We start from the raw sequence: 57,283 nt of genomic DNA on the forward strand, positions 1-57,283 counted from the left end.
ATGCCCGGCGAGCCGTGCATTCATCTCCTCGAGCAGTTCGTAGATCGCGGAGATGTCGTTGGTGTTCTGCTCCATCCCGAGGTCTGCCTGCGTGGGTGTCATCGCCATGCGTCGAAGATACGCCGCCCGCGCAGGCCATCGCGCGCGGTGACCGGCACCCGTGGAGAGATCCCTCACAATGACGTGTTGGGGAGGAAAAGTCAGGCTTCGCCGAGGACTCGCTGGAACAGCAGATGGTCCTGCCACTCCCCTGCGATGCGGAGGTATCGAGGGGCCATCCCGATCTGAGCGAACCCGTTCCCGAGCAGCACGCGCTGCGAGCCGGTGTTGTGCACCAGTGTGGCTGCCTGCACGCGGTGCAGATGGAGTTCGTCGGCCGCGTACGCCATGACCTGCGCGACCGCTTTCGATGCGAGTCCTCGCCGCAGCCGGGTCGCGTCGATCCAATAGCCGAGATCGGCGCTCCAGAATGCTCCCCGGACGATGTTGTTGAGATTCATGCGTCCGCGGATCTCACCATCGTCGGACACGATCACGAAGCGCGCGCTCCGTCCGGCAGCGGCCTCCTCGACGCTCAGCCGGGAGTGGTTCTCCTGCCAGGCCTCCGTGAAGAACTCCGCAGGTCGCGACGGGTCCCACGGAGCCAGATGGCTCCGATTGGAGGTGTAGGCGCGAGCAAGCGCGGCGCCGTCACCGATACGCACAGCCCGCAGAGTGTGCTCCGCGTCAAGCGGACGCACTGCTACTTCTTCGGCGCGAGCTGCTCGATGATGGCCTTGGCGACATCCTGCATTGTCAGACGACGGTCCATGGACGCCTTCTGGATCCAGCGGAACGCCTCCGGCTCGGACAGCCCCATCTTCTCGTTGAGGAGTCCCTTGGCGCGGTCGACGAGCTTGCGGGTCTCGAAGCGCTCGACCATATCGGCGACCTCGGCCTCGAGCGTGATGATCTGCTCGTGGCGGGCCAGAGCGATCTCGATCGCGGGAAGCAGGTCGTTCGGCGTGAACGGCTTCACGACGTAGGCCAGGGCGCCGGCCTCGCTCGCGCGCTCGACGAGCTCCTTCTGGCTGAATGCGGTCAGCAGCACGACGGGAGCGATGTTGCCCTTGTGCAGCTTCTCGGCGGCGCTGATGCCGTCGAGCTGCGGCATCTTGACGTCCATGATGACGAGGTCGGGGCGAAGCTCCGTGGCGAGTGCGACGGCCGTCTCGCCGTCGCCCGCCTCTCCGACGACGTCGAAGCCGTTGTCGCGGAGGATCTCGACGATGTCGAGGCGGATCAGCGATTCGTCCTCGGCGACGACGACGCGTCGGGGTGCGGATGCCGTGGGCTGCTCAGCCTGCTCTTGCTCAGTCACAGGTCTATCCTATCGAACCAGGCTCCGGCGCTGGCCGCGGGGCGATGCCGTGCCGCGATCCGCCGTGTCGAGCGCACCGTGCGAGCGACGTTCGGGCCGCTCGCGACTCTGGGTGCCGGCGGTGGGACTCGAACCCACACGCCCTTTCGGACAAAGCATTTTGAGTGCTCCGCGTCTGCCATTCCGCCACGCCGGCCCACCGTAGACCCTATCGCACACCCGGGATACGACTGCGCGCCGCACCCCGACGAGGGAGTGCGGCGCGCAGCAGGAGAGACGTCAGACGCCGGTCTTGTAGATCGGCGCGGCACCGCGGATCGCATCGCCGACCTTGTGGACGCGGAGGTCGTTGGTCGACCCGATGATCCCGGGAGGGGAACCGGAGATCACGACGACCCTGTCCCCTTCCTCTGCGAGCTTGTTGCCGAGGAGGTACTCATCGACCTGGTGGTACATGAGGTCGGTGTGCTGCACCATCTCGACGAGCGTCGAGTGAATTCCCCAGGTCAGCGCCATGCGGCGGCGGATGCCGGGCTCCGGCGTGAACGCGAGCATCGGGATGCGCGAGCGCAGCCGCGACAGTCGGCGAGCGGAGTCGCCCGACTGGGTGAAGACGCAGAGGAACTTCGCCTCGACGAACTCCGCGACCTCCAGGGCCGCGAGGGTGATCGCGCCACCCTGCGTTCGCGGCTTTGTCGTGAGCGGGGCCACGCGCTCCAGGCCGTGTTCCTCGGTCGACTCGACGATACGGGCCATGGTCTCCACGACGACGACCGGGTACTCGCCGACGCTGGTCTCGCCGGAGAGCATGACCGCATCCGCACCGTCCAGCACGGCGTTCGCGACGTCGGAGGTCTCTGCGCGCGTCGGAACCGGGCTGCTGATCATCGACTCGAGCATCTGCGTCGCGACGATGACGGGCTTCGCCATGCGACGGGCGAGTTCGACGGCATCATGGTCGCCCGAGGTGACCTCGGCGTCGAGCTCCCGCTCGAGGCCGTGCCGATCGTGCAGAAGCGCGCCGTCGAACGCGTCGACGATCTCCTCGAGAGCATCCACCGCCTGCGGCTTCTCGATCTTGGCGATGACGGGGACCTTCACGCCCTCTTCGGCCATGATCTCGTGGACCCGGTCGACGTCGGCGGCGTTGCGCACGAACGACAGCGCGATGAGGTCGGCGCCGGTGCGCAGACCCCAACGCAGGTCGTCCTCGTCCTTCTCGCTCAGCGCGGGGACGTTCACGGCGACACCGGGCAGGTTGATGCCCTTGTTGTTCGACACCGCTCCCGCGACGATCACGCGAGTGGTGACCGTGACGCCGTCGGTGTCGACGACCTCGACGCGCACCTTGCCGTCGTCGATCAGCAGGAAGTCCCCCGCCTTGACGTCCTGGGGCAGACCCTTGAAGGTCGTGCCGCAGATCTCCCTGTTGCCGATGATGTCCTCGGTCGTGATCTTGAAGATGTCTCCGACCGCGAGCTCGTAGGGTCCGGCCTCGAACTTGCCGAGGCGGATCTTCGGGCCCTGCAGGTCGACGAGGACCGCGACCGCCTTGCCTGCGTCATCCGCAGCGCGGCGGACGTTGGCGTAGTTCGCCTCGTGCACGGAGTAGTCGCCGTGGCTGAGGTTCAGTCGGGCGACATCCACACCAGCCTCGATGATCGCTCGCACGGTGTCATACGTAGAGGTGGCTGGGCCCAGGGTGGCGACGATTTTCGCGCGTCTCAACAGATTCTCCAGGGTAGAGGGGGGGGATTAGAAATCAGGCGACGGTGCCGCGCTCAGCCTACGCGGGCTGGAGTCCGATCGCGACATCCGTGGGCCGCACCGGCTCGGGGAGGACCGTCTCGCCCATGAGGAAGCGATCGACGTTGGCGGCCGCCGCGCGGCCCTCGGCGATCGCCCACACGATGAGCGACTGTCCGCGGCCTGCGTCCCCGGCGACGAACACGCCGGACACGGTGGATTCGTAGGACGCGTCGCGCTGGAAGTTGCCGCGGTCGGTCACCTGCGGACGCGTGTCCTCGGTGAACCCGTCCTGCTCGGGACCGGTGAATCCCATGGCGATCAGGACGAGATCGGCCGGGATCTCCCGCTCCGTGCCGCTCTTGGGCACTCGACGCCCGTCGACGTACTCGGTCTCGGCGACGCGCAGCGCACGGACCTCACCGACCTCGTTGGAGAGGAACTCGACGGTGGAGGCGAGGAACACCCGCTCACCGCCCTCCTCATGCGCGGAGGACACCTCGAAGACGGTCGGCATCATCGGCCAGGGCTGGTGGCCCGGACGCTCCGCACCCGGCTGCTGGCCGATCGCCAGGTTCGTCACGCTGAGAGCGCCCTGGCGGTGGGCGGTTCCGATGCAGTCGGCGCCGGTGTCACCGCCGCCGATCACGATGACGTGCTTGCCTTCGGCGGTGATCTGCTCCGTGACCTTGTCGCCCGCGACCGCGTGGTTCGACTCCACGAGGTACTCCATCGCGAAGTGGACGCCGTCGAGGTCTCGACCGGGGATCGCGAGATCACGAGGCACAGTGGAACCGGTCGCGATGACGACCGCGTCGTAGCGCGCACGGAGATCCGCCCAGGTGATGTCCTTGCCGATCTCGACGCCGGCGCGGAACCGGGTGCCCTCCTCCTGCATCTGGCGGAGGCGGGACTCGAGCTGCGACTTCTCCATCTTGAAGTCCGGGATCCCGTAGCGGAGCAGGCCGCCGATGCGGTCGTCGCGTTCGAACACGGCCACCGTGTGGCCGGCGCGGGTGAGCTGCTGCGCGGCCGCGAGTCCGGCGGGGCCCGATCCGACGACGGCGACCGTCTTGCCCGTGAGACGCGCCGGCGGCTGCGCCTCGACCCAGCCCTTGCTGAAGGCCTCGTCGATGATCGAGACCTCGATCTGCTTGATCGTGACGGCGGGCTGGTTGATCCCCAGCACGCAGGCGCTCTCGCAGGGAGCGGGGCACAGACGTCCTGTGAACTCGGGGAAGTTGTTCGTCGCGTGCAGTCGGTCGATCGCCGCGCGGCCCTCGCCGCGCCACGTGAGATCGTTCCACTCCGGGATCAGGTTGCCCAGGGGGCATCCCTGGTGGCAGAACGGCACGCCGCAGTCCATGCAGCGGCTCGCCTGGCGGCGGAGCACGGCCTGGTCGCCGGGCTCGTACACCTCTTTCCAGTCCATGATCCGTACCGGCACGGGGCGCCGGGCGGGGAGCTCGCGCTCCGTGACCTTCAGAAAACCTTTGGGATCAGCCACCGGTCACCTCCAGGATGCGGTTCCAGACGACGTCGCCGTCGGGGTCGATCCCCTCGGCCACTGCTTCCTCTCTCATGCTCCGCACGGCGGCGAAGTCACGCGGGAGGACCTTCACGAACTCTGCGGCGGTCTCTTCGAACCGCGACAGGATCTCCGATCCGAGCGGGGACGCGGTGCGCTCCACGTGCTCGGAGATCAGGCCTCTCAGCACTTCGAGATCTGCGCGGTCCAAGGGCATCAGCAGGAGTTCGCCGCTGCCGAGGGACTGCGCGTTGACCTTCGCGGTGTCGAGGGAGCGGACGTACGCCACTCCCCCGGACATTCCGGCGCCGAAGTTGCGTCCGGTCGAGCCGAGGATCACCGCGACGCCACCGGTCATGTACTCGAGCGCGTGGTCGCCCACGCCCTCGACGACGGCTGTGGCGCCCGAGTTGCGCACCAGGAACCGCTCTCCGACCACGCCGGAGAGGAACATCGAGCCGGAGGTCGCGCCGTAGCCGATCACGTTGCCCGCGATCACGTTGCGATGCGGTTCGATCGAGGAGCCGCGAGGCGGCCGGATCGTGATGTCGCCACCGGACAGGCCCTTGCCGACGTAGTCGTTGGCGTCGCCTTCGAGTCTCAGCACGATGCCCGATGGCATGAACGCGCCGAGAGACTGCCCGGCCGTGCCGTGCAGCGTCACATCGATCGTCTCGCGCGGGAGCCCGGCGGCGCCGTAGCGGGCGGTGACCTGATGGCCCAGCATCGTGCCGACCGCTCGTTCGGTGTTCGCGATCGGGAGCTCGATGACGACGTGCTCACCGTTCAGGAGCGCGCCCTTCGCGATGTCGATCAGCTGCACGTCGAAGTGCTTCTCGAGCTCGTGATCCTGCTCGCGCCCGCTGCGACGGGGCTCGCCCGCCGGGAAGGCGGGGCCGTCGAGGATCGGGCTGAGGTCGAGGCCCTCCGCCTTCCAGTGGTCGACGGCCGCGTTCACCTCGATGAGCTCGGCACGGCCGACGATCTCGTCGAGCGAGCGGAAGCCCAGCTCGGCAAGCAGCTCGCGAACCTCCTCCGCGATGAACTCCATGAAGTTCACCACGAACTCGGGCTTGCCGCTGAAGCGCTCGCGCAGCAGCGGATTCTGCGTCGCGACGCCCACCGGGCAGGTGTCGAGGTGGCACACGCGCATCATGATGCAGCCGCTGACCACCAGGGGCGCCGTGGCGAAGCCGAACTCCTCGGCGCCGAGGAGGGCGCCGATGATGACGTCGCGACCGGTCTTGAGCTGCCCGTCGACCTGCACGACCACGCGGTCGCGCATGCCGTTGAGCATGAGCGTCTGCTGGGTCTCGGCGAGGCCGAGCTCCCACGGCGTCCCGGCGTGCTTGAGGGAGTTCAGCGGGCTCGCACCCGTGCCGCCGTCGTGCCCCGACACGAGGACCACGTCGCTGAGCGCCTTGGCGACACCCGCCGCGACGGCGCCGATGCCCGACTGGCTCACCAGCTTGGTGTGGATCCGCGCCTCGGGGTTCGCGCGCTTCAGATCGAAGATGAGCTGCTTGAGGTCTTCGATCGAGTAGATGTCGTGGTGCGGCGGCGGCGAGATGAGGCCGACGCCCGGTGTGCCGCCGCGTGTGCGGGCGACCCACGGGTACACCTTCTGCGGGGGCAGCTGACCGCCCTCACCCGGCTTGGCGCCCTGGGCGAGCTTGATCTGGATGTCGTCGGCCTCGGTGAGGTACAGGCTCGTGACGCCGAAGCGACCGGACGCGACCTGCTTGATCGCGCTGCGGCGCTCGGGGTCGAGAAGACGGTCGGAGTCCTCTCCGCCCTCACCGGTGTTCGACTTGCCGCCGATCCGGTTCATGGCGATCGCGAGGGTCTCGTGCGCCTCCTTCGAGATCGAGCCGTAGCTCATCGCACCCGTCGAGAAGCGCTTGACGATCTCGGAGACCGGCTCCACCTCGTCCAGCGGGACGGGCTTGCGGGTGCCGGTGCGCAGACGGAACAGGCCACGCAGGGTCTTGAGCTCCGCAGCCTGGTCGTCGACGAGCCGCGTGTACTCGCGGAAGATGTCGTAGCGGCGCTCGCGGGTCGAGTGCTGCAGCTTGAAGACCGTCTCCGGGCTGAACAGGTGCGGGGAGCCGTCGCGGCGCCACTGGTACTCTCCACCGGTCCACAGGCGCTCGTGCGCCCTGGCCGCGGCATCCTCGGGGTAGGCGTAGTCGTGCCTCGCCTGGTTCTCCGCGAAGATGTCCTCGATGCCGATGCCGCCGAGCTTGGACTCGGTGCGCGTGAAGTACGCGTCGATGAGCTCCTGGCTGAGGCCCACAGCCTCGAACACCTGCGCTCCGGCGTAGGACGACACCGTCGAGATGCCCATCTTGGACATGATCTTCAGCACGCCCTTGCCCAGGGCGTAGATCAGGTTGCGGACGGCCTTCTCCGGCGAGATGCCGGTGATGTAGCCGGTGCGCACGAGGTGCTCGACGGTCTCCATCGCGAGATACGGGTTGATCGCGGATGCTCCGTAGCCGATGAGCGTCGCGACGTGGTGCACCTCCCGGACGTCTCCGGCCTCGACGATCAGACCGACCTTCATCCGGTTCTCACGGCGGATCAGGTGGTGATGCACCGCGGAGAGCATGAGCAGCGACGGGATCGGCGTGAGGTCCTTGTTGGAGTCGCGGTCGGAGAGGATGAGGAACTCCGCCCCCTGCTCGATGGCCTCGTCGGCTTCGGCGCACATCTCCGTCAGCCGATCTTCGAGCGACTGGGGTCCGGCGTCGAAGTGGTAGAGCCCCTTGATGGTCACGCTGGAGCGGCCGGGGAGGGCCTTGTCGATGTGGCGGATCTTCGCGAGCTCGTCGTTGTCGATCACCGGGAAGTCCAGGGACACCGTGCGGGTGTGCTCCGGCCCCCAGCTCAGGAGGTTCGCCTCAGGGCCGAGTCCGAGCTTGAGGCTGGTGACGACCTCTTCACGGATCGAGTCCAGCGGCGGGTTCGTCACCTGGGCGAACTGCTGCGTGAAGTAGTCGAAGAGCAGGCGCGGACGCTTGCTGAGCACCGCGATCGGCGTGTCCGAACCCATGGCGCCGAGCGGTTCCACACCGGTCTGCCCCATCGGGGTCAGCAGGATGCGCACTTCCTCCTCGGTGTACCCGAAGGTCCGCTGACGGCGGGTGATCGAGGCGGGCGGATGCACGATGTGCTCGCGCTCGGGGAGATCGGCGAGCCGGACCGCGCCGGCATCCAGCCACTCCTGCCACGGGTGCAGCGTCGCGAGATCGCGCTTGATCTCCTCGTCTTCGATGATCCGGCGCTGCGCCGTGTCGACCAGGAACATCTTTCCCGGCTGCAGACGGCCGCGGCGTTTGATGCGCTCGGGCTCGAACGTGAGCACGCCGGTCTCGGAGCCGATGACGATGAGCCCATCGGTGGTCTCCGTCCAGCGACCAGGACGCAGACCGTTGCGGTCGAGCGTGGCGCCGACGAGGGTGCCGTCGGTGAAGATGAGCGCGGCGGGGCCGTCCCACGGCTCCATCTGGTTCGAGTGGTACTCGTAGAAAGAACGCAGCTCGGGGGAGATGTCGGACTGCTTCTCGTACGCCTCCGGGACCATCATCATGATGGCGTGAGGCAGGCTGCGGCCGGTGAGGGTCAGCAGCTCGAGCACCTCGTCGAAGGAGGCCGAATCGCTGGCCCCGTCGGTGCAGATCGGCAGGAGAGGCTCGACGTCGCCGAGCAGCTCCGACTCCAGCTGAGACTGCCGGGCGCGCATCCAGTTGCGGTTGCCGCCGACCGTGTTGATCTCGCCGTTGTGGGCGAGCATCCGCAGCGGCTGCGCGAGCGGCCACGACGGGAAGGTGTTGGTCGAGTAGCGCGAGTGCACGACGGCGAGCTCGGACATGAACCGCTCGTCCTGCAGGTCGGGGTAGAACGGCTCGAGCTGCAGCGTCGTGACCATGCCCTTGTAGCCGAGCGTGCGGGCGGACAGCGAGACGAAGTAGGCGCCGAGCTCATGACCTGCGCGCTTGCGGAGACGATAGGCGATGCGGTCGAGGGCGATGCCTGTGAGCGGCGCCTGCGAGTGGGTCGCTCCCCCGGCGCTCACGAAGAGCTGCTCGAACGCGGGGCGAGCCTCATCGGCGAGCTTGCCCAGGTTCTCGTTGACCGTGGGCACCTCGCGCCATCCGAGGACGCGCAGGCCCTCGGCGCGGGCGATCTTCTCGATGCCGGCCTTCTGCTGGCGGCGTTCGCTGGAGTCACGCGGGAGGAACGCCAGACCCGCGGCGTACTCGCCGACCGGTGGCAGTTCGAAATCCGTGACCGCACGCAGGAACGCGTCGGGCATCTGCGTCAGGATGCCCGCACCGTCTCCGGTGCCGGCATCCGAGCCGATCGCACCGCGGTGCTCGAGGTTGCGCAGCGCTTCGAGCGCCAGCGCGATGATGTCGTGGCCCGCCTCGCCGCGCAGTGTCGCGACCATGGCAAGGCCGCAGGCGTCCTTCTCGAACGCCGGGTTGTACATGCCCTGCTTCGGGGGGTAAGCGCCGGAAGCGCCGTACGGAGGCTGAAAATACACCTGTACCGTCCTCAGATCTTCGAGTGACCCGGGGACGTCATTGGCCGGGCGAATGCAGTGTGGTCCTCACGGACCGGCGGCTATCGAGAGCCTTCCGCGTCCGTGGGAGCGGTGCTTGTGGCCCTGGCTCCTGCGGGGACTTCATCGACCGGAGGCTCACTCAGGTCTACGAAATCGGAGGGATTGTTCTGCGAGTCTACAACAGCGTCGAGATCCTTCCGACCTCGACCCGGCTGGTAGGGCGAGGGCTCCAGGCCGAGGTGACGACGCTGGACGACGAGGATGGCGAGACCGACGACGATGCCGATGATCGCGGCCCACACGTTGCTGCGCAGGCCGAGGATGATCTCGCTCGGGTCGATGCGGATCGACTCCCAGACGACGCGGCCGGCGCTGTACCAGATCAGGTAGATCGCGAACAGGCGGCCCCACTGGAGGGACGTGGCCTTGCGGCTCAGCCAGAGCAGAACGATGACGCCGAGGCCGTTCCAGATGACCTCGTACAAGAACGTCGGGTGGAACAGCGTGCCCTCGGCGAGACCGGGAGGGAATGCGGAGTTCGTGGACTCGATCTCGAGTCCCCAGGGCAGGTCGGTGGGCAGACCGAACAGCTCGTGGTTGAACCAGTTGCCGAAGCGTCCCATCGCCTGCGCGAGCAGAAGACCGGGCGCGAGGGCGTCGGCGAAGGTCCAGAAGCGGACGCCGGTCCACTTGCAGCCGAGGTAGGCGCCGATCGCACCGCCGATGAGGGCTCCGAAGATCGCGATGCCGCCCTCCCAGATCGCCCACACCGAGCCCGGCTCGAAGGGGTTCCAGGTGTTCTTGCCCTCGCCGAAGTAGAAGTTCGGGTGCGTGAGCACGTGGAAGATGCGCGCGCCGATGATCGCCAGGGGCACGGCGAGGATCGAGATGTCGATCACGACCCACGGCTCCGCGCCGCGCCGCGTGAGACGGTGGTTCGTCAGAAACACCGCGGCGACGATGCCGGCGATGATGCAGAGCGCGTAGAAGTGGATCCGGATCCCGGGCCAGATATCAATGTACGAGATCGGAGGACTGGGGATGCTGGCGAGCACGCTGGTGACGGTGCTGTGAAGCGCGAGGGGCATGAGTGCGATTCTAGTTCTCGTGTACGGGGCGTGCCGACGACGTGCCGACGGCCAGGTTTCGGGTGACTTCGGCGAGGGCGGGGAGGCCGCCGTCGCGCAGGGCTCGGACGAGTGCGGTGCCGACGATCGCGCCGTCCGCGTACTCCGAGACGCCGGCGATCTGCTCGGCGGTAGAGATGCCGATGCCGACGCAGGTGCGGGTCGCGCCGTGGGCGCGCAGGCGTCCGACCAGGGTGCGGGCCGCGCGGTCGAGTTCGGCGCGCTCCCCCGTGATGCCCATGGTGGAGACGGTGTAGATGAAGCCGGTGGACGCCGAGACGATGAGGTCGAGGCGTGCGTCCGTCGACGTCGGCGCGGCGAGGAACACGCGGTCCAGGCCGGTGCGCTCGCTGGCCGCAATCCACTCCCCTGCGACATCCGGCGTGATGTCCGGCGTGATGAGCCCGGCGCCGCCGGCGGCGAGGAGGTCGTCCGCATAGCGGTCGACCCCGTACTGGAACACGGGGTTCCAGTACGTCATGACGAGGACGGGCACGTCCGTTGCCGCCGTGATCGCGCGGACCGCCGTGAACAGATCCTTCATGGTGAAGCCGTTGGCGAGCGCCGCCGTGGTCGCCTCCTGGATCACGGCGCCGTCCATCACCGGGTCGCTGTACGGCGGACCCAGCTCGATGATGTCGACGCCGTTCTCTGCGAGGGTGATGGCGGCCTGGATGCTGGTCTCGAGGTCGGGAAAGCCGACCGGGAGGTAGCCGACGAACACGCTGCGACCGGCGGCCTCGGCCTTCTGGATCGCCTCTTCGACGCGGCTCATCCGACTGCTCCCTCGTCGTACAGGTGGAAGTACTTGGCCGCTGTGTCCATGTCCTTGTCTCCGCGCCCGGAGAGGCACACCGCGAGGATCGCCTCGGGCCCGAGCTCGCGGCCGAGCCGCAGCGCGCCGGCGAGGGCGTGCGCCGACTCGATGGCGGGGATGATGCCCTCCGTGCGGCTGAGCAGCCGAAGCGCCTGCATCGCCTCGTCGTCGGTCGCCGGGATGTACTCGGCGCGCCCGATGTCGGCGAGCCAGGAGTGCTCCGGTCCGACTCCGGGATAGTCGAGACCAGCGGAGATCGAGTGCGACTCGATCGTCTGCCCGTCCTCGTCCTGCAGGACGTAGGTCTTCGAGCCGTGCAGGATGCCGGGGCGTCCGCGCTCGATGGAGGCGGCGTGCCTGTCGGTGTCGACGCCGTCGCCGGCCGCCTCGACCCCGTAGAGCTTGACGTCCTCGTCGTCGAGGAACGCGTCGAACATGCCGATCGCGTTCGAGCCGCCGCCGACACATGCGATGACGGCATCCGGGAGCCTGCCCGCCTCGTCGAGGAGCTGCTGGCGTGCCTCTTCGCCGATGATCTTCTGGAAGTCGCGCACCATCGCCGGGAACGGATGCGGGCCCGCCGCCGTGCCGAAGATGTAGTTGGTTGTCTCGACCGAGGCCACCCAGTCGCGGTAGGCGTCGTTGATCGCGTCCTTGAGCGTGCGGGATCCCGAGGTGACCGCGACCACTTCTGCCCCGAGGAGGCGCATACGGGCGACGTTCAGAGCCTGGCGCTCGGTGTCGACCTCGCCCATGTAGATCGTGCAGTCCAGGCCGAACAGCGCCGCCGCGGTGGCCGTGGCGACACCGTGCTGTCCTGCCCCGGTCTCGGCGATCACGCGGGTCTTGCCCAGTCGCTTGGTCAGCAGGGCCTGCCCGAGGACGTTGTTGATCTTGTGCGACCCGGTGTGGTTGAGGTCCTCGCGCTTGAGGAAGATCCTCGCGCCGCCGGCGTGCTCGGCGAAGCGCTCCACCTCGGTGAGCGGAGACGGACGGCCCGCGTAGGAGCTCAGGAGACCGGCGAGCTCGGCGCGGAACGCCGGGTCGGCGATCGCGTCGGCGTAGGCCTCGGTGAGTTCGTCGATCGCGGCGATCAGCGACTCGGGCATGTAGCGCCCGCCGTAGTCGCCGAAGAGCGGTCCGTGCTGGTCACGGAGACTCATCACACCTCCAGGAAGGTCTTGAGCGTGGCGACCGGATCGCCCGTGACGAGCGCCTCTCCGATCAGGACGACGTCTGCACCGGCCGAACGGTAGTGCGTGACATCTGCGGGGGTGAGCACCGCGGACTCGGCGATCTTGACCGCGGAGTCCGGGATGCGATCGACCAGGCGGCCGAAGAGGTCGCGGTCGAGCTCGAGCGTCTTCAGATCGCGTGCATTGACCCCGATGAGCGGCGAGCCGAGATCGATCGCCGCCTCGAGCTCGTCGGCCGAATGGGTCTCGACGAGCGGGGTCATGCCCAGCTCGGTGATGAAGCCGAACAGGTCGCGCAGCACCGCGGGCTCAAGGCCCGCGACGATGAGCAGCACGAGGTCGGCTCCGGCGGCGCGCGCCTCGAGCACCTGGTAGCGCGTCGCGATGAAGTCCTTGCGCAGCACGGGCAGGGACACCCGGGCCGTCACGGCCTCGAGGTCGGCCAGACTGCCGCCGAAGCGGCGCTCCTCGGTGAGGACGCTGATCGCGGATGCGCCGCCCGTCTCGTACAGCGACGCCTGATGAGCGGGATCGGGGATCTCCGCGAGGGCGCCGCGCGACGGGCTCGCGCGCTTGACCTCGGCGATGATCTTGACGCGCTCAGCGGGAGCGAGGAAGGCCAGTGCGTCCTTGGCAGCCGGGCGTGCGAGAGCAGCGCGCTCGACCTCGGCGAGAGGCCTCGTGAGGGCACGACGCTCTGCGTCTGCGACTGCGCCGGCCGTCAGGTCGGCGAGGACCACTAGTGGCCCTTCGGCTGGTACTTGGGGCCCTTCACGCCGTAGCCGGCCTTGGCCATGATCCAGCCCACGAGGGCGCCGATCGGGATGATCACGACGGAGGCCCACACGAGCGCCGGCTGCTCGAAGCAGAACGCGACGGTGGCCAGCGTGAAGCCCAGGAGCATGATGATCACGGCCGTCCAGGCCGCAGGCGAGTGTCCGTGGCCGGGGTCAGCGATCGGGTTGGTCATGTTCTCCTCCGGGGGACGACGTGCAGGATCGGTTTCAGTCTATCGGTGTCAACGAGTGGGATCGGTTCCGCGCGACAGCTCGTCCCAGGAATCGACGGCGTCGACCGGACCGGCCGTCGGCGTCGAGGGCGCGGCATCGGTCGCATAGCGGCGTCCGCCCTTCTTCCAGGCCCGTCCTGTGAGCAGGACCACCACGGATGCTGCGAGCAGGACGACCCATCCGACCAGCGCGATCACCGGCCACGCGGTGGGCACGATGGCCTTCACCACGTCGGACAGGGCGTCACCGCCGGCGAGTCCCGTCGTCTCGGTCACGGTCGAGCGGACGGCGCTCACCGGAGCGGTCAGCAGGAGCTGGAGCGTGGTCCATCCGAGCAGCAGCGCGGTCGCCCCGGCCAGAACCCCGAACACGAGGCGCAGCGCGCGCCCGGTGATCGACAGGGCCGCTCCGAGAGCGAGCACGGCGAGGCTCAGGGGCGCGAGAAGCGGGACCGCGGATGCACCGGGGACGAGGATGTCCGCCCCGGCATCCGCCCGCTGCACCGTCAGCCAGGTCTGCGTCGACGAGATGATGCCGATCGCCCCGCCGAGGAGGAACCCGGAGACGGAGATCGAGCGCCCTCTGCGCACAAGGTCCATCAGGAGTCCGTCCCGACGACCGCGTCCAGGTCGGTCGTGTCGAAGCAGGTGCGGGTCCCGGTGTGGCACGCGGGGCCGGTCTGCTCGACGAGGAGCAGGATCGCGTCGCCGTCGCAGTCGAGGCGCGCCTCCCGCACGACCTGGATGTGGCCGGAGGTGTCGCCCTTGCGCCAGTACTCCTGACGCGAGCGCGACCAGTAGACGGCGCGGCCTGATGTGAGCGTGCGACGCAACGCCTCGGCATCCACCCAGGCGAGCATGAGGACCTCGCGCGTGTCCCACTGCTGCACGATGACGGGGGCGAGGCCGTCGGCGTTGAATGCGACCTGCGCGATGCGCTCCTCGATGTCGCTCATCGGACGAGAACCCCTTCCGCGCGCAGCGCGTCCTTGACGTCGCCGACCGTGAGCGCTCCGGTGTGGAACACGCTCGCGGCGAGAACGGCATCCGCACCCGCCTTGATCGCGGGAGCGAAGTGCGACGCGGCTCCCGCTCCGCCCGAGGCGATGACCGGCACGGATGCGGTCTCGCGCATGAGGCGGACGAGTTCGAGATCGAACCCGTCCCTGGTGCCGTCGGCGTCGATCGAGTTCACGAGCAGCTCCCCCGCTCCCCGCTCCGCGGCCTCACGGGCCCACTCCAGCGCATCCAGCGTGGTCTGCTGGCGGCCGCCGTGGGTCGTCACGACGAATCCGGACGGCGTGGTGTCGGCGCGCTTGACGTCGAGGGACAGCACGAGCACCTGCGCCCCGAAACGGTCGGCGATCTCGCCGATGAGCTCGGGGCGGGCGATCGCCGCCGAGTTCACCCCGACCTTGTCGGCGCCGACGGCCAGGAGCCGCGCCACATCGTCGACGCTGCGGACTCCCCCGCCGACGGTGAGGGGGACGAACACCTGCTCCGCGGTGCGCTGCACCACGTCATAGGTCGTGGCCCTGGCGTCGACGGTCGCGGTGACGTCGAGGAAGGTGATCTCGTCAGCCCCCTGCGCCGCATAGTGCCGCGCGAGCTCCACCGGGTCGCCCATGTCACGGAGATTCTCGAAGTTGACGCCCTTGACGACGCGGCCATCGGCCACGTCGAGGCACGGGATGACGCGACTGGCGAGCGTCATCAGAGCCTCGCGGCGTGAATGGCGGTGACGAGGATCGCCCGTGCCCCGAGCGCGTAGAGGTCGTCCATCACCTGATTGACGCCACGACTAGGCACCATCACGCGCACGGCGACCCAGGAGGGGTCACGCAGCGGCGAGATGGTCGGGGACTCGCGGCCGGAGGCGATGGCCACGGCCTGGTCGACGAGGTCTGCGGGGAGGTCGTAGTCGAGCAGCACGAAGCGCCGCGCGACCATGACGCCGCGCAGACGGCGCAGCAGCGTGTCGGTGCCCTCGGCCTCGCCTGGGCGGCTGATCAGGACAGCCTCGGACTCGAGGATGACCGGACCGAAGATCTCGAGGCCGGCCTGACGCAGCGTCGTGCCGGTGGAGACGACGTCGGCGACGGCATCCGCCACACCGAGCCGCACAGCCGACTCGACCGCGCCGTCGAGCTGGACGAGCTCGGCGTCGACACCGCGCTCACGGAGGAACGCGCCGACGAGTCCCGGGTATGCGGAGGCGACGCGCACGCCGTTGAGGTCCTCCACGGACGTGAAGCGACCGGGAGGGCCCGCGAAGCGGAACGTCGACCCGCCGAAGCCGAGCTGCTCGATCTCACGCGCGGACCGCTGCACGTCGAGCAGCAGGTCGCGGCCGGTGATGCCCACGTCGAGGGCTCCGGAGGAGACGTAGGTCGCGATGTCACGGGGACGGAGGAAGAAGAACTCGACGTCGTTCTCGGCGTCGATGACGTGCAGGGTCTTCGGGTCGCGACGACCGGCATAGCCGGCCTCCGCGAGCATCTCGGCGGCGGTCTCGGAGAGAGAGCCCTTGTTGGGAACAGCAATGCGCAGCATGATCGGCTTTCAGATCGGATCGGAAGTGTCGGAGCGCATCACAGATGTCGGTAGACGTCCGCGAGGGAGAGTCCCTTCGCGATCATCATCACCTGCAGGTGGTACAGCAGCTGCGAGATCTCCTCGGCAGCGGCCTCGTCGGATTCGTACTCGGACGCCATCCACACCTCGGCGGCCTCCTCCACGATCTTCTTGCCGATCGTGTGGACCCCGCCGTCGAGCTCGGCGACCGTACCCGATCCCTCGGGGCGAGTCTCCGCCTTCAGGCTGAGCTCCGCGAACAGTTCGTCGAAAGTCTTCACGATTCCAGGCTAGCGGCTCTGGCGAGCTCTCTCAGCCGGGTGACGGCCGCTTCGACGTCATCGGCGCCGTAGACCGCCGAACCGGCGACGAACGTGTCGGCGCCGGCGGCCGCGGCGATCTCGATCGTGCTGTCGGCGATGCCGCCGTCGACCTGGAGCCAGACGGAGGATCCACGGCGCTTCGCCTCATCGGCGAGCCCGCGCAGCTTGGGCATGGTCTCGCCCATGAATCCCTGTCCCCCGAATCCAGGCTCGACCGTCATCACGAGGATCTGGTCGAACTCGTCGAGGATGTCGTAGAGCCCGTCGGCGGGCGTGCCGGGCTTGACCGCCACCCCCGCGCGTGCGCCGATGCTGCGGAGCCTCCGGGCGAGTGCGACCGGATCCGACGCCGCCTCCAGGTGGAAGGTGACGCTGGCCGCCCCCAGCTCGGCGTACCCCGGCGCCCAGCGGTCGGGATCCGTGATCATCAGGTGGACGTCGAGCGGGATCGGGCTCGTCGCCTGGATGCGCTCGACCATCTGCGGCCCGAACGTGAGGTTCGGCACGAAGTGGTTGTCCATGACGTCGACGTGCGCGAAGTCGGCTGACGCGATCTTCGCGAGATCGCGCTGCATGTTCACGAAATCCGCGGCGAGGATGCTGGGGTTGATGCGGGGGGCTGCGGGAAGGTCGGCCATGCGCCCATTATCCCTGGTGCGGGCGCGCCCTCCCCTGCAACGGCGGACGTCGATCCGACCGCGACGGACCCGTCGGCGTCAGATCGGCGTCGCCAGGCGATGCCCGCGGAGCAGCGCCGCTGTCAGGACCGCTTCCGGATGAGCGCGAGGAACATCGCGTCGGTTCCGTGACGGTGGGGCCAGAGCTGCACGCGCCCTGACCCGTCGTCGCCGAGATCGATGGGCGAGTCCGACACGTCGGCGAGGATCGCGCGGGCGTCGATCTCCTCGGCATCCGTGCGCGTGCGCAGCACGTCCTGCACGACACCCGTCGTCTCGGCGAGGTGCGGTGAGCAGGTGACGTACGCGACGATCCCACCAGGGGCGAGCGCGTCGATCGCTCCCGAGAGCAGCTCGGTCTGCAGGGGCACGAGCTCGGCCACGTCGGCGGGCGACTTGCGCCAGCGCGCCTCCGGTCGGCGCCGCAGCGCCCCGAGACCGGTGCAGGGCGCGTCCACGAGGATGCGGTCGAATCGGCCGGGGTGCGCGGCCGTGAAGGCACGACCATCCTCCTCGTGCACGATCACCTCGCCGGGGACGGGCTTGAGAGCGTTGCGCACGAGACCTGCGCGCGCCGGGACCACTTCGTTGGCCTCGAGAACGGCGCCGTGCTCATGGGCGATCGCCGCCAACAGGGCCGTCTTGCCACCGGGGCCCGCGCAGAGGTCGAGCCAGCGCTCGCCGTCCCTGATCGGGGCTGCGTCGGCGAGGGCGAGGGCGACCAGCTGCGAGCCCTCGTCCTGCACACGGACGGCGCCGCCGGATGCCGAGACGATCCGGTGCGGGTCTCCGCCCGGCGATCCGAACGCCGTCGGAGCGTAGGGACGTCGCGGCTCCCCCGTGGGCGCGAGCCCCGGCAGAGCGACCAGAGTGACCTCGGGCGACAGGTTGTCGGCCTCGAGAAGGGTCTCGAGCTCCTCGGCGCGCCCCTCCGCTGCGAGTGCGCGACGCAGGGCTCGGATGATCCAGACCGGGTGCGCGCTGCGCAGTGCGAGTCGCTCGTCATCGGAGCGGGCATCGGCCTCGATGCGGTCCTGCCACTCCCCCGGCGTCTCCCGGGAGATGCGGCGCAGCACCGCATTGGCGAAGCTCGCCGCTCCGCGCCCCTGCACGGAGGCGACGAGGTTGACCGACTCGTTCACCGCAGCGTGCGAGGCGACCCTCGTCGCGAGCAGCTGATGCGTCGCCAGCCGCAGCGCGTCGAGGACGGCCGGATCGATGTCGGATGCCGGTCGATCAGCGGCGGCCGCGATGATGGCGTCGTAGGTGCCGCGGCGGCGGAGCGTTCCGTAGGTGAGCTCGGTCGCGAGGGCAGCGTCCTGCGGGTTCAGCTGCGCGTCGGCGATCACGGACGGCAGCATCAGGTTGGCGTAGGCATCGGCATCCGACACGGCGCGCAGCACGTCGTAGGCGACGCGTCGAGCGGGCTGCACGGTCCGAACGGGTCCACGCGGGGACTGGGATCTGTTCTGCGGAGAGGGACGTCGCTGGGAAGACCGTCCGTCACGCTGTCGCTCGCCGCTCACAGCCCTGCTCGCAGACCTTCGGAGCGCTGGCCGCGCCACCAGTCGACGGCGTTCATCGCTCCCTTGCCCGCCGGTTGCACCCGGGTGACCGCAAGTGGCGCCGATCCGGTGCCGATGAGCAGGGCGCTCTTGGTCGAGACGATCTCCCCTGGCTCCAGCGGGTTCTCCGCGGATGGCGCCGCGTCGAGGATCTTCACCCTGACGCCCTCCACGGTCGTGTGGGCCCCCGGTTCGGGAGTCACGCCGCGGAACCTGGAGAACACCTTCTCCAGCGGCTGGGTCCAGTCGAGGAGGCCGTCTTCCAGGGACAGCTTGGGAGCGAAGGACTCCTGCCCGGTCTGCGGAACCGCCTGAGCGGTGCCGTCGGCGATGCCCGCGACGACGTCTGCGGTGAGCGCCGCGCCGTCGATCGCCAGTGCGTCGAGCGCGGCATCCGCCGTCGCATCAGCGGGGACGTCCACCGTGCGCATCGCGAAGACGTCACCGGCGTCGAGGGCGGGAACCAGCTGGAACACGCTCGCCCCGAGCTCGGCGTCTCCGGCGATCAGCGCCCGCTGCACCGGCGCGGCGCCGCGCCAGGCGGGGAGGAGGGAGAAATGCAGGTTGATCCATCCGTGCACCGGCGCGGACAGCAGCGGCTCGCGGACGAGGCCTCCGTACGCCACGATCACGCCGAGTTCCGCGCCGAGGGCGGTGATGGCTGTGGTGGCGGCGTCGTCGAGGCGCGGCGTCTTGATGATCGGGAGGCCCAGCTCGTCGGCGGCCTGGGCCACCGGCGACGGCGTCAGGATCCGCTTGCGTCCGAGCGGCGCATCGGGCCGGGTGACGACCGCGGCGATGTCGTGATCCGCCGCGAGGCGGCGGAGGGTGGGTACGGCAGCCGACGGCGTGCCGGCGAAGACGAGGCGCATGAAAGGTTCTCCGGAAGGGTTAGAGCTCTGGATCGAGGATATCGAGGCGGACCGAGAGTGTGCTGCGGTTCGTGCGTCCCTTGCGGCGACGGGTGCTGACGGCTTCGGCGACGACCGAGGCCCGCAGGGTCGCCGCGACACGGCTGCCAGCGCCGTAGTCGAACCGCACGAGAGCACGCACCCGCTGGGGGACGTCGTCGGACTCGATGGGCACGGGTCCCAGCACGGCATCCCGGGGCAGGGCGAGTTCGGCCAGCGATTCGAGCGCCCGTCCGACCGCCGCCTGGGTTCCCTCGACCAGCGCGACCCTGGCCGACGGCGGCATGTGCAGCGGGGCGCGCTCGGCGAGTTCGGCGCGCGCATAGCCCGCCTGATTCCAGGTCGCGAGAGCGCGGGCGACCCCGCCGTCGACGCCCACGAGATGCACGGGCGCCCCTGGCGCGGCGAGGGCTGCGGCATTGGACCACCAGCGAAGGCAGGCCTCTCCGATGCGGAGATCGGGCGCCTGCAGCATGCGAGGACCGTCCAGCAGCACGACGGCGCGGAAGCCGCCGTCTGCGAGGGGCTCCGCTCCCCTGGTGGCGACGACCAGTGCGGGCTTGTCGGCCACGCGCTCGACCGGGTGTGCGCTGTCGGCGACGATCACGCGGATGCCGGGGAACGCGCGGCCGAGCTCGTCGGCGGTCCGCTCGCTGCCGGAGGAGGCGAGACGCAGCTGCGTCGAGGAGCAGGAGGGGCAGGCCCACGCCCGTGCTCCCCTGCCGCACCAGCCGCACACCGGCACCGCTCCCCGGTGCGCCGCTCCGAGGGGTCCGCCGCAGTGGGCGCATCGCGCAGGGGCCCGGCACTCGGCGCACACGAGCGAGGGGGCGAATCCTGGTCGGGACACCTGCACGAGGACAGGCCCCTCGGATGCCGCGGTACGCGCCGAGAGGAAGGCCGACGACGGCATCCGCTGCGGCGACTGCTGCTCCATCTCCTGCGGGGTGGCGAGGATCACGCGCGGCATGACGCGGCGGGCGGCCCTGACGTCCTGCAGCCACCCGTGCGCGACGAGCCGCTCGACGTCGGTCGTCCGGGTGTGGCCCGCGAAGATGAGTGCGGATCCCTCTTCTCCCTGGCGGAGGAGAGCCACATCGCGAGCGTTCGCATAGGGGGCGAGCGGCTCGCCGAGCAGCGGGTCTCCGTCGTCCCAGATGGCGACGAGACCGGCCCTCGTCGGCGCGTAGACCGCGGAGCGGTTGCCGACGACGATGCACGGCGCGTCCTCGAGAGAGCGGAGGAACGAGCGGTAGCGGTCGGGGTTCGTCTGCCGTGAGTCGTAGCGCGCGACCGCCTCCGCCGGCACGAGTCGTTCGAGAGCGGCGAGGAGCCGATCCAGGTCCCGGTGGTCGGGGACCACGAGGATGCTCGAGCGACCGGACGCCAGCATCCTCGTCGCCGCCGAAGCCAGCAGCAGAGCCCACCCCGGCGTGTCCGCCTGCAGCTGGGGAATGGCCTCGACGGCTGCGCGACCGCCGTCATCGAGCACGTCGGCGAGGCCGTCGTAGGCGGAGACCACGTCGTCGGCGCTGGCCTGCGCGTCGGCGGAGGGGATGACGGCGGGCGCATCCGCCGTCCAGGCCTTCTCGACGCGGACCTGGCGCTTCGGGATCACGAGCCGGAGAACGTCGGATGCCGAGCCCGCCGCACGGTCGGCGACCCGGCGGGCGAGGCTGTGCAGACGCTCGGGGAGGACGGCGACCGTCGACACGACGCTGTCCACTTCCGACAGCGGGCGATCCGCGTCGTCCTCCGTGTCGATCTCGACGACGTACCCGTCGATCACGCGTCCTGCGGTGCGCAGCGGCACTCGGACGCGCACCCCGAGCGGCACGTCGCCGAGCGCGTCGGGCAGCGAGTAGTCGAAGAGCCGATCGAGCTGCGGCAGCGGCGAGTCCAGGAGCACGCGCGCGATGCGTCGGCTCTGCGTCGTCATCAGAGGCGACTCGCCGTCAGAGCCCGGCGGCGCGACGAAGCTCTTCGGCGCGGTCGGTGCGCTCCCACGTGAAATCGGGCAGCTCCCGGCCGAAGTGCCCGTAGGCGGCGGTCTGCGCGTAGATCGGACGCAGGAGGTCGAGCTCCTCGATGATCGCCTGCGGGCGCAGGTCGAAGACCTTCGTGATCGCGGCGATGATGGCGTCGTCCGACACCGCACCGGTGCCGAACGTCTCGACGTACAGGCCGACGGGGCGCGCGACGCCGATCGCGTAGGCGACCTGCACTTCGAGTCGCTCCGCGAGACCCGCCGCCACGGCGTTCTTCGCGACCCAGCGGGTCGCGTACGCGCCGGAGCGGTCGACCTTGGACGGGTCCTTGCCGCTGAAGGCGCCGCCGCCGTGCCTCGCGGCGCCGCCGTAGGTGTCGATGATGATCTTGCGTCCGGTCAGACCGGCATCGCCCTTCGGTCCTCCGGTCACGAACGGACCGGCGGGGTTGATGTAGAAGGTGACGTCGTCGAGGTCGAGACCCGTCGTCGCCAGCACAGGATCGATGACGTGCTTGCGGACCTGCGCCTTGAGATCGTCCTGGGAGATGTCGGGATTGTGCTGCGTGGACAGCACGACGGCGTCGACGGTCTTCGGCGTGAAGCCGTCGTAGCCCAGCGTGACCTGGGTCTTGCCGTCGGGGCGCAGGAAGGGCAGCAGCCCGGATCGGCGGACCTCGGTCAGGCGCTCCGCGAGGCGGTGCGCCGTCCACGCGGCCATCGGCATGAGCTGAGGGGTCTCGTTCGTCGCGAAGCCGAACATGATGCCCTGGTCCCCTGCGCCGAGACCGTCCAGCGGGTCGGTCGACGTGCCGTCGCGGTGCTCCTGTGCGTTGTCGACGCCGCTCGCGATGTCACCCGACTGCTCGCCCACCGAGACGCTCACACCGCACGAGGAGCCGTCGAAGCCCGTCTCGCTCGAGGTGTAGCCGATGCCGTTCACGACGTCGCGGACGATCGTGGGGATGTCGACGTACGCCTCGGTGCGGATCTCGCCGGCGACGTGGACGAGGCCGGTCGTGACCAGCGTCTCCACGGCGACGCGGGAGCCGGAGTCCTTGGCGAGGAGCGCGTCGAGGATGCTGTCGGAGATCTGGTCGCAGATCTTGTCCGGGTGCCCTTCGGTGACGGACTCGGACGTGAACAGACGCAGCGCGCTCATCAGGACTCCAGAACGGGATCGAAGGGTGTGAGGGTGTGAACCCATTCTGAACCGCGCCGCCGACAATGCGGCGGCGCGGCTCCGAATATCACTCTGCGTGACGCAGGCGGAGCTTGTCCTCGTTGATCTCGTGCAGCGCGATGGTCAGCGGCTTGTCCTCGACGGACGAGTCGACGAGCGGCCCCACGTTGTCGAAGAGGTTACCCTCGTGCAGGTCGGAGTAGTAGTCGTTGATCTGACGCGCGCGCTTCGCCGCGTAGATGACGAGCTCGTACTTGGAGTCGACACGGTCGAGCAGGTTGTCGATGGGGGGATCGATGATGCCCTTGTTGTGGTGTCCGGCCATGATGGGACCTCCTGATAAGGCGACGGGTTCGTCGCGAAGACGGTGCAATGGGCGCGCGAAAGCACTCAGCGCGCAGAGCCTGAGGACAATTCTACGACCTCCGCGGCGGCGGTGGCGACGTCCTCGTTCACGATGAGGTGATCGAACTCGTTCTGGGCGGCGAGTTCCACCTTCGCGGTGCGCAGGCGGCGGGCCCTCTCCTCGGCGTTCTCGGTGCCACGGCCGACGAGGCGGTGGACGAGTTCGTCCCAGGTCGGAGGCAGCAGGAAGATCAGCGTCGCGGCCGGCTCGGCCTTGCGCACCTGGCGCGCTCCCTGCAGATCGATCTCGAGGAGGACGGTCCTGCCATCGGCCAGAGCCGCGTCGATCGGCGCCCGCGGGGTGCCGTAACGGGACCGGTTGTGCACGACCGCGTACTCGAGGAGCTCGCCCTCGGCGATGAGACGGTCGAACTCCGCATCGTCGACGAAGTAGTAGTGCACGCCGTCGATCTCGCCGGGGCGCGGGGCGCGGGTCGTCGCGGACACCGACAGGTGGATCTCGGGGTTGTTCTCACGGATGTGCGCCGCGACCGTGCCTTTGCCGACCGCGGTGGGTCCGGCCAGCACGAGCAGACGACTGCGCCCCCCTCGCGGCTCCAGCACGGGGAAGCGCCCGTCGAGCCACTCGGCGAGCACGACGCGCTGCCGCACGCCGAGACCCCCCAGACGCTTGACCGGCGAGATCTGCAGCTCGTCCAGGATGCGGTCGCGCTTGCCCGCGCCGATCGCGGGCAGCGCCAGCAGGAAGTCGGTGATCCGCATGGATCCCTCGACCGAGTCGGCGTCGGAGATCGCGCGCTCCAGGACCTTCTGCGGCGTGATCACGCGCATGGTGAGGTCGCGCTTGAGCGATGCGCGCGCGCGACGGCGCTCTACGGCCCGGCGCGCTGCGGCTGCCCGATCGACCTCGGGTACGGAACGGTTCTCAGCCACGTGTCGACTCCGAGTACTCTGCGACGCGAGCGTCGATGGCGGCGGACAGGCCCTCGGGGCCCGCCGAGAGGATGCTGCGGCTCTCGCTCGCGATGACGGCGTCGCTCATCGGTCCGAACCGGGTGACGAGATCGGCAGGCGTCGCCCCCTGCGCGCCGAAGCCGGGTGCGAGGAGGGGTGCGACCGGGGAGAACGCGGAGATCCCGGCATCCGCCCAGTCGACGGTGGCGCCGACGACGAATCCGACGTCGCCCCACTCCCCTGCCTGCACGGTCTCCCGGTTGCGGGCCGACACGTCGGCGATGATGTCGGCGGATACGGTTCTGCCTGTCGCCGACACCGACCGCTGCAGCAGCTCGGCCTCCGTGTTGCTCGTGGAGGCGAGGACGAAGAGCCCCTTGCCGCCCGCAGCCGCGAGGTCGAACGCACCGTCCAGGGCCCCGACTCCGAGGAACGGGTTCACCGTGAGCGCATCTGCTTCCAGCGGGGAGCCCGGAGTGAGCCAGGCGGCCGCGTAGGCATCCATCGTCGTGCCGATGTCGCCGCGCTTGGCGTCCGCGATCACGATCAGGTCCGCCGCTCTCGCCGCGGCGAGCACGTCTTCCAGAGCGGCGATCCCCCGCGAGCCGAAGCGCTCGAAGAACGACACCTGCGGCTTCACGATGCCCACACGATCGGCTGCGGCATCCACCGTCCGCAGACCGAACTCGCGCACGCCGTCCGCATCCTGGGGCAGACCCCACGCGTCCAGCAGTGCCGCATGCGGATCGATGCCCACGCAGAGCGGGCCCCGTGCGGTCAGCGCCGCACGGACCCGCTCGCCGAAGCGTTCGCTCACACCGTCGCCTTCCGGTCGATCGCGTACTCCTGCAGGCTGCGGACCTCGAACCCCTCGTGCGCGGCGTCCATTCCGCTCACAGCCGCGCCCAGCACCGCCATGGTCGTGAAGAGCGCCTTGTCCGCGGCGACGGCCGCCGCGCGGATCTCGTAGCCGTCGGCGCGCGCCGCCCCACCGGAGGGCGTGTTCACGACGATGTCGATCTCGCCCTCGTTGATGAGGTCGACGATGTTCCGCGCTCCGGACTCCTGGGTCTCGCTGTACTTCTCCACCACGGTCACCGCGATGCCGTTGCGGGACAGGATCTCTGCGGTGCCCTCGGTCGCGACGATCGTGAACCCGAGCTGCTGCAGACGGTGCGCCGGAAGGATCACCGCGCGCTTGTCGGAGTCGGCCACCGAGATGAACACCGTGCCCGAGGTCGGCATGCCGCCGTACGCGGCCGCCTGGCTCTTCGCGAACGCCGTCGGGAAGTCGCGGTCGATGCCCATGACCTCGCCGGTCGAGCGCATCTCCGGGCCGAGGATCGAGTCGACGGTCTTGCCGTCGGCCGTGCGGAACCGCTTGAACGGCAGCACGGCCTCCTTGACGGCGACCGGGGAGCCGAGCGGCACGCGCGATCCGTCCTGCGCGGGGAGCATCCCCTCGCCCTTCAGCTCCGCGATCGTGGAGCCCGCCATGATGCGGCTGGCGGCCTTCGCGAGCGGGATTCCGAGCGCCTTCGAGACGAACGGCACCGTGCGGCTCGCGCGCGGGTTCGCCTCGATCACGTAGAGCACGCCGGCGCTGATCGCGAACTGCACGTTGAGCAGACCGCGCACCCCCACGCCCTCGGCGATGGCCAGCGTCGCCTCACGGACACGGTCGACGTCGGCGCGGCCGAGCGACACGGGGGGCAGGGTGCAGCTGGAGTCACCGGAGTGGATGCCGGCCTCCTCCAGGTGCTCCATCACGCCGCCGATGTACAGCTCGACGCCGTCGTACAGCGCGTCGACGTCCAGCTCGATCGCGTCGTCGAGGAAGCGGTCGACCAGGAGCGGCTTGCCCTCCTCGATCACGACCTCCCCCGCGGTGCGGACGAAGTAGTCGCGCAGTGCATCGGTGCCGTAGACGATCTCCATGCCGCGTCCGCCGAGCACGAAGCTCGGGCGCACGAGCACGGGGTAGCCGATCTCCTCGGCCACGGCCACGGCTCCGTCCGCGTCGATCGCGGTGCCGTGGCGCGGCGCCAGGAGGCCCGCCTTGTCGAGGAGCTGCGAGAACAGCTCGCGCTCCTCGGCGATGTCGATCGCGGCGGGGCTGGTCCCGAGCACGGTGTACCCGGCCGCCTCGATGCCCTTGGCGAGGCCGAGGGGCGTCTGGCCGCCGAGCTGGCAGACGACACCGAGGATCGTGCCGCTCGCAGCCTCGGCGTCGAGCACCTCGAGCACGTCCTCGAGCGTCAGCGGCTCGAAGTAGAGGCGGTCGGAGGTGTCGTAGTCGGTGGACACGGTCTCCGGGTTGCAGTTGACCATGACGGTCTCGAATCCGGCGTCCGACAGCGCGAAGGACGCGTGGACGCAGGAGTAGTCGAACTCGACGCCCTGACCGATGCGGTTCGGACCGGACCCGATGATGACGACCTTGGTCCGCTCGGACGGCGCCACCTCCGACTCGAAGTCGTAGCTCGAGTAGTGGTACGGCGTGAGCGCGGGGAACTCGCCCGCGCAGGTGTCGACCGTCTTGTACACGGGCCGGATGCCCAGTCCGTGGCGAACGCCGCGGACCTCGGCCTCCGTCGTGCCGCGGAGCTGCGCCAGCTGGGCGTCGGAGAAGCCGTGCTCCTTCGCGTAGCGGAGGGTGGCGGCGTCCAGCTCCTCCGCGGTGCGGACGAGCTCGGCGACCTCGTTGATCAGGACGATCTGGTCGAGGAACCACGGATCGATGGCCGTCGCCTCGAAGGCCTGCTCGACGGTGGCGCCCTTGCGCAGCGCCTGCTGCAGCGTGACGATGCGACCGTCGGTCGGGATCTTCGAGATCTCCAGGAGCTCGTCGACCGTGCGGTCCTCCGCGCCCCAGTGGAAGCTCGATCCGCGCTTCTCGAGCGAGCGCAGCGCCTTCTGCAGCGCCGTCGCGTAGTTGCGGCCGATGGCCATCGCCTCGCCGACCGACTTCATGGTCGTGGTGAGCGTGGCGTCGGCCGCGGGGAACTTCTCGAAGGCGAAGCGCGGGACCTTCACCACGACGTAGTCGAGCGTGGGCTCGAAGCTCGCCGGGGTGACCCCGGTGATGTCGTTCGGGATCTCGTCGAGGCGGTATCCCAGCGCGAGCTTGGCCGCGAGCTTCGCGATGGGGAAGCCCGTCGCCTTCGAGGCGAGCGCGCTCGAGCGGGAGACGCGCGGGTTCATCTCGATGACGATGATGCGTCCGTTGGAGGGGTCGACGGCGAACTGGATGTTGCAGCCGCCCGTGTCGACGCCCACGGCGCGGATGATGTCGATGCCGATGTCGCGGAGCTTCTGGTACTCGCGGTCGGTGAGCGTGAGGGCGGGGGCCACCGTGATCGAGTCACCCGTGTGCACGCCGACAGGGTCGACGTTCTCGATGGAGCACACCACGACGGTGTTGTCGGCCGTGTCGCGCATGAGCTCGAGCTCGTACTCCTTCCAGCCGAGGATGGACTCCTCCAGGAGCACCTCGGTGGTCGGCGAGTCCCGCAGACCCGCGCCGCCGATGCGACGGAGGTCCTCCTCGTCGTACGCGAAGCCGGAGCCGAGGCCGCCCATCGTGAACGAAGGACGGACCACCAGCGGGTACCCGAGCTCGGCGGCGCCCGCGAGCAGGTCGTCCATCGTGTGCGCGATGACGCTGCGTGCGACGTCGGCACCGGCGTCGAGGACGAGCTGCTTGAAGATCTGGCGATCCTCGCCCTTCTTGATGGCATCGACCTTGGCGCCGATCAGCTCGACGTCGTACTTGGCGAGGATGCCGCGGGCGTCCAGCTCCATCGCGGCGTTGAGGGCGGTCTGTCCGCCGAGGGTCGGGAGGATGGCGTCGGGCCGCTCCTTCGCGATGATCGTCTCGATGACCTCGGGGGTGATCGGCTCGATGTACGTCGCGTCCGCGAAGTCGGGGTCGGTCATGATCGTCGCCGGGTTCGAGTTGACGAGGATGACGCGGACGCCCTCCTCTCGGAGCACGCGGCACGCCTGGGTGCCGGAGTAGTCGAACTCGCAGGCCTGACCGATGACGATCGGGCCGGATCCGATGACGAGGACGGAGGTGATGTCGTCGCGCTTGGGCATTACTTGGCGTCCTTGTTCTCGCGGACCATCGCCGCGAATCGGTCGAAGAGGTAGTTGGCGTCGTGCGGTCCGGCCGCAGCTTCCGGGTGGTACTGCACGGAGAACGCGGGGATGTCGAGGGCGCGCAGGCCCTCCACGACGTTGTCGTTGAGGCCGATGTGGCTGACCTCGACCTTGCCGTAGCCGTTGGGGCTGTCGAACGCGCCGTCCAGGGGCGCCTCGACGGCGAAGCCGTGGTTGTGAGCGGTGATCTCGACGCGCCCCGTGGACTTGTCGAGCACGGGCTGGTTGATGCCGCGGTGCCCGAACGGGAGCTTGTACGTGCCCAGACCGAGGGCGCGCCCCAGCAGCTGGTTGCCGAAGCAGATGCCGAAGAACGGCAACCCGTCGTCGAGCACGCTGCGGAGCAGACCGACGTGCGCGTCGGAGGCGGCGGGGTCACCGGGTCCGTTCGAGTAGAAGACGGCGACGGGGTCGACCGCGCGGATGTCGTCGATCGTCGAGTTCTGCGGCAGCACGTGCACCTCGAAGCCGCGGGCCGCGAGGTTGTCGATCGTGGCCTGCTTGACGCCGAGGTCGAGCACGGCGAGATTGCCGATGCGCTGTCCCATCGCCGAGGTCACCGTGGCGACGTCGACAGACACCTGAGCGGACAGGTTCTGTCCAGCCATCTGCGGCGCCTCGCGGACGATGCGCACCTGCTCCTCCGCGTCGAGGCCGGCGGCCTCTCCCGAGAAGATGCCGCCGCGCATGGAGCCGGCCGACCGGATGTGACGGGTGATGGAACGGGTGTCGATGCCGCTGATGCCGACCACGCCGTCCTCGACGAGCGTCTCGTCGAGCGAGGCGTTGGCGCGCCAGTTCGACACGACGCGCGAGGGGTCGCGCACGATGTACCCGGCCACCCAGATGCGTCGGGACTCGGGGTCCTCGTCGTTCATGCCGGTGTTTCCGATGTGCGGGGCCGTCTGCAGCACGATCTGACCCGCATAGGACGGGTCGGTGAGCGTCTCCTGGTATCCGGACATGCCGGTCGCGAACACGACCTCTCCGAGCGTCGTACCGATGGCTCCGTACGCGCGGCCGGTGTGGCGGGTGCCGTCTTCGAGGACGAGGACGGCGGGTTCTGGCAGGGAGGTCATGATGTGGCTCCTGAATCGGGGGCGGCGGGAACGATCCGCTGCAGTTCGGTGATGAAGGTGGTGGGGTCGCCGTCGGCGACGCGCAGATAGGAGTCGACGATCGTGTCGTCGTCGGCGTTCCAGGCGACTCGGACCAGACCGCCCGGCTCGACGACGCGGTCGATCGTGACCGTCGCGCGGTCGACCGAGACGAGTCGGGATGCCGCGACGAAGACCGTCGGAGCCCCGTCGAGGCAGAGTGCGAGTCCGCGGTCGGTGACGGCCGCCTCGCCTCGGGCGCGGTACGCCAGCGGGGAGATGGTCAGCCGTTCGAGAGGCTGGTCGTGCTTCGTGGTCGAGACGTAGAGCACCTCGCGACGATGGGTGACCTCTGCGTGCTCGGGGACCCCGAGCGGGGCGGAGAGCCCCGAATCCCGACGAAGACGTCGACGCCAGGCGAACGTCATCGCGCCCAGCACCAGCAGCGCCAGGACGATCGTGAGGGTGATCGCCACCTCGCGGGTCACGCGCCGAGCTCCGCGACCACTGCGCCGTCGGCGACCGTCACGACGCCGCCGTGCACGGTGAACTGCACGCGCCCCGGCAGGTCGCGGCCCAGGTAGGGCGAGTTCACGCTGCGGCCGTGCAGGTCGGACTCCGTGAACACCCCGGCGATCGAGGCGTCGTAGAGCGCGAGCTGCGCGGGCTGCCCGACCTCGAGCGGCGTGCCGTGGCCCGCCAGGCGGCCGATCCTCGCCGGCGCGGCGCTCATGACCCTGGCGACATCCGCCCAGCCGATGAGGCCGGTCTGCACCATCGACTGGTGCACGACCCGCAGTGCGCTCTCCAGACCCACCATGCCGTTGGCCGCGGCCTGCCACTCGCACGCCTTGTGCTCGCTGGGGTGCGGGGCGTGGTCCGTGGCGACGATGTCGATCGTGCCGTCGGCGAGGCCCTCGCGCACGGCCAGCACGTCCTCCTGACGACGCAGCGGCGGGTTGACCTTGTACCGCGCGTCGTAGCCGCGCACCAGTTCGTCCGTGAGGAGCAGGTGATGCGGGGTGACCTCGGCGGTGACGTTGATGCCCCGCTTCTTCGCCCAGCGGATGATGTCCACTGATCCGGCGGTCGAGAGATGGCAGACGTGCAGCCGGGAGCCGACGTGCTCGGCGAGCAGCACGTCGCGCGCGATGATCGACTCCTCGGCGACCGCGGGCCAGCCGGCGAGTCCGAGCTCGGCGGAGACCGAGCCCTCGTTCATCTGCGCACCCTCGGTGAGGCGAGGATCCTGTGCGTGCTGGGCGATGACGCCGTCGAACGACTTCACGTACTCCAGCGCCCTGCGCATGATCAGCGGATCGAAGACGCAGAAGCCGTCGTCGCTGAAGACCCGCACCTGCGCCCTGGACGTCGCCATGGCGCCGAGTTCGGCGAGGCGTTCGCCCTTCTGGCCGACGGTGACCGCGCCGATCGGCTGGACGGTCGCATAGCCGGCGGCCTCGCCGAGGGCGAGCTCCTGCTCGACGACGCCGGCGGTGTCGGCGACGGGCGAGGTGTTCGGCATGGCGAAGACCGCCGTGAATCCGCCGGCCGCCGCAGCGCGGGTACCGGTGAGGATCGTCTCGGAGGCCTCGTAGCCGGGTTCGCGGAGGTGGGTGTGCAGATCGACGAGACCGGGCAGGGCCACCAGCCCTGCGGCGTCGATCACGCGAGCACCCGCGCGGGTGAGACCGGAGCCGATCTCGGAGATCACCCCGTTCTCCACGATGATGTCGGCGCTCTCGGCACCGAGAAGCTGCGCGCCGGTGATGACGAGGGTCTCGCTCACAGGTCTCCCCCTCGTTCGTCGTCTCGTTCTCCTGCCAGCAGCAGGTACAGCACAGCCATCCGGATGGAGACTCCGTTCGTCACCTGCTCCAGCACGGTGGAACGCGCGGAGTCGGCGGCTTCAGAGGAGATCTCCAACCCGCGGTTCATGGGCCCGGGGTGCATCACAATGCTACCGTCCGGGAGACCGGCCACGCGCAGTGCGTCGAGGCCCCAGCGCCTGGAATACTCCCGCTCAGTCGGGAAATACGCGGCGTTCATGCGTTCCAGCTGGATGCGCAGCATCATCACGGCGTCCGGCCCATCGGCCAGCGCCTGATCGAGGTCGTAGACGACCTTCGCCGGCCAGAGGGAGACGTTCTGCGGAACGAGGGTCGGCGGCGAGACCAGAGTGACCTCCGCACCCAGGGTGCTGAGCAGCCAGACGTTGGAGCGAGCGACGCGCGAGTGCAGCACGTCGCCGACGATGACCACGCGGATGCCGCTGAGATCGCGCCCGCGGCTGTCGGCGCCGAACCTGCGCTTGCGGATCGTGTACGCGTCCAGGAGAGCCTGCGTGGGGTGCTCGTGCGTGCCGTCGCCGGCATTCACGACCCCGGCGGAGATCCACCCGCTTGTGGCGAGCGTCTGCGGTGCGCCCGACGAGGGATGCCGCACGACGACGGCATCCGCTCCGATGGCCTCGAGGGTCTGTGCGGTGTCCTTCAGGCTCTCGCCCTTGGACACGCTCGACCCCTTCGCGGCGAAGTTGATGACGTCGGCGGAGAGGCGCTTGGCTGCGGCCTCGAACGAGATGCGGGTGCGCGTGGAGTCCTCGAAGAAGAGGTTCACGACGGTCTTGCCGCGCAGGGTCGGCAGCTTCTTGACCTCGCGCGACTGGGTGTCGGCCATGTCCTCGGCGACGTCGAGGATGCGCAGGGCGGTCGCCCTGTCGAGGTTCTTGGTGTCGAGCAGGTGCCTCATGCCTCGATCGTCACCTCCTCGGCGCCGTCGTTCTCGATCAGACGCACGTTGACGCGCTCCTGACGGGAGGACGGGATGTTCTTGCCGATGAAGTCGGGGCGGATGGGCAGCTCACGGTGCCCACGATCGATGAGGATCGCGAGACGGACGATCGACGGCCGCCCTATCGACTGCAGGGCGTCGAGGGCCGCACGGATGCTGCGTCCCGAGAAGAGCACGTCGTCCACGAGCACCACGGTCTTGCCATCGATGCCACCGGCCGGGATCTCGGTGGGATGCGGAGACCGCGTCGGATGCTTCGAGAGGTCATCGCGGAACAGCGTGACGTCGAGCGCACCGGAGGGCACCGGCGTCTGGGCGATCTCGCTGATCACGAGCGCGAGGCGACGGGCGAGGGTGACGCCGCGGGTCGGGATGCCCAGGAGGACGAGGTCCTCGGCGCCTCGATTGGACTCGAGGATCTCGTGGGCGATGCGGGTCAGAGCCCGCGAGATGTCGGCGTGGTGCAGCACAGTGCGTGCACTCATCAGCCACTCCCTTCTCCGCCTCACAGGACGGTCTTAAAGGTTGTTTGCAGATCCAGTCTATCGGAGCCGGGGCCCCTGGACGTCAGCTCGTGGGGAGCAGCTCCTCGTCGGCGGACTCGTCGATGCGCTTCGCGCGGATCGGGTGGCCGCTGGTCGACAGGCAGCGTCCGGACTTCAGGTCCCACTTCCAGTCGTGCATGCTGCAGGTGAGGATGCCGTCCTCGTCGACCGTGCCCGTGCGGGTGAGATCGGCGCGCAGGTGCGGGCAGCGCCGCTGCACGACCCACCCGCCGACCTCGGCGTCCTCGGTCTGATCGGTCTGCTCCTGGTACCAGTTCTCGACGTACTCGATCCGATCGACCGAGAGGCACTTGAGGAAGGTCGTGAGGAACTCGTTGAACTTCCCGCTGCGGCCGACGGAGAACTGCATAGACAGGAAGATCGAGTTCGACCAGTCGATCTCGTGGTCGACGATGTTCGTGGAGACGAGGTCTGCGGGGATCGTGTACCAGTAGATGCACTCCTCCCCCGCGTACTCGCGGACCTTCGCCCGAGGGAAGTCGACCACCATGTCGAGATCGCCGATGCGGAACCGCACGCAGCCGCCGACGCCGAGCCGGATGGTGCGCGACTTCTTGAGCAGCGGCTCCCACCAGGTCTTGATCGCCTCGAGCATCTCCGCGGGCGGGATGATCTCCGCGCGGGAGGCCTCCTCGTCGCGGATCTCCTGCTGCCTGCTCGCCCGCTGCTCCTCGAGGTAGTCCCACTTCTCGTCGAAGATGTGGGCGATCTCGGCATCCGAGTACAGCGTCTGCGCGGTCGAGACCTCGCCGCCCTCGACGGTGACGACCGTCCCGGGGATGAACAGCTGGCCGTCGTACTGCGGCGCGAGCTCCTTCATGTGGGCGAGGAACTGCTTCTGATCGGTGAAGATCGACTCGCCGTTCTTGCCGAGCCCGTTGAAGTCGAACAGGTCGTCGCGCAGGAACATGGGGGGACCCGCCATGGGGAAGACGTGCGGGGCGTCGACCTTCTCGATGTAGTACATGGCGCGCTTGTTCTGCGCGTCGCGCTTGAGCTTCGCGAAGTTCTGCTTGGCGTCGAGCGGAAGGTCGTAGACCATCGGCCACCAGATGGCGCCGGAGACCTGCGTGAAGTACGCGTCAGGGGTTCCGAAGTGGAGCAGCTTCTCGAGGTCGAGGGGGTGCGAGTCGTTCTGGTTCAGCATCGATCCCGTGCCGTCGTCGACGCTGAGGGAGGAGTCGCCAATCGGACCGTCGCTGGGGGCGCGGAGCGGAGTGATCATGATCTTGAGCTCCCCGCGCTCGATGATCTCCCCCGCGGGCGCGTAGGTGATGTTCGTGTAGCCGAGAGCGCGGATGTCCTGTTCGAGATCGTCGATCGGGTACTCGGGCAGGAGCACCTCGATGTCCTTGCGGATGTACCGCTCCAGCAGCTTCGGATCGAAGTGGTCGCGGTGCCTGTGCGAGATGTAGAGGAAGTCCGCCTCCCTTCCGAAGCGCTCCCAGTCCAGGGCGCGGTTGTCGGGGAACGGGAACCAGGATCCGAAGAACGAGGGGCCCAGCACGGGGTCGCAGATGATGTTGCCGCCGACCGTCTCGATGAACATTCCCGCGTGGCCGAGTCCCGTGATCCGCATTGCATTCCTCTCGAAGTGGACCCGTAGAGTCTACCGGCGACCGCCTGGACGACCTCGGAGACCGGCCGTGAATACGCACCGCCACCGGCCCCGGCGCGCGTTGCGGACTCGTTACCCAACCCTGACCGGATCGTGATCGAACTCCCTGCTGCACGCCGGTCTCCGCTCACTACCCTGCCCCTATGAACACGACACGGAGACTGCTGACAGCGCTCGTCCTCGCTTCGCTGGCGGGGTTGGGCCTCGCGGGCTGCGCCGTCGGCGGGTCGGGGGGCGCGGAAGCGGCTGGCGGAGGTCGGGCCCCGGTGCAGGAGGCGGCGTCATCGAACGAGGCCGATGAACCGGACACCGCGGTCGTGATCACCGGGCGGATCTCGATCGTCGCCGACGATCCCATCGCCGCGGCGGCGGACGCCACGTCGATCGTGTCGGACGTGGGAGGCCGCGTCAGCGGAAGGACCGAACGCGCCGCCGAGGACGGCGGACAGGCCACTGCCGAGCTCACCCTGCGAATCCCGGCCGACGCCATCGAAGAGGTCCGCACCAACCTCGCCGCGCTGGGCGCCGTGAAGGAGACCGCGCTCGAGTCGACCGAGGTGGGCGCGACGCAGCGCGACCTCGACGCCAGGATCACCACGCTTCGCGCCTCCATCGCCCGCTACACGGACTGGCTCGGCACGGCATCCGAGACCTCGGACCTGATCGAGCTGGAGTCAGCGATCGCCGAGCGCCAGAGCGAGCTGGAGGGGCTGGAGGCCCAGTCCCGTTCCCTGGAGGACCAGGTGGCCATGTCGACCATCACGCTAAGCCTCATGTCGGAGTACGTGCCGGTCGAGACCGCCCCGAAGGACTTCGGCGACGCGCTGACGATCGGCTGGGACGGATTCGTCGCCTTCTGGGGCGCGATGCTGATCGGCATCGGCGTGGCACTCCCCTGGCTCGTCCTGCTCGCTGCGATCGCCGCCGTCGTGATCTTGCTGGTCATCCGCGGCCGGCGCCGTCAGGCCGCCCGGCCTCAACCGCCGCGCCCGGCGCCGGACGCCGAGTTGTTCGCGGTCATGGATGACATGCCCGCTCCGCACTGACCCTCTCGGCGGCGGACCTCTGCGGCCCGTCACCGGAACGCGCGATAGCTTGGCCGGATGGAGTTCCGTGCGTTCCACACCTATGCGTCCATCCTGGGGATGGACGTGGCGGTGACCCCACAGGAGCAGAACGGCGACTACGAGTCGGGCGCCGTGCGGATCGACGGCGACCTCTGGCACATCCGCACCGCCCGCGTCACCCCGACGAAACCGGGAGCATTCCTCGCCTTCTGGCGGCGCGACGCCGCGGGGAAGACCGCACCGTTCGACGAGCAGGACCCAGCGGCGGGCCTGCTCGTGTTCGTGGAGCAGGACGACCGTCGCGGCGTCTTCCGGTTCGCTGCGGCGGACCTCTCCCGACTCGGCATCACGGCAGGGCGCACGTCGGGAAAGCGCGGTTTCCGGGTCTATCCGAGCTGGTGCGCGGGCCTGAACCCCCAGGCCACTGCGACCCAGCGTGCACAGGCCTCCGCGTTCCGGGAGTACTGACCCGGAGGGTCTACTCGTCGAAGAGACCGCGGATGTCGTCGGCGGTGAGCGACTGCGCGAAGAGCTCGTCGTCGTCCATCACCGCGGTGAACAGACGCGCCTTGCGCTGCTGGAGCTCCAGCACCTTCTCCTCGATCGTCCCCGACGAGATCATCCGGTAGACGAACACCTGGCTGGTCTGGCCGATGCGGTGCGTGCGGTCAATCGCCTGTTCCTCGGCGGCGGGATTCCACCACGGGTCCAGCAGGAACACGTAGTCGGCCTCGGTGAGCGTCAGTCCGAACCCGCCGGCCTTCAGGCTGATCAGGAACACGGGCTGCTGCCCCGATTTGAATCCGTCGATGACATCCTGGCGACGGCGCGTGGAGCCGTCGAGGTGCGCGTACGGGATGCCGGCCGCATCGAGACGCGCCGCGGCGAGGTCGAGGAACGACGTGAACTGGCTGAACACCAGGGCGCGGTGCCCCTCGGCCTGCAGCTCGACGACGCGTTCGAGCAGGGTGTCGAGCTTGCTCGATCCGATGTGCGCATCGTTCTCATCGATGAGCTCCGGCGCGAGGCTCAGCATCCGCATGAGCGTCAGCGAGCGGAACACGATGAACCGGTTGCGGTCGAGGTCGTCCAGCAGACCGAGGACCTTCTGGCGTTCCCGCTGCAGCACGACGTCGTAGAGCGCGCGATGCGCGGGGCTCATCTCGACCTCGAGCACCTGCTCCTGCTTCGGGGGCAGATCCGACGCGACGAGCTCCTTCGTGCGGCGGAGCATGAGCGGGCGGATGCGGCGGCGCAGCTGGGCGAGCCGGCGCTGGCGGTACTCCCCGCCCTCCTCGTTCTCGGGCACCTTGCCCTTCTCGATCGGCTGGATGTAGCGATCGCGGAACTTCCGCGCCGACGGGAAGAGCCCGGGCGCCGCGAGCTTCAGGAGCGACCAGAGCTCGGAGAGGCTGTTCTCCATCGGGGTGCCGGTGACCGCGTAGGTGACATCGGCTCGGAAGGCCGAGATGGCTCTGTGCAGCTTGGTCTTCGGGTTCTTCACGAACTGCGCCTCGTCGAGGATCAGCCCCGCCCAGTCGACCGAGCCGAACTCCCTCTCATCGAGCCGGGCGACCGTGTACGAGCTCACGACGATGTCGGCGGATGCCGCGGCATCCGCCAACCGGCCTGTGCGACGCCCGCTCGTGCTGTCGACGATTGCAACCCGCAGCCCCGGAGTGAAGCGCGCAGCCTCGGACTTCCAGGTGCTGAGGACCGAGGTGGGGGCGAGCACGAGGAACGCCCGCTTCTCCCCCTTCTCCTTGGTGTGCTGCACGAAGGTCAGCAGCTGCAGCGTCTTCCCGAGTCCCATGTCATCGGCGAGGATGCCGCCGAGCCGGTGCCGCCAGAGGAACGCCAGCCAGTCGAAGCCCGTCTTCTGGTACGGCCTGAGCTCGGCGTGCAGGCCGGACGGCACCGGCGTCGGCGGCACTCCGGTCGCCTGGCGGAGTCCCTCCGCCGTCGAGCGCCAGCTCACCGCCGGCTGGGCCTCGTCGGCCAGGTCCTCGAACTCCTCCCAGAGGTCGGTCTGGTAGCGGCTGATCCGCGGACCGGTCTCCCACTCGTCGAGCTCGCCGGCCTCGTCGATCAGCTCCCTGAGCCGGTCGAGCGCCGGATGCGCGAGCGAGAAGTACCCGCCGTCGGAGAGCAGCAGCTTCTTCCTGCCCTTGCTGAGCGCGGTGAAGAGCGGCCCGAAGGGAATGCTCCTTCCGTCGATCGTGACGAGTATCCCGAGATCGAACCAGTCGGAGTCGGTGGTCTCGAGCGTCGTCACCTTGACCTCGGGGTCTCCCGTCAGCTCCCGGTACTCCTTGCGCGTGCCCGTGGTCGCGACGATGACGCCGACGGCCTCGAACGCGGGGACCACCTGCGCGACGAAGGCCGCGGCGTCGATGTCGTGGAAGGAACCGGTCGGCGCGAAGCGCGTGGTCGAGTGCTCCTGCCAGACGGATTCGAGCAGGGCGCGCTTCTCCGACTCCGCCGCAGGATCGCGCACCGCAGCGCTCCCCGCCTCGAAGGGGACCCTGCCGAACCCGCCGTACGACCACTCGAACGAGTAGCTCACGACATCGCCCCGCTCGAAGGCGAGATTCAGCACCGCCTCCGGCGCCGGGATCTCCGGCAGCGACACCGCACCGGCAGTGCGGACGGGCACTCGCCTGGCCAGCAGCGGGTAGGCGTTCTCGACGAACGCGGACTCCTCTTCGGCGGGCACCTCGATGGGCAGCCGCGCGCTCAGCAGTGCGTGCATCTGCTCGCTGAGCGGCGCCTCGGCGAGGACGATCTCCATCCGATTGCCGATGAGGGTGGCGGAGTACACGCCCGTGCGTCCGATCGGGTGCACCTCGGCTGAGGGGACGGCGCGGCCGTCGATCGCCACCTCCGCGGCGACGCGCAGATCACCGCCGTCGGGGCGGGTGATGGATGCGGCCACCTCGGCCCGCTCGGCGAGGCGCACCGTCGCGCTCTTCTGACTCGGCACCAGCGGGATGCCCAGCGCCGCCCCGGCGCGCAGATGGCCCCACAGCAGCGTCGACTCGATCTGGTCGACGACCAGCCACTCGCCGGCGTTCCCCGAGAGCAGCGAGTCGCGGGAGATGCTGAGCAGGTCGCCGAACCAGCGGTTCTGGACCCTGCCGAACTGCGACACGTCCCTACGCACCACATCCCAGCCCGCGTGCCCTTGGATCCACGAGCCGGTCTGGTGGCTGCGCATCAGCGGACGGATCGCGAGCAGAAGCTCTCCCGACGGCTTGGCGAGATCTCGAGGCGTCGCGGGGCGCACCGCCCGCGGCGCCCAGTGGTTGTCGCCGCGCGACTCGCGGTGGCGCAGCTCGACGCCGAGCGCGAGCGACTGGGTGTGCGCGGCGACCGCTGGGCCGATCAGCGATCGCCACGAGGCTGCGGGAGCCGCGGGAGCCTCCGCAGCGGGCTCCGCGACCGGATCGACGGCCCTCGCCCCCGCCTGCTGGGCGTACTCGTGCACGTTCGACGCGAGCAGCGCGGCCACGACATGCTTGCACGCCGTGCGGACCGGGCACGAGCAACGCGTGGAGCGGACTCGTCTCTTGCCACCGGACGAGATGAAGGTGACCTCGCACAGGTACTGCGCTCCTGCGCTGCCCTTCACATATGCCTCGAGCTCCTGGCGATCCTCGTGCCAGATCAGATCGAGGACGTTGCCCTCACGGAAGTACGCCAGTCCGCGCGTATAGCCTCCCGCATCCGTGATCTGCATGAGATCGCGGAGATCGACGTGAGGTGCGGGCATGCCAGCATCCTTCCCGCTGCGTCGGACAATGCGGACGCAGCGACTCGGGCGGCGACTCAGGCGGCGCGAGCCACCCTGGCGAGTACTCCGTGCACGAACGCACCGGAGTCGTCGGTCGAGAACTCCTTGGCGAGCTCGACGGCCTCGTCGATCGCGACGGCCGTGGGCACCTGGTCGTTGTAGAGGATCTCCCACACGCCGATGCGCAGCAGAGCGCGATCGACGGCCGGCATCCGCTCGAGCTTCCAGTCCCGGCTGTGCGTGGTGATGTGCTCGTCGATCTCGTCGCGGTGATCGATGATCCCGTCGACGATCTCGCGGGCGTACAGCCACGACGCCTCACGGGCCGGCTCGCTCGCCGCGCGCTTGGCCTCGGCGGCCAGGGCCACGGAGACCTCGTCTCCGCGCACGTCGGCGGAGAACATGATGTCGAGTGCGCGCTTGCGCGCCTTCGTCCGAGCGCTCACGCCTTACTTCTCGCGACCGAGGTAGTCACCCGTGCGGGTGTCGACCTTGACCTTGGTTCCGGTCTCGAGGAACAGCGGCACCTGGATCTCGTAGCCGGTCTCCAGCGTCGCGGGCTTGGTGCCGGCGGAGGAGCGGTCGCCCTGCAGGCCGGGCTCGGTGTAGGTCACCTCGAGGATGACGGATGCCGGGAGGTCGAGGTACAGCGGGTTGCCGTTGTTCAGCGCGATCGTGACCTGCTGGTTCTCGAGCAGGAAGTTCTTCGCGTCGCCCACGGTGGCCGAGCCGACCGTGATCTGGTCGAAGTCGGTCTGATCCATGAAGACGTAGCCGTCGCCGTCCGTGTACAGGTACGTGTAGTCGCGGCGGTCGACGTTCTCGATCTCGACCTTGGAACCGGCGTTGAACGTCTTGTCGACGACCTTGCCCGTGAGGACGTTCTTGAGCTTGGTGCGCACGAACGCGCCGCCCTTGCCGGGCTTGACGTGCTGGAACTCGACGACGCTCCAGAGCTGGCCCTCCAGGTTGAGGACGATGCCGTTCTTGATGTCTGCGGTAGATGCCATGCGCTGAGAGTTCCGTTCGTGGTGTGAAGTTCGCGGGTGGCCGGGCTTGGTCGAAGCGCGAGCCGACAGTCGATTCTACGGGATGAGCGCTGCGAGCTCCCGCACGGCGTCGGCGTAGCCGTCCACGCCTCGGCCGACCACCCGCACCGCGGCGACGTCGTCGAGGTAGGAGTGGTGCCGGAACTCCTCCCGGGCGTACACGTCGGAGATGTGCACCTCGGCGAACGGCAGACCGACGCCGGTGAGGGCGTCGCGGAGCGAGACGGAGGTGTGCGTGAGACCGCCGGGATTGATCACGATGCCGGCGCAGTCCTCGCGCGCGGCGTGGATGGCGTCGATGAGCACGCCCTCGTGATTGCTCTGGAGCGCGCGCAGGTCGAAGCCGACCGCGGCGGCGGCCTCTGCAGAGAGCCGCTCGACGTCGGCGAGGGTCGCCGAACCATAGATGCCCGGCTCACGGGTGCCGAGGAGGTTGAGGTTCGGCCCGTTGACCAGGAGCAGCCGGCGCGGTGCGCTCACGCCCCCACCTCCTGGTACGCCGCGAACAGCAGCGACTCGTCGGGCGCCTGCAGCACGGTCGGCTTGCCGATCTCGTCGAGGACGATGAAGCGCAGCATCCCCCCTCGGGTCTTCTTGTCGCGCTGCATGGTGGCGAGCAGCTGCTTCCATGCCCCCGCACGGTAGGTCGTCGGCAGCCCCAGCGACTCCAGCACGGTGCGATGGCGCTCGGCGGAGTCGTCGGACAGTCGCCCGGCGAGCCGCGACAGCTCGGCCGCGTACATCATGCCCACGGAGATCGCGGCGCCGTGACGCCACTTGTAGCGCTCCGCGTGCTCGATGGCGTGCCCGAGGGTGTGGCCGTAGTTGAGGATCTCGCGCTGGCCCGCCTCGCGGAAGTCGTCGGAGACGACCCTGGCCTTCATGTCGATCGCGAGCTCGACCGCCCTGCGGAACTCCGGGGTCGTGGTGTCGACGGCGCGCGACGGATCGGCCTCGATGATGTCGAGGATCTCCGGCGCCCAGATGAACCCGGCCTTCACGACCTCGGCGTAGCCGGCGGTCGCCTCGTTCGCACTCAGGCTGCCGAGTTCGTCGAGGTCGCCGATCACCGTGCTCGGCGCCCAGAACGCGCCGACGAGGTTCTTGCCCTCGGCGGTGTTGATCCCGGTCTTCCCGCCGACCGAGGCATCGACCAGACCCAGAACGGTCGTCGGCACCTGCACGACCTGCACGCCGCGCAGCCAGGTCGCGGCCACGAAGCCCGCGAGGTCGGTGACCGCTCCCCCGCCGTAGCCGATCACCGCGTCCGTGCGGGTGAAGTCGGCCTGCCCCATGACCTGCCAGCAGAACGCCGCCACCTCGATGCGCTTGCCCTGCTCGGCGTCGGGGACCTCGGCGAGCAGCACCTCGCGCGGCCCGTTCGCCGTGTCGGCGAGCAGGCGATCGCGCAGCTCTGCGGCCCGCGCGGCGAGCGTGGGCGGATGCACCACGAGGACCTTCCGCACGGCCGGGTCGAGCGCCGCCGAGACGCTGTCGAGGATGCCCCGTCCGATGAGGATGTCGTAGGGGGCGTCGCCCGTGACGCTGATGGTCGTCGTGCTCATCGCTGTTCTCTCCTCCATGCGGCGATATCGTCCGCGATCCTCTGCATCGGACGACGCGACGTGTCGAAGGTCGCCGATGCCACTTCTTCATACAGACCCCGGCGCTGCTCGAAGATCTGTCTCCACCGCTGCACGGGGTCGTCTCCGGCCAGCAGGGGCCGCCCCCCGCCGGTGATCCGGTCTGCGACCGCCTCCGCACTCACGGTCAGGTAGACCACCTGATGCGTGCGCAGGAGCTCCCGCGTGGCCGCGTCCGTCACCGCACCGCCGCCGAGGGAGACGACGCCGCCCTCGTCGAGCGCCGTCGCGACCGCCTCACGTTCGAGAGCCCGGAAGTGCGCCTCCCCGTGCTCGGAGAAGATCACCGGGATCGGTCCGTGCACGGCTGCGACGCGCTTGTCGGTGTCGATGAACGCGACCCCCAGCGCGCGCGCGACCCGTCGACCGACGCTGGTCTTGCCGGCCCCCATCGGGCCGACCAGCACCAGCGTCAGAGGATCAGCCGCGCTCGTCATGCGCGATGAGCGCCGCCTCGGATGCGGGAGTCGTCCGCAGCTCGGCCGGGATGCTCTCCAGGTACGAGTCGATGTTGCGCCGGGTCTCGCGGATGCTGTCGCCGCCGAACTTCTCGAGCACGGCGTTCGCGAGCTCGACCGCCACCATCGCCTCCGCGACCACGCCGGCCGCGGGAACCGCGCAGACGTCGGAACGCTGGTGGTGGGCGGTGGCGTCCTCGCCCGTGGCGACGTCGATCGTGCGCAGCGCGTGCGGGACTGTCGCGATCGGCTTCATGCCCGCACGGACGCGGAGGACGGTGCCGGTCGACATCCCGCCCTCGGTGCCGCCGGCGCGGTCGGAGCCTCGAGAGATGCCGTCCGCCGTCGCGAACAGCTCGTCGTGGGCCGCGGATCCGCGGCGGCGGGTGGTCTCGAAGCCGTCGCCGACCTCCACGCCCTTGATCGCCTGGATGCTCATCAGCGCCTGGGCGAGTCGCGCGTCGAGGCGACGGTCCCAGTGCACGTGCGAGCCGAGCCCCGGCGGGAGGCCGTAGGCGAGCACCTCGACGATGCCGCCGAGGGTGTCGCCGTCCTTCTTGGCGTCGTCGACCTCGGCGACCATCAGCGCAGAGGTCGCGGGGTCGAAGCAGCGCAGCGGATCGGCGTCGAGCGCGTCGACGTCGTCGGGCGTCGGCAGCGGCGAGCCCGAGGGCACCTGCACGGGGCCGATCGAGAGCGTGTGGCTGACCAGGCGGATGCCGAGCTCGCCGAGGAAGGAGCGGGCGATGGCGCCCAGCGCGACGCGGGCGGCGGTCTCCCTGGCGCTGGCGCGCTCGAGGATCGGACGCGCCTCGTCGAAGTCGTACTTCTGCATGCCGACGAGGTCGGCGTGCCCGGGTCGCGGACGCGTGAGCGGGGCGCTGCGGCCGCGGGACTTGTCGGTGAGCTCGACGGGCTCGGGGTTCATGACCTCGATCCACTTCGGCCACTCCGTGTTGCCGATGCGCAGCGCGATCGGGCTGCCGAGGGTCTTGCCGTGCCGCACGCCGCCGGAGATCGTCAGCTCGTCCTGCTCGAACTTCATGCGCGAGCCGCGGCCATAGCCGAGCTTGCGACGGGCGAGGTCGGCCTGGATGGCCTCGGACGACACCGGGACGCCGGAGGGCAGACCCTCCATGACGGCAATGAGTTCTGGGCCGTGCGATTCGCCGGCCGTGAGCACGCGGAGCATTGCTCTAGTCTCCCACGCGTTTCGACCCGATCCGCGCCGCATGTCGCCGAGAGGCTAGAGCGCGGTGCGCATCGCGGCGACGACGTCCTGCTCATCCGGCAGCGGGACACCGGGATCGCCGTGCATGAAGACGCGGATCTGCCGCACGGCCTGATGCAGCAGCATGCCCAGACCGGGAATGGCCGGCACATCGCCCCAGTTCGTCGCGAGAGCCGACGGCCACGGCGCGTACGCCACATCGAACAGCGCACCGCCGGCCGCGGCGAGCGGCGCCACGACGTCCTCGGGCAGCGCGGTGCCGCCCGGCAACGACGACACCGTCAGCTCGACGGCATCCGCCGTCTCCGTGAAGGGGAGCACCGTCACCTCCACGCCCAACCGCGCACCCAGCTCGCGAAGGGTCGACGCGCTCTCGGGCCGACGGGCCCGCACGTCCGCCGATCGCGCGCCCATGTCCGCGACGGCGACGAGTGCGGATGCCGCCGTCGCCCCGGCGCCGAGCAGCCGAACGCGCTCGACGGTCGTGATCCCGCTCTCGCCGAGCGCGTCGATGATGCCACCGACGTCGGTGTTGAACGCGTGGACCGTGGCGCCCAGCGTCAGCGTGTTCGCGACTCCCGTGAGCTCGGCGTGCGCGTCGCGGACGTCGGCGATCCGATACGCCTCGTCCTTCAACGGCATCGTCAGCGACAGGCCCCGCCAGGAGTCGTCGAGGGAGCGGACCGCACCCGCGAACTCGCCCTCCGCCACCCGGCGACGGTCGTACGACCAGTCGAGCCCGAGGACGCCGTACGCCGCAGCGTGCAGCTGAGGGGACTTCGAATGGGCGATGGGGTCTCCCCACACCGCCAGACGGGTTCGGCTCACTAGCTGCAGCCGCCGTCGGGGTTCGCCTTGCACCAGGCGTCCCACTTCTCGATCGCCGCCTGGTGCTCCTCGTACGTCGTGGAGAACACCGTCTCCCCCGTCGCGAGGTTGATCGTCACGAAGTAGAGCCACGGCCCGTCAGCGGGGTGCATGGCGGCGTCGATCGCGGCGTCGCTCGAACTCGCGATCGGCGTCACGGGAAGCCCCGTGTTGACGTACGTGTTCCACGGGTTCGGGTCCTTGAGCGCCTCGGCCGAGCTCGACACCACTCCCTCGTGCAGGGAGCCGTATCCGTACTGCGCCGTCGAGTCCATCTGCAGCTTCATGTCGATGTCGAGGCGGTTCTGGATGACCCGCGACACCTTGGCGAAATCGTCCGTGCGGCCCTCGCGCTGGATGATCGAGGCGATGGTGAGGATGCGTTCGGCATCCGCATCCGGCACGCCAGCCTTCGTCAGAGACTCGCGGGTGCGGTCGACCATGCGCTGGATGACCTGGACCGGCGTCACACCCGGATCGAAGGTGTACACGGCGGGGAAGAGCCAGCCTTCGAGGCTCTGGGCGCTGACGCCGTACGCCGACGGATCGGCGACCGCGGCCTGCAGATCGGCCAGAGGGAAGCCCAGCGACTCCGAGATCCCCGGCAGGATCGAGGCGATCGTCCCGCCCTCGTTCACCCCGACGGTGTTCTCGAGCTTGTTCTCCGGGTTCTTCAGCGCCTCCAGGGCGTCGGCCGCCGTCATCTTCTCCTGCAGACGGTAGATGCCCGGGTAGAAGGTGACGGCGATGTTCTCGTCGACGAGGTAGTCGTAGAACACGTCCTTGGTGCGGGTGACCCCGGCTTCGAAGAGCGCGGCCGAGACCGGCTTCCCGGTGTCTCCGTCATGGATGGTGACCATGGCCTCGCCGGAGGCGAGCCCGGGCTCCCAGTCCTTGGGGTCGCCCCAGCCCATGATCTCGTTGATCTTGTCGCCGTAGGTGTTCATCGCCCAGACTCCCCCGGCGACGACGCCTCCGATGAGCGCCAGGACGATGATGAGCGCGACCAGGCATCCGGTGCGGCGCTTCTTCTTGGGCGCTGCCCGGTGATCGTCCTCGTCGACGTGGTGGAAGAGGTCTTCGAGTCCGCCGCCCGCGGGCTTGTCGGGGGCCGATGCGGGAACGACGGGAGACACCGGGGTCGGGGCGAGCGGCTCCTGCGCCGCGGATCGCACCGCAGCGGGTTCCTGAGCCGCCGGCGCGACATCAGACGACGCCACAGGCGAGTCGCTCGGGGCGGACCCGGTCGATGCGAGGGGCGGTTCGGCCGCAGGCGTAGGGCCGGGTGCCGAAGGCTGCTCCCCTGCCGAGCCGTTCGACGCGGTGGGTGCACCGGAGGATGCGGCCTCGCGGGCGGCACGACGGGATCCGGGGGCGGGAGGGGTGTTGTCCACCGTCGGGATCTGGTGCGTCGGCGCGGGGAGATTCTCGAACAGCTCGCCGAGGCGCGCTTCCGGATCGTGCTGGGGGGCGGCACTCTCACGTTCGGGCATGATCAGTGGGACTCCTCGTCGAACGGAATCGCGGCACCGGGCGCTTTCCCCGTGCTCTTCTCCGTGTCGATCGCCTGCTGCAGAAGCACCACGGCGGCGACCTGATCCACAATGCTACGAGAGTTCTTCTGATTTCTCCCCGAAGAACGGAGCGCGGCGTGTGCGGACACGGTGCTCAGGCGCTCGTCGACGAGACGCACCGTGGTGCCCGTCCGCCTCTGCAGCGCCTCGGCGAACTCCCTCGCATCCGTCGTGGATGCGGTGTCTGCGCCCTGCATGTTCACGGGCAGGCCGACCACGAACTCGAGCGGCTCGTACTCGGCGGCGATCTCGGCGATCCTGTCGATCGACGTCTCCGAGCGCGGCACGGTCTCGACGGGGACGGCGAGCATGCCGTCGGGATCGCACCTGGCGACCCCGACGCGCGCCTTGCCGACGTCGATGCCGATCCGCACTCCGCGGCGGAACCCACTCACGCTGCGTGCAGCTCCTGGGAGACGGCGTCGAGAGCCGCGGGCAGAGCCGCGGCATCCGTTCCACCGCCCTGGGCGACGTCATCGCGACCGCCTCCTCCGCCTCCGAGCACCCCGGCGGCGCGCTTCGCGAGCACCCCGGCCTTGGCTCCGGACACGCGAGCCGCGTCGTTGGTGGCGACGACCACGACGGGGCGGCCGTTCACGACCGCGCCGAGCGCGACGACGGCAGCAGCCGACCCCAGGCGATCGCGGACCCCGAGCACGAGATCGCGCAGGTCATCGGCAGAGGCCAGCTCCCCGAGCGACTGCGATGCGAGCAGGAAATCGCCCACGCGGGCGGCGGCATCGGCGATCGCCGGAACCTGACCGGCGCGCTCCTTCGCCTCGAACTGGGCGATGCGCTTCTCCGCGGCCTTCAGGCTCGCCGACAGGTCGGCGATGCGCTCCGGCAGCTGCTCACGCGGCGTCTTCAGCGAGGCGCTCAGCTGCGACACGAGAGCCCGCTCTGCTGCGAGCTCGCGGAACGCGTCCTGACCGACGAGAGCCTCGATGCGGCGGTTGGAGGCGCCGACCGACGACTCCCCGACGATGCTGACCAGCCCGATCTCGGCGCTGGAGCTCACGTGCGTGCCGGCGCACAGCTCACGCGACCACGGGCCGCCGATGTCGACCATGCGCACGACGTCGCCGTACTTCTCGCCGAACAGCGCCATGGCGCCGGCCTCCTTGGCCTCGTCCAGCGAGATGATGCGGGTGGTGACCTCGAGCGCGTCCTGCACCGCGCGGTTCGTGATCTCCTCGATCTCGGTGCGGGTCTCGGCGGAGAGCGCCTGCGACCACGCGAAGTCGAAGCGCATGTAGCCGGCGCGGTTCAGGGAGCCTGCCTGGGTCGCGGTCTTGCCGAGGGTGTCACGCAGAGCGGCGTGCACGAGGTGCGTGGCGGAGTGAGCCTGGCGTGCCGCACGACGGTTCGCGGCGTCCACCACGGTCGTCGCCGCATCGTCCACCGCCACGGAGCCGCGGCTCACCTCGACCGTGTGGCTGATGAGCCCGGGAACCGGACGCTGGACATCGAGGACCTCGAGCTCGTACCCCGGTCCGATGATCGTCCCCTTGTCGGCGACCTGACCGCCCGACTCGGCATACAGCGTGGTCTCCGACAGCACGACCTCGGCGATCTGGCCCTCCGCGGCGCTCTTCACCGGCTGCCCGTCGACGAGGATGCCCAGGATGCGGGACTCCACCTCGAGCGCGGTGTAGCCGTCGAAACCGGTCTCGCCGAGCGAGCGGAGCTCACGGTACACCGAGACGTCCGCCAGCTGGCGCTTGCGGTTGCGGGCGTCGGCCTTCGCGCGCTGGCGCTGCTCCTGCATGAGCCCGTCGAACGCGGTGCGGTCCACATCGAGCCCCGCCTCCTCGGCGACCTCGAGGGTGAGGTCGATCGGGAAGCCGTAGGTGTCGTGCAGCAGGAAGGCCTCGGGGCCGCTGAGGGTCGTGCCCCCGCCCTTCTTCGTCTCGTCGAGCGCGAGGTCCAGGATCGTCGAGCCCTGGGCGAGCGTGCGGCGGAACGTCTCCTCCTCCGCGAACGCGGATGCCGACAGCGTCGACCAGTCCTGCTCCAGCACGGGGTACGCGGACTTCATGGCGTCGCGAGAGGTCGCGAAGAGCTCAGGGAAGACCGGCTCATCGACGCCGAGCAGCCGCATCGAGCGCACCGTGCGGCGCATCAGTCGACGCAGGATGTACCCGCGGCCCTCGTTCGACGGACGCACGCCGTCGGAGAGCAGCATGAGCGAGGAGCGCACGTGGTCCGCGACGACACGGAAGCGGACGTCGTCCTCGTGCACGGAGCCGTACGTGCGGCCGGAGAGCTCGACGGCGCGGTCGAGCACCGGGCGCACCTGATCGGTCTCGTACATGTTCTCGACGCCCTGCTTGAGGAACGCGACGCGCTCGAGGCCCATGCCGGTGTCGATGTTCTTCATGGGGAGCTCCCCCACGATGTCGAACTCCGTCTTGCCGCGGATGTTCTCGATGAAGTCCTGCATGAACACGAGGTTCCAGATCTCCAGGAACCGCGAGTCGTCGACCGCCGGTCCGCCGTCCTTGCCGTAGGCGGGGCCGCGGTCGAAGAAGATCTCGCTGTCGGGGCCGCCGGGGCCGGGCTGACCGGTGTTCCAGTAGTTGTCCGCGCGGCCCAGACGCTGGATGCGCTCGGGCTTCAGGCCGATGATGTCGCGCCAGATCGCCTCCGCCTCGTCATCGGTCTCGTAGACGGTGACCCAGAGGTCCTTCTCGTCGAAACCGAGGCCGCCGTCGGCCTCAGACGAGGTCAGCAGCTCCCACGCGTAGCGGATCGCGCCCTCTTTGAAGTAGTCGCCGAACGACCAGTTGCCGAGCATCTGGAAGAACGTGCCGTGGCGTGCCGTGCGGCCGACCTCTTCGATGTCGTTGGTGCGGATGCACTTCTGCAGATCCGCGATGCGGGGATGCGGCGCGGGGACGACGCCCGTGAGGTACGGGATCATCGGCACCATGCCGGCGACGGTGAAGAGCAGAGACGGGTCGTCGCTGACCAGCGAAGCCGACGGGACGATGAGGTGGTCGTTCTTCTCGAAGAAATCGAGATAGCGCTGCGCGATCTCCGCAGTTTTCATAGCTGTGCCGGGTGTCCTTGCGTGTGAAGGGAGGGGAAGGGTGCCGCGTGGTGGAGCGCGGGTCTCAGTCGTCGGCCGGCTCGGTGAGCCGTGCCTCCTGCTCGCGGTACGCGTCGCCGATGATCGCCGTGAACTCGTTGATCCGGGCGTCGACCTCGGCGAGGATGTCGTGGCCGCGCGGGTCCTTGTTCATGAAGTGGGCCGCGACGAAGCCGCCGATCACGCCGATCAGGAACCACAGCACGTTCTTCATGTCGTCATCCTTGCCATTAGATCCGCGAAGGCGCGGTCATCCCATCGTATGCGCAAACGACAGGAGGCGTCGGGTGACCCCGACGCCTCCTGTGCGAGAAACGCTGTATCAGCGAGCCGCGTAGTACTCGACGACGAGCTGCACTTCACAGGTCACGGGGACCTCGGCGCGCTTCGGGCGACGGACCAGACGCGACTGGAGCTTGTCGAGCTCGACCTCGAGGTAGCCGGGAACGGGAGGCAGGACCTCGGCGTGACCGCCGGCTGCTGCGACCTGGAAGGGCTCGGTGCCCTCGCTCTTGGCCTTGACGTGGATGAGCTGACCCGGCTTCACGCGGAACGACGGGCGGTCGACGAGCTGGCCGTCGACGAGGATGTGACGGTGCACGACGAGCTGACGAGCCTGCGCGGTGGTGCGGGCGAAGCCCGAACGCAGCACGAGGGCGTCGAGACGCATCTCGAGGAGCTCGACCAGGTTCTCACCGGTCAGACCCTCCTGGCGGCGAGCCTCGTTGAAGGTGTTGCGCATCTGCTTCTCGCGGATGCCGTACTGCTCGCGCAGACGCTGCTTCTCACGCAGACGGACGGCGTAGTCGCTGTCGGCCTTGCGCTTCGTGCGGCCGTGCTCACCCGGAGCGTAGGGACGCTTCTCGAGGTAGCGGGCGGCCTTCGGGGTGAGGGCCACGCCGAGGGCGCGGCTGAGACGGACCTTGCGGCGGTCCTGGGACTTCGTGGTCACGAAGCTGTCCTTCCGATGACGCGGTCGCGGCTTTCGCGACTCGCGGACGTATCGCCCGCGTTCTGCCTTGGAGCGCACGCCGGGGCGCCAGCAAGGTGGGGTGTGAACGAGGAGATGCCCGAAAACTCGGTTTCGAGCCGATCAAGTCTAACAGATCGCCGATCACTCCCGCGGAACACCGGTGTTCCCCGCATCCTCCATCGGCTCGACGCTCCGCCGCGGACCCGGACCGCCCACGGTGAGCCAGACGATCGCAGCCACGAGGGCGAGCAGCGCGCCCGCGGTGCCGGGAGCCAGATACCCCTGCGTGAGCACCCAGCCGACGGCGACGACGAGCAGCAGGGTGCACACGGCCGCCGCCCACAGCGGCATGACGCGCCCCCTCTCCTTCGGCCACCGCTTCTCGATGGGCGGGACGACGACGCAGAACACCCCGATCACGACGATGATCGCGATGAGCCAGGGGATGCGGGTGAGCCACCACTCCGGCGTCAGCGCAGTCGGGAACGGCAGGCCGAGCGCGAGCTGCCCGCCCACGACCACGGCCATCGCGACGGTGTGCCAGAGGTAGATCACCATTCCGTACAGCCCCAGCGCGCCGATGACGACGAGGACGGCCCGTCTGCGCATGAGGGCGCGGATCGCCGGCTGCAGCAGGGTGAACAGATAGACCTGGGCTAGCCCGAGCAGAAGGAGGAGCACGGTCGGCGGATTCAGGTTGGCGATCATGTCCGGGTCGTACCCCATGCCGAAGACCGCGACGCACATGAGCCCGTACGCGACTGCCGCCAGCAGGAGGAGCAGCCACCGCGGACGGCGGGAGTACCACTGGTCCCGCACCCCGAAGCCCAGCTGCTGCACGAACAGCCAGAGGAAGAGCCAGTTCAGCGCGCCGAGAGGCAGCCCCAGATACCGTCCGGAGAGGTCCACCGCCACGACGAGAGCCGCGAGCGAGAGATAGGTCGCCCAGGCGGCGTGGCGATGGAACCACGCCATCAGCGGCACGAAGGAGGTGCAGATCGCGTAGACCGCGATGAACCACAGCGGCTCGGCCAGGCGGAACGCGAAGGTGCGCAGGAACTCCGGATCCGCCCCGCTCGCCGCCATCACGCCGATCACGACCAGCACCCCGAGCATCGCCAGCAGCACGGGCCGGGCGAGACGCAGCGCGCGCACGCGGATGTACTCCCCCGCTGTCTCCCCGCGATGACGCAGCCGACGCCACGTGGTGATGCCGGCGAACCCGCCGGCGATGAAGAAGGTGGGCATGATCATGCCCACCCAGGTCAGGCCGGCCAGCGGGGTCCACTCCGCCAGCGCGTTGAAGGCGCGGAGAGGCTCCCCGTCGATGCCCATCTGCAGCGCGTGCAGCAGCACGACGACGGGCAGGCAGATCGCGCGGACGAAGTCGATCGAGAGATCGCGATCGGGAGGGATGCGGGTGAGTCTGCCTGGCACGAGCCCACTGTAGAGGGAAGGCGGCGCAGGACGGCGGATGCTGCTCCGCTCAGCGATCCCCGAGGATCTTGCGGATCCGCTCCAGACGCGCGGAGATGTCGCGCTCCGCGCCGAGGTTCTTGGGCTCGTAGTACCGACGCCCGTCGAGCTCGTCCGGCAGGTACTGCTGCGGGAGGATGCCGTACTCGCTGTCGTGCGGATACACGTAGCCCTTGCCGTGCCCGAGACGCTTCGCCCCGGGGTAGTGCGCGTCTCTGAGATGCAGCGGCACCCGGCCGAAGCCGCCGGAGCGGATGTCGGCGATCGCCGCGTCGATGCCGACGTACGCGGCGTTCGACTTCGCCGTCGTCGCGAGGTAGACGGTCGCCTCCGCGAGCGGGATGCGCCCCTCCGGCATGCCGATGAAGGCGACGGCGTCTGCGGCCGCGACCGCGATCACCAGGGCCTGCGGGTCGGCGAGGCCGACGTCTTCCGACGCCGAGATCACGAGCCGCCTGGCGATGAAGCGCGGGTCCTCCCCCGCCTCGATCATCCGGGCGAGGTAGTGGAGCGCGGCATCCGGATCCGATCCTCTGATCGACTTGATGAACGCGCTGATCACGTCGTAGTGCTCATCGCCCTGCCGGTCGTAGCGGAGCAGAGCCTTGTCGACGGCCTGCGCCACATCGTCGGCGGTGACCGCGGGAACGCCGTCGGCGTCGCCGTCGCTCTCGCCGTGGGACAGCGCCACCGCGGCCGCGGCCTCCAGTCCGGTGAGAGCACGCCTGGCGTCGCCGGATGCGAGCCGCACCAGCGCCGACCGCGCCTCGTCGGAGAGGGAGACGCCGCCGTTCAGTCCGCGCGCGTCGGCGACCGCCCTGTCGACGAGCACGCCGATGTCGTCGTCGGTGAGCGGCTGCAGCGTCAGCAGCAGGGATCGGGAGAGCAGTGGCGAGATGACCGAGAACGACGGGTTCTCGGTCGTCGCGGCGATGAGGATGACCCACCCGTTCTCGACTCCAGGCAGGAGGGCGTCCTGCTGGGCCTTGGTGAACCGGTGGATCTCGTCGAGGAAGAGGATCGTCGTCTGGCCGTAGAGGTCGCGCTGGGTGATCGCCTCCTGCATGACCTCCCGCACGTCCTTCACGCCGGCCGTGATCGCCGAGAGCTCGACGAATCGGCGACCGGACGAGCGCGCGATCGCCTGCGCCAGGGTCGTCTTGCCGGTGCCCGGCGGCCCCCAGAGGATGATCGACACGGCTCCGGGCGAGGTCGCCGCGGGATCGGCGAGGGCGACGATCGGCGACCCCGCTCTGAGCAGGTGCTTCTGACCGGCGACCTCGGCGAGCGAGACGGGTCGCATGCGCACGGCGAGGGGCGTCTGCCCTGAGAGCAGTGCGGCAGCGGATGTCATGCTCTCCAGGCTAATGCGGGCGAGGGACACTCGCGGCGATAGGCTCTCAGGCGACGTCGTCGATTCACGTCCAGTAAGGGAGCACGGCATGGTGGCACGCGGTTCGAAGAGCGCACAGACACGCGCCCAGGCGGAGCGCGCCCGGTTGCATGCGGCGCGCGGCGCCTGGCACGACGGCCAGATCCGCCGTCGGGTGCGCGACAACACGATCGCCGGCGTCGTCGGAGGACTCGTCGTCGCCGCGGCCATCGCCAGCCAGTTCGTGCACGCGCAGGTGACCGCCCCCGAGCCGACCCCCACCCCGACGTCCACGGTCTCCCCCACGGATGCGCCGACCGTGCAGCCCTCGCAGGAGCCCACGCCCGCGGAGACCCCGGCGGAGTGACCGACGACCTCACACCCGCCGCCGCGCGGTGTGAGCGGATCGCACCACGGATGTAACGCCTCGGGCGTCTGTCCGAAACGCGTATGCACGAGTGTGGGCACAGCGAGCGATCCGCTCGCCTCGATCCTCGTGGAGGTCCGCCCATGTCATACGCCACGCCCGCAGAGCTCGTCACCCTGATGGTGGATGCCGGCGCCTACAAGCTCCGTCTTTCCACCCGCGACACCCTCATCCGCGCCTTCATGGGTGCGGCCGTGCTCACCCTCGGCGCCGCCTTCGCCGTCACCGTCTCGACGCAGACCGGGCAGCCGCTCCTCGGCGCTCTCCTGTTCCCCATCGGCTTCGTGCTTCTCTACCTCCTCGGCTACGACCTGCTCACGGGGGTGTTCACTCTGGCCCCGCTCGCCGTCCTCGACCGTCGCCCCGGAGCGACGGTCACCGCCGTCCTGCGCAACTGGGGACTGGTCTTCCTCGGCAACTTCGCCGGGGCGCTCCTGGTCGCGCTGCTCATGGCGATCTACTTCACCTACGGGTTCTCGGCCGATCCGAGCCCGGTCGGCCTCGCGATCGGCGAGATCGGGCACGGTCGCACGGTCGGCTACGCGGAGCACGGCGCCGCCGGCATGCTGACCCTCTTCATCCGAGGAGTCCTGTGCAACTGGATGGTGTCGACGGCGGTGATCATGTCGATGGTCTCCAAGACCGTGCTCGGCAAGATCGTCGCCATGTGGCTTCCGATCACCCTGTTCTTCTACATGGGATTCGAGCACTCCATCGTGAACATGTTCCTGTTCCCCTCTGGGTTGCTCCTCGGCGCCGACTTCACGATCATGGACTATCTCGTGTGGAACGAGATTCCGACCGTCGTGGGCAACCTCGTCGGAGGGCTCCTCCTCGCGGGCCTCCCGCTCTACCTCACCTACGGGAGGACGGCCGCGGCCCGACCGATCCGCGCCCAGCGCGCCGAACGCGAGCGCCGCGCGCCGCGCACCGCACCGGAGCGCGCACCCGAGGTCGTCGGAGCGATCTGAGCGCCTCACCGACGATGGCCCGGAGCATGCAGCTCCGGGCCATCGTCGTCGTGTTCAGCGGTCGCTGACGGCGAGGCGATAGCCGCGCTTGACGACCGTCTGGATGAGATCCGTCCCGCCCACTGCTTCACGGAGTCGCGCGATCGCGACTTCCACGGCGTGGGGATTGCGCTCGCCTCCGGGCAGTGCGTTCCCGAGGTCCGCCCTGGTGAGAACCCGGCCACCGGCATCGGCCAGTGCCTCCAGGAGCGCCGAGCCCGTGCGCGACAGCGCGATGAAGCGCCCGTCGATGAGCGCACCGCTGCTGCGCACCTCCACGCGGCCGACGTCCGTGACGAGCGACGGCGCCCGACCGCCCCCGAAGTGAGAGATCACGGTCCGCGCGAGTGAGCCGAGTCGACCCCGTTCGGCGATCGTGAGCGGAAGGCCCGCTTCCTTCAAGGGGATCGCGGTCACCGGCCCCACCGCCGCCAGCAGCAGCCGTCCGGCCTCCGCGCGTCGACGGATCCGGTCGATCGCCCCTGCCTCGGCAGCGACGGCGAGCCATGAGGCCGTTCCGGGGGCGGATGTGAAGAGCACGGCATCCGCCTCACCAGAGGCCGCCTGCAGCGTGGAGCGGCGCACGACCTCGGGGTTCGGCGGCGGGCCCCAGCGGTACACCGTGATGCTGACGACGTCGGCGCCCGCGCCCTCCAGGAGCTCGTCGAGACCGTCCGCACCCGCACCGTGGTGCTGCACGACGATGCGCTTGCCCGACACGCCCGACGCGAGCAGGTACTCCCCCACCTCCGCTGACGTCTCGGACTCCGCGACCCAGTCCGCGGAGAATCCCGCCTGCTGGATCGCGCCGTGCGCCTTGGGCCCTCGCGCGACGAAGTGCGCGCCATCGAGCGCGGCGTCCAGTCGCTCATCGACGCCGTGCTCGTGGGCGGCGTCCATCCAGCCTCGGAAGCCGACACCGGTCGTCACGACCACGATGTCCGGAGGTGCGGCGACGAGCCGCTCCGTGCGGAGCAGCAGTTCCTCGTCGTCGGCGTTGGGCACGATGCTGAGCGCGGGCGCCCGGTGCACGGCGGCGCCGCGGCGTTCGAGGGCGGACGCCAGGTCCGCGGAGCGTCGATCGGCGGCGACGACGATCGTGCAGCCGGCGAGTGCGTGTTCGAGCGGACGCGTCGGACTCACGCTGTGCCTGTGGAGATCAGATCGGCGGGGAGCAGGAGGTCCGCCCGCGCGACCTGACCGAACACGATCACCGCGGGGTTGGTCACACGTGCGTCCTCGGCCTGTCTCACCACGTCTCCCAGTGTGCACCGGATCGTCCGCTGACGATCCGTGAGCCCGTTCTCGACGATGGCGACGGGCGTCGCCGCATCGACCCCGAAGTCGAGGGCGGACGAGACGATGCGCGGAAGGGCCGACACGCCCATGAGCACCACGGTCGTGACTGCGGGATCGGCCATCGACGCAAGCGTGCTGTGCGTGATCTCGCCCTGACCGTTCACCACGTGGAGCGCCGAGGCGACGCCGCGATGGGTGACCGGGATGCCCGCGGCCTGTGGGACGGAGATCACGCTGCTCACTCCGGGAGTGACGCTCACGGGGACGCCTGCCGCCTGACACGCGATGACCTCCTCGCCGCCGCGTCCGAACACGAAGGGGTCACCGCCCTTGAGGCGCACGACCCTGCTCCCCGCCTTCGCATGCGCCACGAGCAGCGCGTTGATCTCCTCCTGCGGCACCGGATGGTGCCCCGGCCGCTTGCCGACATCGATCACCGTGACATCAGGGTCGATCTCGGCACGCAGCTCGTCGAACGGTCCCAGGCGGTCGGCGACGATCACGTCGGCCTCCTGGAGCAGCCGGTACCCGCGGAGCGTCATCAGATACGCGGGGCCGGGACCGCCCCCGACCAGATCGACCCGTCCCACGCGAGGCCGCTTCACCGGGGCACCTCGACGAAGACGTCTCCCTCGACGACCCGCACCGGCCAGACCCGCAGACCGGACTGCGCCCCGTCCTGGACGACCTCTCTCCCCTGGGCGTCGAGGCACTCACCGGTCGCGAGATCGAACACCTGCTTGTGCAGCGGGGAGGCGACGGTGTCCGCGTCCCCCCGAGTGCCCACGATCCCTCTCGCGATCACCTGGGCGCCGGTGAACGGGTCGAGGTTGTCCACGGCGCGCACCGATCCGTCCCGCAGCCGGAAGAGCGCGACCTGGAGGTCGTCGACCAGGGCGGCGCGTCCGCGCTCCACTTCGAGGTCGTCGAGCCCGCACACCCGGATGCTCTCCCGCACCGCAGGCGACGTCATCGGCGCACCTCCAGAGCGGTGCCGGCGATGAGGACTCCGCCGCGCTTCTCCGCCGCCGTCGCCGGGCGGATCTGCCCTCGCTCCGCGACATACGCGAGCGAGGGGTCCGGAGTGTCAGCCGCATTCACGAACGATCGGAACCTGGCGAGCTTCTCGGGGTCGCGCAGTGTCGCCGCCCATTCGTCCTCGTACCGGTCGACGTGCTGAGCCATCGCTTCGTCGAGGTCGCGGCAGATGCCGAGCGCATCGTCGAAGATGACGGAGCGCAGCGTGTCGAGCCCGCCCTCGAGCTCGTCGAGCCAGGGCGCCGTGCGCTGCAGTCGATCGGCCGTGCGGATGTAGTACATGAAGAACCTGTCGATCGCGCGGATCAGCCCGTCGTCGTCCAGATCGGAGGCGAGCAGCTGTGCGTGCTTCGGAGCGAATCCGCCGTTGCCGCCCACGTACATGTTCCAGCCGGTCTCGGTCGCGATGACGCCGACGTCCTTCCCTCGCGCCTCCGCGCACTCGCGGGCGCATCCGGAGACCCCCAGCTTGAGCTTGTGCGGCGCTCGGAGGCCCCGGTAGCGCAGCTCGAGCCGCACGGCCATCCCCACGGAATCGAGCACTCCGTAGCGGCACCAGGTCGATCCGACGCAGGACTTCACCGTGCGCAGGGACTTGCCGTACGCGTGCCCCGACTCGAATCCCGCATCCACCAGCCGCTCCCAGATGAGCGGGAGCTGTTCGAGACGGGCGCCGAACATGTCGATGCGCTGGCCGCCCGTGATCTTCGTGTAGAGGGCGAAGTCCTTCGCGATGCCGCCGATCGCCAGCAGACCGTCCGGCGTCACCTCGCCGCCCGGCATG

Annotated in this window: 53 protein-coding genes and 1 tRNA gene (1 of these 54 cut by a window edge); 4 read left to right on the forward strand and 50 right to left on the reverse strand. The window is 69.4% G+C overall.

The genetic code is table 11. From position 1 onward, the window contains the following. Positions 1 to 200 precede the first annotated feature (200 nt). The 31 genes from CQ047_RS13965 to CQ047_RS14115 all read right to left on the reverse strand — a co-directional run bounded on the left by CQ047_RS13965 (position 201) and on the right by CQ047_RS14115 (position 34,092). Positions 201 to 704: a GNAT family N-acetyltransferase gene (locus CQ047_RS13965; RefSeq protein ID WP_258132671.1), complete on the reverse strand. Its 504-nt coding sequence runs from the start codon at positions 702 to 704 to the stop codon at positions 201 to 203. 38 nt (positions 705 to 742) lie between these two features. Further along, on the reverse strand, positions 743 to 1,360 hold the full coding sequence (locus tag CQ047_RS13970) for an ANTAR domain-containing response regulator (protein WP_025103469.1): 618 nt from the start codon (positions 1,358 to 1,360) through the stop codon (positions 743 to 745). A 113-nt stretch (positions 1,361 to 1,473) separates the two neighbouring features. Further along, positions 1,474 to 1,556: transfer RNA gene (locus CQ047_RS13975), tRNA-Leu, on the reverse strand. An 83-nt stretch (positions 1,557 to 1,639) separates the two neighbouring features. After that, positions 1,640 to 3,088, reverse strand: coding sequence for a pyruvate kinase (gene pyk / locus CQ047_RS13980; protein ID WP_105676283.1), 1,449 nt, complete (start codon positions 3,086 to 3,088; stop codon positions 1,640 to 1,642). A 58-nt stretch (positions 3,089 to 3,146) separates the two neighbouring features. Next, a complete protein-coding gene (locus tag CQ047_RS13985) occupies positions 3,147 to 4,613 on the reverse strand; it encodes a glutamate synthase subunit beta (RefSeq protein ID WP_105676284.1) in 1,467 nt (488 codons plus the stop codon). Continuing rightward, complete coding sequence (gene gltB, locus CQ047_RS13990; RefSeq protein ID WP_105676285.1) at positions 4,606 to 9,129, reverse strand: glutamate synthase large subunit; 4,524 nt, start codon at positions 9,127 to 9,129, stop codon at positions 4,606 to 4,608. Before gltB ends, CQ047_RS13985 begins: the two co-directional genes overlap by 8 nt. A 134-nt stretch (positions 9,130 to 9,263) precedes the next feature. Then, positions 9,264 to 10,292: a prolipoprotein diacylglyceryl transferase gene (lgt, locus tag CQ047_RS13995; RefSeq protein ID WP_105676286.1), complete on the reverse strand. Its 1,029-nt coding sequence runs from the start codon at positions 10,290 to 10,292 to the stop codon at positions 9,264 to 9,266. A gap of 10 nt (positions 10,293 to 10,302) precedes the next feature. Then, positions 10,303 to 11,106: a tryptophan synthase subunit alpha gene (trpA, locus tag CQ047_RS14000; protein ID WP_105676288.1), complete on the reverse strand. Its 804-nt coding sequence runs from the start codon at positions 11,104 to 11,106 to the stop codon at positions 10,303 to 10,305. Further along, positions 11,103 to 12,311: a tryptophan synthase subunit beta gene (trpB, locus tag CQ047_RS14005; RefSeq protein WP_105676289.1), complete on the reverse strand. Its 1,209-nt coding sequence runs from the start codon at positions 12,309 to 12,311 to the stop codon at positions 11,103 to 11,105. The genes trpA and trpB overlap by 4 nt, the downstream gene beginning before the upstream one ends. Further along, positions 12,311 to 13,084, reverse strand: coding sequence for an indole-3-glycerol phosphate synthase TrpC (gene trpC, locus CQ047_RS14010; RefSeq protein WP_105676291.1), 774 nt, complete (start codon positions 13,082 to 13,084; stop codon positions 12,311 to 12,313). Before trpC ends, trpB begins: the two co-directional genes overlap by 1 nt. Beyond that, positions 13,084 to 13,314 (reverse strand): HGxxPAAW family protein, encoded by a 231-nt coding sequence (locus CQ047_RS14015; protein ID WP_105676292.1) that lies wholly within the window; start codon positions 13,312 to 13,314, stop codon positions 13,084 to 13,086. Before CQ047_RS14015 ends, trpC begins: the two co-directional genes overlap by 1 nt. A 48-nt stretch (positions 13,315 to 13,362) precedes the next feature. Next, positions 13,363 to 13,953, reverse strand: a complete 591-nt coding sequence (locus CQ047_RS14020; protein WP_105676293.1) for a Trp biosynthesis-associated membrane protein — start codon at positions 13,951 to 13,953, stop codon at positions 13,363 to 13,365. Next, entirely contained in the window at positions 13,953 to 14,309 is a 357-nt protein-coding gene (gene hisI, locus CQ047_RS14025; protein ID WP_105676294.1) for a phosphoribosyl-AMP cyclohydrolase, read from the reverse strand. Before hisI ends, CQ047_RS14020 begins: the two co-directional genes overlap by 1 nt. Continuing rightward, positions 14,306 to 15,067: an imidazole glycerol phosphate synthase subunit HisF gene (gene hisF, locus CQ047_RS14030; RefSeq protein WP_105676295.1), complete on the reverse strand. Its 762-nt coding sequence runs from the start codon at positions 15,065 to 15,067 to the stop codon at positions 14,306 to 14,308. Before hisF ends, hisI begins: the two co-directional genes overlap by 4 nt. Then, positions 15,067 to 15,906: an ATP phosphoribosyltransferase gene (hisG, locus tag CQ047_RS14035; protein WP_105676297.1), complete on the reverse strand. Its 840-nt coding sequence runs from the start codon at positions 15,904 to 15,906 to the stop codon at positions 15,067 to 15,069. The genes hisF and hisG overlap by 1 nt, the downstream gene beginning before the upstream one ends. A 38-nt stretch (positions 15,907 to 15,944) precedes the next feature. Beyond that, a complete protein-coding gene (locus CQ047_RS14040) occupies positions 15,945 to 16,208 on the reverse strand; it encodes a phosphoribosyl-ATP diphosphatase (RefSeq protein WP_105676298.1) in 264 nt (87 codons plus the stop codon). Further along, the gene (gene rpe / locus CQ047_RS14045) at positions 16,205 to 16,888 is read right to left on the reverse strand and encodes a ribulose-phosphate 3-epimerase (protein WP_105676299.1); all 684 of its coding nucleotides are present in this window, start codon (positions 16,886 to 16,888) and stop codon (positions 16,205 to 16,207) included. Before rpe ends, CQ047_RS14040 begins: the two co-directional genes overlap by 4 nt. A 122-nt stretch (positions 16,889 to 17,010) precedes the next feature. Continuing rightward, entirely contained in the window at positions 17,011 to 18,360 is a 1,350-nt protein-coding gene (locus CQ047_RS14050; RefSeq protein ID WP_105676300.1) for an RsmB/NOP family class I SAM-dependent RNA methyltransferase, read from the reverse strand. 89 nt (positions 18,361 to 18,449) lie between these two features. Continuing rightward, complete coding sequence (gene fmt / locus CQ047_RS14055) at positions 18,450 to 19,364, reverse strand: methionyl-tRNA formyltransferase (protein WP_105676302.1); 915 nt, start codon at positions 19,362 to 19,364, stop codon at positions 18,450 to 18,452. A gap of 19 nt (positions 19,365 to 19,383) precedes the next feature. Beyond that, entirely contained in the window at positions 19,384 to 21,342 is a 1,959-nt protein-coding gene (locus CQ047_RS14060) for a hypothetical protein (RefSeq protein WP_105676304.1), read from the reverse strand. A 16-nt stretch (positions 21,343 to 21,358) separates the two neighbouring features. Then, complete coding sequence (gene metK, locus CQ047_RS14065; protein ID WP_105676305.1) at positions 21,359 to 22,552, reverse strand: methionine adenosyltransferase; 1,194 nt, start codon at positions 22,550 to 22,552, stop codon at positions 21,359 to 21,361. Between the two features lie 88 nt (positions 22,553 to 22,640). Then, on the reverse strand, positions 22,641 to 22,898 hold the full coding sequence (gene rpoZ / locus CQ047_RS14070) for a DNA-directed RNA polymerase subunit omega (RefSeq protein WP_045258544.1): 258 nt from the start codon (positions 22,896 to 22,898) through the stop codon (positions 22,641 to 22,643). Between the two features lie 65 nt (positions 22,899 to 22,963). Continuing rightward, positions 22,964 to 23,872: a guanylate kinase gene (gmk, locus tag CQ047_RS14075; protein WP_105676307.1), complete on the reverse strand. Its 909-nt coding sequence runs from the start codon at positions 23,870 to 23,872 to the stop codon at positions 22,964 to 22,966. After that, complete coding sequence (gene pyrF, locus CQ047_RS14080) at positions 23,865 to 24,710, reverse strand: orotidine-5'-phosphate decarboxylase (protein WP_105676308.1); 846 nt, start codon at positions 24,708 to 24,710, stop codon at positions 23,865 to 23,867. Before pyrF ends, gmk begins: the two co-directional genes overlap by 8 nt. Continuing rightward, complete coding sequence (carB, locus tag CQ047_RS14085; protein ID WP_105676310.1) at positions 24,707 to 27,994, reverse strand: carbamoyl-phosphate synthase large subunit; 3,288 nt, start codon at positions 27,992 to 27,994, stop codon at positions 24,707 to 24,709. Before carB ends, pyrF begins: the two co-directional genes overlap by 4 nt. After that, positions 27,994 to 29,136 (reverse strand): glutamine-hydrolyzing carbamoyl-phosphate synthase small subunit, encoded by a 1,143-nt coding sequence (carA, locus tag CQ047_RS14090; RefSeq protein WP_105676312.1) that lies wholly within the window; start codon positions 29,134 to 29,136, stop codon positions 27,994 to 27,996. Before carA ends, carB begins: the two co-directional genes overlap by 1 nt. Continuing rightward, entirely contained in the window at positions 29,133 to 29,642 is a 510-nt protein-coding gene (locus CQ047_RS14095; RefSeq protein ID WP_105676314.1) for a hypothetical protein, read from the reverse strand. Before CQ047_RS14095 ends, carA begins: the two co-directional genes overlap by 4 nt. Then, positions 29,639 to 30,943, reverse strand: a complete 1,305-nt coding sequence (locus CQ047_RS14100) for a dihydroorotase (protein WP_105676316.1) — start codon at positions 30,941 to 30,943, stop codon at positions 29,639 to 29,641. The genes CQ047_RS14095 and CQ047_RS14100 overlap by 4 nt, the downstream gene beginning before the upstream one ends. Continuing rightward, positions 30,940 to 31,905 carry an aspartate carbamoyltransferase catalytic subunit gene (locus tag CQ047_RS14105; RefSeq protein WP_105676317.1) on the reverse strand — a complete coding sequence of 322 codons (966 nt, stop codon included), beginning with the start codon at positions 31,903 to 31,905 and terminating at the stop codon, positions 30,940 to 30,942. The genes CQ047_RS14100 and CQ047_RS14105 overlap by 4 nt, the downstream gene beginning before the upstream one ends. Next, positions 31,902 to 32,432, reverse strand: a complete 531-nt coding sequence (gene pyrR / locus CQ047_RS14110; protein WP_105676318.1) for a bifunctional pyr operon transcriptional regulator/uracil phosphoribosyltransferase PyrR — start codon at positions 32,430 to 32,432, stop codon at positions 31,902 to 31,904. The genes CQ047_RS14105 and pyrR overlap by 4 nt, the downstream gene beginning before the upstream one ends. An 82-nt stretch (positions 32,433 to 32,514) precedes the next feature. Beyond that, complete coding sequence (locus tag CQ047_RS14115) at positions 32,515 to 34,092, reverse strand: Rieske 2Fe-2S domain-containing protein (RefSeq protein ID WP_105676319.1); 1,578 nt, start codon at positions 34,090 to 34,092, stop codon at positions 32,515 to 32,517. Positions 34,093 to 34,274: 182 nt separating this feature from the next. On the opposite strand from CQ047_RS14115, the gene CQ047_RS14120 reads away from it, so the two are divergent. Together CQ047_RS14120 and CQ047_RS14125 are read left to right on the forward strand one after the other, a co-directional pair. Next, complete coding sequence (locus CQ047_RS14120) at positions 34,275 to 35,177, forward strand: DUF4349 domain-containing protein (protein WP_105676320.1); 903 nt, start codon at positions 34,275 to 34,277, stop codon at positions 35,175 to 35,177. 57 nt (positions 35,178 to 35,234) lie between these two features. Then, on the forward strand, positions 35,235 to 35,666 hold the full coding sequence (locus CQ047_RS14125) for a MepB family protein (protein ID WP_105676322.1): 432 nt from the start codon (positions 35,235 to 35,237) through the stop codon (positions 35,664 to 35,666). Positions 35,667 to 35,676: 10 nt separating this feature from the next. Here CQ047_RS14125 and CQ047_RS14130 read toward each other — a convergent pair whose 3' ends face one another. The 15 genes from CQ047_RS14130 to CQ047_RS14200 all read right to left on the reverse strand — a co-directional run bounded on the left by CQ047_RS14130 (position 35,677) and on the right by CQ047_RS14200 (position 52,707). Further along, positions 35,677 to 38,970 carry a DEAD/DEAH box helicase gene (locus tag CQ047_RS14130; RefSeq protein WP_223586405.1) on the reverse strand — a complete coding sequence of 1,098 codons (3,294 nt, stop codon included), beginning with the start codon at positions 38,968 to 38,970 and terminating at the stop codon, positions 35,677 to 35,679. A 56-nt stretch (positions 38,971 to 39,026) separates the two neighbouring features. After that, complete coding sequence (gene nusB, locus CQ047_RS14135; protein WP_105676323.1) at positions 39,027 to 39,437, reverse strand: transcription antitermination factor NusB; 411 nt, start codon at positions 39,435 to 39,437, stop codon at positions 39,027 to 39,029. A 3-nt stretch (positions 39,438 to 39,440) separates the two neighbouring features. Continuing rightward, positions 39,441 to 40,001, reverse strand: coding sequence for an elongation factor P (gene efp, locus CQ047_RS14140; RefSeq protein WP_105676325.1), 561 nt, complete (start codon positions 39,999 to 40,001; stop codon positions 39,441 to 39,443). Between the two features lie 75 nt (positions 40,002 to 40,076). Further along, the gene (locus CQ047_RS14145; protein ID WP_105676326.1) at positions 40,077 to 40,520 is read right to left on the reverse strand and encodes a type II 3-dehydroquinate dehydratase; all 444 of its coding nucleotides are present in this window, start codon (positions 40,518 to 40,520) and stop codon (positions 40,077 to 40,079) included. Then, positions 40,517 to 41,605, reverse strand: a complete 1,089-nt coding sequence (gene aroB / locus CQ047_RS14150; protein WP_105676328.1) for a 3-dehydroquinate synthase — start codon at positions 41,603 to 41,605, stop codon at positions 40,517 to 40,519. The genes CQ047_RS14145 and aroB overlap by 4 nt, the downstream gene beginning before the upstream one ends. Continuing rightward, a complete protein-coding gene (locus CQ047_RS14155; protein WP_105676329.1) occupies positions 41,602 to 42,120 on the reverse strand; it encodes a shikimate kinase in 519 nt (172 codons plus the stop codon). Before CQ047_RS14155 ends, aroB begins: the two co-directional genes overlap by 4 nt. Continuing rightward, a complete protein-coding gene (gene aroC / locus CQ047_RS14160) occupies positions 42,104 to 43,333 on the reverse strand; it encodes a chorismate synthase (RefSeq protein WP_105676331.1) in 1,230 nt (409 codons plus the stop codon). Before aroC ends, CQ047_RS14155 begins: the two co-directional genes overlap by 17 nt. A gap of 54 nt (positions 43,334 to 43,387) precedes the next feature. Further along, on the reverse strand, positions 43,388 to 44,200 hold the full coding sequence (locus tag CQ047_RS14165) for a shikimate dehydrogenase (RefSeq protein ID WP_258132677.1): 813 nt from the start codon (positions 44,198 to 44,200) through the stop codon (positions 43,388 to 43,390). Continuing rightward, the gene (gene mltG / locus CQ047_RS14170; protein WP_105676333.1) at positions 44,200 to 45,732 is read right to left on the reverse strand and encodes an endolytic transglycosylase MltG; all 1,533 of its coding nucleotides are present in this window, start codon (positions 45,730 to 45,732) and stop codon (positions 44,200 to 44,202) included. Before mltG ends, CQ047_RS14165 begins: the two co-directional genes overlap by 1 nt. 2 nt (positions 45,733 to 45,734) lie before the next feature. Further along, complete coding sequence (gene ruvX, locus CQ047_RS14175; RefSeq protein WP_105676335.1) at positions 45,735 to 46,208, reverse strand: Holliday junction resolvase RuvX; 474 nt, start codon at positions 46,206 to 46,208, stop codon at positions 45,735 to 45,737. Beyond that, a complete protein-coding gene (gene alaS / locus CQ047_RS14180; protein WP_105676337.1) occupies positions 46,205 to 48,865 on the reverse strand; it encodes an alanine--tRNA ligase in 2,661 nt (886 codons plus the stop codon). Before alaS ends, ruvX begins: the two co-directional genes overlap by 4 nt. A 64-nt stretch (positions 48,866 to 48,929) precedes the next feature. Then, entirely contained in the window at positions 48,930 to 49,118 is a 189-nt protein-coding gene (locus tag CQ047_RS14185; RefSeq protein ID WP_105676339.1) for a hypothetical protein, read from the reverse strand. Between the two features lie 108 nt (positions 49,119 to 49,226). Next, positions 49,227 to 49,856 (reverse strand): 30S ribosomal protein S4, encoded by a 630-nt coding sequence (gene rpsD / locus CQ047_RS14190; protein ID WP_052674772.1) that lies wholly within the window; start codon positions 49,854 to 49,856, stop codon positions 49,227 to 49,229. A 162-nt stretch (positions 49,857 to 50,018) separates the two neighbouring features. Then, positions 50,019 to 51,314: an acyltransferase gene (locus CQ047_RS14195; RefSeq protein WP_181155949.1), complete on the reverse strand. Its 1,296-nt coding sequence runs from the start codon at positions 51,312 to 51,314 to the stop codon at positions 50,019 to 50,021. A gap of 49 nt (positions 51,315 to 51,363) precedes the next feature. Further along, the gene (locus CQ047_RS14200; protein WP_105676343.1) at positions 51,364 to 52,707 is read right to left on the reverse strand and encodes a replication-associated recombination protein A; all 1,344 of its coding nucleotides are present in this window, start codon (positions 52,705 to 52,707) and stop codon (positions 51,364 to 51,366) included. Positions 52,708 to 52,795: 88 nt separating this feature from the next. Here CQ047_RS14200 and CQ047_RS14205 point away from each other — a divergent pair, with 88 nt between their 5' ends. Together CQ047_RS14205 and CQ047_RS14210 are read left to right on the forward strand one after the other, a co-directional pair. Further along, on the forward strand, positions 52,796 to 53,092 hold the full coding sequence (locus CQ047_RS14205; protein WP_105676345.1) for a hypothetical protein: 297 nt from the start codon (positions 52,796 to 52,798) through the stop codon (positions 53,090 to 53,092). A gap of 143 nt (positions 53,093 to 53,235) precedes the next feature. After that, positions 53,236 to 54,123 (forward strand): formate/nitrite transporter family protein, encoded by an 888-nt coding sequence (locus tag CQ047_RS14210; RefSeq protein ID WP_105676346.1) that lies wholly within the window; start codon positions 53,236 to 53,238, stop codon positions 54,121 to 54,123. A 54-nt stretch (positions 54,124 to 54,177) separates the two neighbouring features. Here the strand turns inward: CQ047_RS14210 and CQ047_RS14215 are convergent, their stop codons facing one another. The 4 genes in view from CQ047_RS14215 to nirB are tightly spaced (at most 11 nt apart) and all read right to left on the reverse strand, a layout consistent with a single transcriptional unit that may run on beyond the window. Next, a complete protein-coding gene (locus tag CQ047_RS14215; RefSeq protein WP_105676348.1) occupies positions 54,178 to 55,305 on the reverse strand; it encodes a uroporphyrinogen-III synthase in 1,128 nt (375 codons plus the stop codon). Further along, the gene (cobA, locus tag CQ047_RS14220; protein ID WP_223586402.1) at positions 55,302 to 56,051 is read right to left on the reverse strand and encodes a uroporphyrinogen-III C-methyltransferase; all 750 of its coding nucleotides are present in this window, start codon (positions 56,049 to 56,051) and stop codon (positions 55,302 to 55,304) included. The genes CQ047_RS14215 and cobA overlap by 4 nt, the downstream gene beginning before the upstream one ends. 11 nt (positions 56,052 to 56,062) lie before the next feature. Next, positions 56,063 to 56,434 (reverse strand): nitrite reductase small subunit NirD, encoded by a 372-nt coding sequence (gene nirD, locus CQ047_RS14225; RefSeq protein WP_105676352.1) that lies wholly within the window; start codon positions 56,432 to 56,434, stop codon positions 56,063 to 56,065. Then, positions 56,431 to 57,283, reverse strand: the final stretch of a protein-coding gene (nirB, locus tag CQ047_RS14230) for a nitrite reductase large subunit NirB (protein ID WP_181155950.1). Its footprint extends 1,724 nt past the window's final position; only the last 853 of its 2,577 coding nucleotides appear in the window; its start codon lies off the right edge, out of view; the stop codon is at positions 56,431 to 56,433. The genes nirD and nirB overlap by 4 nt, the downstream gene beginning before the upstream one ends.

Origin of the sequence: Microbacterium sp. MYb72, assembly GCF_002979415.1 — a bacterium.
In the GTDB taxonomy this organism is placed as follows: domain Bacteria; phylum Actinomycetota; class Actinomycetes; order Actinomycetales; family Microbacteriaceae; genus Microbacterium; species Microbacterium natoriense.

Excerpts from the sequence above, each read along its gene's own strand:
- gltB (WP_105676285.1), bottom strand. The coding sequence starts at position 9,129 with ATGTACAACCCGGCGTTCGAGAAGGACGCCTGCGGCCTTGCCATGGTC.
- lgt (WP_105676286.1), bottom strand. The coding sequence starts at position 10,292 with ATGCCCCTCGCGCTTCACAGCACCGTCACCAGCGTGCTCGCCAGCATC.
- trpA (WP_105676288.1), bottom strand. The coding sequence starts at position 11,106 with ATGAGCCGCGTCGAAGAGGCGATCCAGAAGGCCGAGGCCGCCGGTCGC.
- trpB (WP_105676289.1), bottom strand. The coding sequence starts at position 12,311 with ATGAGTCTCCGTGACCAGCACGGACCGCTCTTCGGCGACTACGGCGGG.
- CQ047_RS14015 (WP_105676292.1), bottom strand. The coding sequence starts at position 13,314 with ATGACCAACCCGATCGCTGACCCCGGCCACGGACACTCGCCTGCGGCC.
- CQ047_RS14020 (WP_105676293.1), bottom strand. The coding sequence starts at position 13,953 with ATGGACCTTGTGCGCAGAGGGCGCTCGATCTCCGTCTCCGGGTTCCTC.
- hisI (WP_105676294.1), bottom strand. The coding sequence starts at position 14,309 with ATGAGCGACATCGAGGAGCGCATCGCGCAGGTCGCATTCAACGCCGAC.
- hisF (WP_105676295.1), bottom strand. The coding sequence starts at position 15,067 with ATGACGCTCGCCAGTCGCGTCATCCCGTGCCTCGACGTGGCCGATGGC.
- hisG (WP_105676297.1), bottom strand. The coding sequence starts at position 15,906 with ATGCTGCGCATTGCTGTTCCCAACAAGGGCTCTCTCTCCGAGACCGCC.
- rpe (WP_105676299.1), bottom strand. The coding sequence starts at position 16,888 with ATGGCCGACCTTCCCGCAGCCCCCCGCATCAACCCCAGCATCCTCGCC.
- fmt (WP_105676302.1), bottom strand. The coding sequence starts at position 19,364 with ATGCGCCTCGTCTTCGCCGGCACGCCGTCGGCTGCCGTACCCACCCTC.
- CQ047_RS14060 (WP_105676304.1), bottom strand. The coding sequence starts at position 21,342 with ATGACGACGCAGAGCCGACGCATCGCGCGCGTGCTCCTGGACTCGCCG.
- metK (WP_105676305.1), bottom strand. The coding sequence starts at position 22,552 with ATGAGCGCGCTGCGTCTGTTCACGTCCGAGTCCGTCACCGAAGGGCAC.
- rpoZ (WP_045258544.1), bottom strand. The coding sequence starts at position 22,898 with ATGGCCGGACACCACAACAAGGGCATCATCGATCCCCCCATCGACAAC.
- carB (WP_105676310.1), bottom strand. The coding sequence starts at position 27,994 with ATGCCCAAGCGCGACGACATCACCTCCGTCCTCGTCATCGGATCCGGC.
- carA (WP_105676312.1), bottom strand. The coding sequence starts at position 29,136 with ATGACCTCCCTGCCAGAACCCGCCGTCCTCGTCCTCGAAGACGGCACC.
- CQ047_RS14105 (WP_105676317.1), bottom strand. The coding sequence starts at position 31,905 with ATGAGGCACCTGCTCGACACCAAGAACCTCGACAGGGCGACCGCCCTG.
- pyrR (WP_105676318.1), bottom strand. The coding sequence starts at position 32,432 with ATGAGTGCACGCACTGTGCTGCACCACGCCGACATCTCGCGGGCTCTG.
- CQ047_RS14115 (WP_105676319.1), bottom strand. The coding sequence starts at position 34,092 with ATGCGGATCACGGGACTCGGCCACGCGGGAATGTTCATCGAGACGGTC.
- CQ047_RS14120 (WP_105676320.1), top strand. The coding sequence starts at position 34,275 with ATGAACACGACACGGAGACTGCTGACAGCGCTCGTCCTCGCTTCGCTG.
- CQ047_RS14125 (WP_105676322.1), top strand. The coding sequence starts at position 35,235 with ATGGAGTTCCGTGCGTTCCACACCTATGCGTCCATCCTGGGGATGGAC.
- CQ047_RS14130 (WP_223586405.1), bottom strand. The coding sequence starts at position 38,970 with ATGCCCGCACCTCACGTCGATCTCCGCGATCTCATGCAGATCACGGAT.
- efp (WP_105676325.1), bottom strand. The coding sequence starts at position 40,001 with ATGGCATCTACCGCAGACATCAAGAACGGCATCGTCCTCAACCTGGAG.
- aroB (WP_105676328.1), bottom strand. The coding sequence starts at position 41,605 with ATGAGCACGACGACCATCAGCGTCACGGGCGACGCCCCCTACGACATC.
- CQ047_RS14155 (WP_105676329.1), bottom strand. The coding sequence starts at position 42,120 with ATGACGAGCGCGGCTGATCCTCTGACGCTGGTGCTGGTCGGCCCGATG.
- aroC (WP_105676331.1), bottom strand. The coding sequence starts at position 43,333 with ATGCTCCGCGTGCTCACGGCCGGCGAATCGCACGGCCCAGAACTCATT.
- mltG (WP_105676333.1), bottom strand. The coding sequence starts at position 45,732 with ATGCCCGAACGTGAGAGTGCCGCCCCCCAGCACGATCCGGAAGCGCGC.
- alaS (WP_105676337.1), bottom strand. The coding sequence starts at position 48,865 with ATGAAAACTGCGGAGATCGCGCAGCGCTATCTCGATTTCTTCGAGAAG.
- CQ047_RS14185 (WP_105676339.1), bottom strand. The coding sequence starts at position 49,118 with ATGAAGAACGTGCTGTGGTTCCTGATCGGCGTGATCGGCGGCTTCGTC.
- CQ047_RS14200 (WP_105676343.1), bottom strand. The coding sequence starts at position 52,707 with ATGACATCCGCTGCCGCACTGCTCTCAGGGCAGACGCCCCTCGCCGTG.
- CQ047_RS14205 (WP_105676345.1), top strand. The coding sequence starts at position 52,796 with ATGGTGGCACGCGGTTCGAAGAGCGCACAGACACGCGCCCAGGCGGAG.
- CQ047_RS14210 (WP_105676346.1), top strand. The coding sequence starts at position 53,236 with ATGTCATACGCCACGCCCGCAGAGCTCGTCACCCTGATGGTGGATGCC.
- nirD (WP_105676352.1), bottom strand. The coding sequence starts at position 56,434 with ATGACGTCGCCTGCGGTGCGGGAGAGCATCCGGGTGTGCGGGCTCGAC.